The organism is Nocardia sp. NPDC004123, from assembly GCF_053603795.1.
This window is the reverse complement of record NZ_JBSGGG010000014.1, coordinates 1-55,817: the sequence shown is the minus strand read 5'-3', so window position 1 is coordinate 55,817 and position 55,817 is coordinate 1. Positions and strand designations below refer to the sequence as shown.

53 protein-coding genes and 1 tRNA gene (1 of these 54 running past the window's edge) are annotated in these 55,817 nt (G+C 67.7%); 26 read left to right on the top strand and 28 right to left on the bottom strand.

Translation table 11 applies throughout. The features are described from left to right. From ACWEQQ_RS21190 to ACWEQQ_RS21180, 3 genes are all read left to right on the top strand, one after another. Positions 1–791, top strand: the 3' portion of a protein-coding gene (locus tag ACWEQQ_RS21190; protein ID WP_452349387.1) for a hypothetical protein. The gene continues 109 nt to the left of window position 1, outside the view; the window shows 791 of its 900 coding nt (coding positions 110–900); its start codon lies off the left edge, out of view; the stop codon is at positions 789–791. Next, a complete protein-coding gene (locus ACWEQQ_RS21185) occupies positions 788–3,028 on the top strand; it encodes a heavy metal translocating P-type ATPase (protein ID WP_452349386.1) in 2,241 nt (746 codons plus the stop codon). The genes ACWEQQ_RS21190 and ACWEQQ_RS21185 overlap by 4 nt, the downstream gene beginning before the upstream one ends. Positions 3,029–3,149: 121 nt before the next feature. Next, positions 3,150–3,650 carry an LpqN/LpqT family lipoprotein gene (locus ACWEQQ_RS21180; protein WP_452349385.1) on the top strand — a complete coding sequence of 167 codons (501 nt, stop codon included), beginning with the start codon at positions 3,150–3,152 and terminating at the stop codon, positions 3,648–3,650. A gap of 8 nt (positions 3,651–3,658) precedes the next feature. Here the strand turns inward: ACWEQQ_RS21180 and ACWEQQ_RS21175 are convergent, their stop codons facing one another. Next, positions 3,659–4,258, bottom strand: a complete 600-nt coding sequence (locus ACWEQQ_RS21175; RefSeq protein WP_452349384.1) for a DUF4126 domain-containing protein — start codon at positions 4,256–4,258, stop codon at positions 3,659–3,661. Positions 4,259–4,380: 122 nt separating this feature from the next. Here ACWEQQ_RS21175 and ACWEQQ_RS21170 point away from each other — a divergent pair, with 122 nt between their 5' ends. Further along, positions 4,381–4,854: a hypothetical protein gene (locus ACWEQQ_RS21170; RefSeq protein ID WP_452341424.1), complete on the top strand. Its 474-nt coding sequence runs from the start codon at positions 4,381–4,383 to the stop codon at positions 4,852–4,854. 185 nt (positions 4,855–5,039) lie between these two features. On the opposite strand, the gene rsmA is transcribed toward ACWEQQ_RS21170, so the two are convergent. Beyond that, positions 5,040–5,921: a 16S rRNA (adenine(1518)-N(6)/adenine(1519)-N(6))-dimethyltransferase RsmA gene (gene rsmA / locus ACWEQQ_RS21165; RefSeq protein ID WP_354836082.1), complete on the bottom strand. Its 882-nt coding sequence runs from the start codon at positions 5,919–5,921 to the stop codon at positions 5,040–5,042. Positions 5,922–6,142: 221 nt separating this feature from the next. Here rsmA and ACWEQQ_RS21160 point away from each other — a divergent pair, with 221 nt between their 5' ends. Beyond that, positions 6,143–7,651 (top strand): alpha/beta fold hydrolase, encoded by a 1,509-nt coding sequence (locus ACWEQQ_RS21160; RefSeq protein WP_452349383.1) that lies wholly within the window; start codon positions 6,143–6,145, stop codon positions 7,649–7,651. Between the two features lie 58 nt (positions 7,652–7,709). Here ACWEQQ_RS21160 and ACWEQQ_RS21155 read toward each other — a convergent pair whose 3' ends face one another. After that, complete coding sequence (locus ACWEQQ_RS21155; protein ID WP_452349382.1) at positions 7,710–8,870, bottom strand: alpha/beta fold hydrolase; 1,161 nt, start codon at positions 8,868–8,870, stop codon at positions 7,710–7,712. Positions 8,871–9,029: 159 nt separating this feature from the next. Here ACWEQQ_RS21155 and ACWEQQ_RS21150 point away from each other — a divergent pair, with 159 nt between their 5' ends. From ACWEQQ_RS21150 to ACWEQQ_RS21135, 4 genes are all read left to right on the top strand, one after another. Continuing rightward, positions 9,030–9,797 carry an SDR family NAD(P)-dependent oxidoreductase gene (locus ACWEQQ_RS21150; protein WP_379397513.1) on the top strand — a complete coding sequence of 256 codons (768 nt, stop codon included), beginning with the start codon at positions 9,030–9,032 and terminating at the stop codon, positions 9,795–9,797. A 125-nt stretch (positions 9,798–9,922) separates the two neighbouring features. Next, the gene (locus ACWEQQ_RS21145; RefSeq protein WP_452349381.1) at positions 9,923–11,197 is read left to right on the top strand and encodes a serine hydrolase domain-containing protein; all 1,275 of its coding nucleotides are present in this window, start codon (positions 9,923–9,925) and stop codon (positions 11,195–11,197) included. Next, entirely contained in the window at positions 11,179–12,798 is a 1,620-nt protein-coding gene (locus ACWEQQ_RS21140; RefSeq protein ID WP_452349380.1) for an FAD-dependent monooxygenase, read from the top strand. The genes ACWEQQ_RS21145 and ACWEQQ_RS21140 overlap by 19 nt, the downstream gene beginning before the upstream one ends. Positions 12,799–12,918: 120 nt before the next feature. After that, positions 12,919–13,059 (top strand): hypothetical protein, encoded by a 141-nt coding sequence (locus ACWEQQ_RS21135; protein WP_354836094.1) that lies wholly within the window; start codon positions 12,919–12,921, stop codon positions 13,057–13,059. Here the strand turns inward: ACWEQQ_RS21135 and ACWEQQ_RS21130 are convergent. Together ACWEQQ_RS21130 and ACWEQQ_RS21125 are read right to left on the bottom strand one after the other, a co-directional pair. Next, a complete protein-coding gene (locus ACWEQQ_RS21130; RefSeq protein ID WP_452349379.1) occupies positions 13,056–14,183 on the bottom strand; it encodes a transglycosylase family protein in 1,128 nt (375 codons plus the stop codon). The genes ACWEQQ_RS21135 and ACWEQQ_RS21130 overlap by 4 nt on opposite strands. A 325-nt stretch (positions 14,184–14,508) precedes the next feature. Then, the gene (locus ACWEQQ_RS21125) at positions 14,509–15,336 is read right to left on the bottom strand and encodes a TatD family hydrolase (protein ID WP_452341417.1); all 828 of its coding nucleotides are present in this window, start codon (positions 15,334–15,336) and stop codon (positions 14,509–14,511) included. 88 nt (positions 15,337–15,424) lie between these two features. On the opposite strand from ACWEQQ_RS21125, the gene metG reads away from it, so the two are divergent. After that, positions 15,425–16,981, top strand: coding sequence for a methionine--tRNA ligase (gene metG, locus ACWEQQ_RS21120; protein ID WP_452349378.1), 1,557 nt, complete (start codon positions 15,425–15,427; stop codon positions 16,979–16,981). A gap of 339 nt (positions 16,982–17,320) precedes the next feature. Here metG and ACWEQQ_RS21115 read toward each other — a convergent pair whose 3' ends face one another. After that, positions 17,321–18,127: an MmyB family transcriptional regulator gene (locus tag ACWEQQ_RS21115; RefSeq protein WP_452341415.1), complete on the bottom strand. Its 807-nt coding sequence runs from the start codon at positions 18,125–18,127 to the stop codon at positions 17,321–17,323. 566 nt (positions 18,128–18,693) lie between these two features. Here ACWEQQ_RS21115 and ACWEQQ_RS21110 point away from each other — a divergent pair. The 8 genes from ACWEQQ_RS21110 to ACWEQQ_RS21075 all read left to right on the top strand — a co-directional run bounded on the left by ACWEQQ_RS21110 (position 18,694) and on the right by ACWEQQ_RS21075 (position 28,375). Next, positions 18,694–19,383 carry a TetR/AcrR family transcriptional regulator gene (locus ACWEQQ_RS21110; RefSeq protein WP_379397497.1) on the top strand — a complete coding sequence of 230 codons (690 nt, stop codon included), beginning with the start codon at positions 18,694–18,696 and terminating at the stop codon, positions 19,381–19,383. A 417-nt stretch (positions 19,384–19,800) separates the two neighbouring features. Continuing rightward, positions 19,801–20,853: a 3-oxoacyl-ACP synthase III family protein gene (locus ACWEQQ_RS21105; protein ID WP_452349377.1), complete on the top strand. Its 1,053-nt coding sequence runs from the start codon at positions 19,801–19,803 to the stop codon at positions 20,851–20,853. A gap of 9 nt (positions 20,854–20,862) precedes the next feature. Further along, positions 20,863–21,774 carry a hypothetical protein gene (locus ACWEQQ_RS21100; RefSeq protein WP_452349376.1) on the top strand — a complete coding sequence of 304 codons (912 nt, stop codon included), beginning with the start codon at positions 20,863–20,865 and terminating at the stop codon, positions 21,772–21,774. Continuing rightward, complete coding sequence (locus ACWEQQ_RS21095; protein ID WP_452349375.1) at positions 21,771–23,591, top strand: fatty acid CoA ligase family protein; 1,821 nt, start codon at positions 21,771–21,773, stop codon at positions 23,589–23,591. Before ACWEQQ_RS21100 ends, ACWEQQ_RS21095 begins: the two co-directional genes overlap by 4 nt. After that, on the top strand, positions 23,588–23,857 hold the full coding sequence (locus ACWEQQ_RS21090; RefSeq protein WP_364622935.1) for a hypothetical protein: 270 nt from the start codon (positions 23,588–23,590) through the stop codon (positions 23,855–23,857). The genes ACWEQQ_RS21095 and ACWEQQ_RS21090 overlap by 4 nt, the downstream gene beginning before the upstream one ends. Next, positions 23,854–24,894 (top strand): NAD-dependent epimerase/dehydratase family protein, encoded by a 1,041-nt coding sequence (locus ACWEQQ_RS21085; protein WP_452341411.1) that lies wholly within the window; start codon positions 23,854–23,856, stop codon positions 24,892–24,894. Before ACWEQQ_RS21090 ends, ACWEQQ_RS21085 begins: the two co-directional genes overlap by 4 nt. Positions 24,895–24,908: 14 nt before the next feature. After that, entirely contained in the window at positions 24,909–26,114 is a 1,206-nt protein-coding gene (locus ACWEQQ_RS21080) for a peptide synthetase (protein ID WP_452349374.1), read from the top strand. 65 nt (positions 26,115–26,179) lie between these two features. Next, positions 26,180–28,375, top strand: coding sequence for an MMPL family transporter (locus ACWEQQ_RS21075; RefSeq protein ID WP_452349373.1), 2,196 nt, complete (start codon positions 26,180–26,182; stop codon positions 28,373–28,375). On the opposite strand, the gene ACWEQQ_RS21070 is transcribed toward ACWEQQ_RS21075, so the two are convergent. From ACWEQQ_RS21070 to ACWEQQ_RS21060, 3 genes are read right to left on the bottom strand one after another with little or no spacing between them, the layout of a single operon-like run. After that, on the bottom strand, positions 28,321–29,130 hold the full coding sequence (locus tag ACWEQQ_RS21070; RefSeq protein ID WP_452349372.1) for an alpha/beta fold hydrolase: 810 nt from the start codon (positions 29,128–29,130) through the stop codon (positions 28,321–28,323). The two genes, ACWEQQ_RS21075 and ACWEQQ_RS21070, sit on opposite strands and share 55 nt — an antisense overlap. Next, a complete protein-coding gene (locus ACWEQQ_RS21065; RefSeq protein ID WP_452341408.1) occupies positions 29,130–29,675 on the bottom strand; it encodes a dihydrofolate reductase family protein in 546 nt (181 codons plus the stop codon). Before ACWEQQ_RS21065 ends, ACWEQQ_RS21070 begins: the two co-directional genes overlap by 1 nt. Further along, positions 29,672–30,256, bottom strand: coding sequence for a dihydrofolate reductase family protein (locus ACWEQQ_RS21060; protein WP_452349371.1), 585 nt, complete (start codon positions 30,254–30,256; stop codon positions 29,672–29,674). The genes ACWEQQ_RS21065 and ACWEQQ_RS21060 overlap by 4 nt, the downstream gene beginning before the upstream one ends. A gap of 99 nt (positions 30,257–30,355) precedes the next feature. Between ACWEQQ_RS21060 and ACWEQQ_RS21055 the strand changes: the two genes are divergently transcribed. Next, complete coding sequence (locus tag ACWEQQ_RS21055; RefSeq protein ID WP_452349370.1) at positions 30,356–31,513, top strand: alpha/beta hydrolase fold domain-containing protein; 1,158 nt, start codon at positions 30,356–30,358, stop codon at positions 31,511–31,513. Between the two features lie 233 nt (positions 31,514–31,746). Here ACWEQQ_RS21055 and ACWEQQ_RS21050 read toward each other — a convergent pair whose 3' ends face one another. The 3 genes from ACWEQQ_RS21050 to rsmI all read right to left on the bottom strand — a co-directional run bounded on the left by ACWEQQ_RS21050 (position 31,747) and on the right by rsmI (position 34,839). After that, positions 31,747–32,991, bottom strand: a complete 1,245-nt coding sequence (locus ACWEQQ_RS21050) for a cytochrome P450 family protein (RefSeq protein WP_452349369.1) — start codon at positions 32,989–32,991, stop codon at positions 31,747–31,749. A gap of 100 nt (positions 32,992–33,091) precedes the next feature. Beyond that, positions 33,092–33,865, bottom strand: a complete 774-nt coding sequence (locus tag ACWEQQ_RS21045; RefSeq protein ID WP_452349368.1) for a CPBP family intramembrane glutamic endopeptidase — start codon at positions 33,863–33,865, stop codon at positions 33,092–33,094. Positions 33,866–33,984: 119 nt separating this feature from the next. Further along, positions 33,985–34,839 (bottom strand): 16S rRNA (cytidine(1402)-2'-O)-methyltransferase, encoded by an 855-nt coding sequence (gene rsmI / locus ACWEQQ_RS21040; RefSeq protein WP_354836128.1) that lies wholly within the window; start codon positions 34,837–34,839, stop codon positions 33,985–33,987. A 127-nt stretch (positions 34,840–34,966) separates the two neighbouring features. On the opposite strand from rsmI, the gene ACWEQQ_RS21035 reads away from it, so the two are divergent. Next, a complete protein-coding gene (locus ACWEQQ_RS21035; RefSeq protein ID WP_379387410.1) occupies positions 34,967–36,574 on the top strand; it encodes a dolichyl-phosphate-mannose--protein mannosyltransferase in 1,608 nt (535 codons plus the stop codon). 12 nt (positions 36,575–36,586) lie between these two features. Here the strand turns inward: ACWEQQ_RS21035 and ACWEQQ_RS21030 are convergent, their stop codons facing one another. Next, positions 36,587–36,961, bottom strand: coding sequence for a GntR family transcriptional regulator (locus ACWEQQ_RS21030; protein ID WP_452349367.1), 375 nt, complete (start codon positions 36,959–36,961; stop codon positions 36,587–36,589). Between the two features lie 7 nt (positions 36,962–36,968). Further along, on the bottom strand, positions 36,969–38,198 hold the full coding sequence (gene arcA, locus ACWEQQ_RS21025) for an arginine deiminase (protein ID WP_452349366.1): 1,230 nt from the start codon (positions 38,196–38,198) through the stop codon (positions 36,969–36,971). Positions 38,199–38,309: 111 nt separating this feature from the next. Here arcA and soxR point away from each other — a divergent pair, with 111 nt between their 5' ends. Continuing rightward, positions 38,310–38,816: a redox-sensitive transcriptional activator SoxR gene (gene soxR / locus ACWEQQ_RS21020; protein ID WP_452341401.1), complete on the top strand. Its 507-nt coding sequence runs from the start codon at positions 38,310–38,312 to the stop codon at positions 38,814–38,816. Here the strand turns inward: soxR and ACWEQQ_RS21015 are convergent, their stop codons facing one another. The 7 genes from ACWEQQ_RS21015 to ACWEQQ_RS20985 form a co-directional block, all read right to left on the bottom strand. After that, on the bottom strand, positions 38,817–39,665 hold the full coding sequence (locus tag ACWEQQ_RS21015) for an SDR family oxidoreductase (protein ID WP_452349365.1): 849 nt from the start codon (positions 39,663–39,665) through the stop codon (positions 38,817–38,819). It abuts the gene before it with no gap. Positions 39,666–39,873: 208 nt separating this feature from the next. After that, positions 39,874–41,697, bottom strand: a complete 1,824-nt coding sequence (locus tag ACWEQQ_RS21010; RefSeq protein WP_452349518.1) for a putative bifunctional diguanylate cyclase/phosphodiesterase — start codon at positions 41,695–41,697, stop codon at positions 39,874–39,876. 64 nt (positions 41,698–41,761) lie between these two features. Next, complete coding sequence (locus ACWEQQ_RS21005) at positions 41,762–43,906, bottom strand: Rv1355c family protein (protein ID WP_452349364.1); 2,145 nt, start codon at positions 43,904–43,906, stop codon at positions 41,762–41,764. 2 nt (positions 43,907–43,908) lie between these two features. Next, a complete protein-coding gene (locus ACWEQQ_RS21000) occupies positions 43,909–44,658 on the bottom strand; it encodes a hypothetical protein (protein WP_452349363.1) in 750 nt (249 codons plus the stop codon). 248 nt (positions 44,659–44,906) lie between these two features. After that, positions 44,907–45,341, bottom strand: a complete 435-nt coding sequence (locus ACWEQQ_RS20995) for a GyrI-like domain-containing protein (RefSeq protein ID WP_452341396.1) — start codon at positions 45,339–45,341, stop codon at positions 44,907–44,909. Next, on the bottom strand, positions 45,338–45,781 hold the full coding sequence (locus tag ACWEQQ_RS20990; protein ID WP_040861458.1) for a GyrI-like domain-containing protein: 444 nt from the start codon (positions 45,779–45,781) through the stop codon (positions 45,338–45,340). Before ACWEQQ_RS20990 ends, ACWEQQ_RS20995 begins: the two co-directional genes overlap by 4 nt. A gap of 129 nt (positions 45,782–45,910) precedes the next feature. Further along, positions 45,911–46,570, bottom strand: a complete 660-nt coding sequence (locus tag ACWEQQ_RS20985; RefSeq protein WP_452349362.1) for a trimeric intracellular cation channel family protein — start codon at positions 46,568–46,570, stop codon at positions 45,911–45,913. A gap of 117 nt (positions 46,571–46,687) precedes the next feature. On the opposite strand from ACWEQQ_RS20985, the gene ACWEQQ_RS20980 reads away from it, so the two are divergent. The 3 genes from ACWEQQ_RS20980 (at position 46,688) to ACWEQQ_RS20970 (ending at position 48,573) form a co-directional block, all read left to right on the top strand. Further along, on the top strand, positions 46,688–47,410 hold the full coding sequence (locus tag ACWEQQ_RS20980) for a uracil-DNA glycosylase (RefSeq protein ID WP_452341395.1): 723 nt from the start codon (positions 46,688–46,690) through the stop codon (positions 47,408–47,410). Between the two features lie 335 nt (positions 47,411–47,745). Further along, complete coding sequence (locus ACWEQQ_RS20975) at positions 47,746–48,339, top strand: TetR/AcrR family transcriptional regulator (RefSeq protein ID WP_452349517.1); 594 nt, start codon at positions 47,746–47,748, stop codon at positions 48,337–48,339. Between the two features lie 161 nt (positions 48,340–48,500). Beyond that, positions 48,501–48,573, top strand: a tRNA-Ala gene (locus tag ACWEQQ_RS20970). Positions 48,574–48,632: 59 nt separating this feature from the next. Here the strand turns inward: ACWEQQ_RS20970 and ACWEQQ_RS20965 are convergent. The 7 genes from ACWEQQ_RS20965 to ACWEQQ_RS20935 all read right to left on the bottom strand — a co-directional run bounded on the left by ACWEQQ_RS20965 (position 48,633) and on the right by ACWEQQ_RS20935 (position 53,601). Continuing rightward, complete coding sequence (locus ACWEQQ_RS20965; protein WP_452349361.1) at positions 48,633–49,970, bottom strand: tyrosine-type recombinase/integrase; 1,338 nt, start codon at positions 49,968–49,970, stop codon at positions 48,633–48,635. 1 nt (position 49,971) lies between these two features. Next, complete coding sequence (locus ACWEQQ_RS20960) at positions 49,972–50,172, bottom strand: helix-turn-helix transcriptional regulator (RefSeq protein ID WP_452349360.1); 201 nt, start codon at positions 50,170–50,172, stop codon at positions 49,972–49,974. A gap of 146 nt (positions 50,173–50,318) precedes the next feature. After that, entirely contained in the window at positions 50,319–51,053 is a 735-nt protein-coding gene (locus tag ACWEQQ_RS20955) for a hypothetical protein (RefSeq protein WP_452349359.1), read from the bottom strand. Continuing rightward, positions 51,050–51,301: a hypothetical protein gene (locus ACWEQQ_RS20950; RefSeq protein WP_452349358.1), complete on the bottom strand. Its 252-nt coding sequence runs from the start codon at positions 51,299–51,301 to the stop codon at positions 51,050–51,052. Before ACWEQQ_RS20950 ends, ACWEQQ_RS20955 begins: the two co-directional genes overlap by 4 nt. A gap of 147 nt (positions 51,302–51,448) precedes the next feature. Next, on the bottom strand, positions 51,449–52,090 hold the full coding sequence (locus tag ACWEQQ_RS20945; RefSeq protein ID WP_452349357.1) for a hypothetical protein: 642 nt from the start codon (positions 52,088–52,090) through the stop codon (positions 51,449–51,451). A 228-nt stretch (positions 52,091–52,318) separates the two neighbouring features. Continuing rightward, the gene (locus ACWEQQ_RS20940; RefSeq protein ID WP_452349356.1) at positions 52,319–52,969 is read right to left on the bottom strand and encodes a hypothetical protein; all 651 of its coding nucleotides are present in this window, start codon (positions 52,967–52,969) and stop codon (positions 52,319–52,321) included. Further along, positions 52,966–53,601, bottom strand: a complete 636-nt coding sequence (locus ACWEQQ_RS20935; RefSeq protein ID WP_452349355.1) for a hypothetical protein — start codon at positions 53,599–53,601, stop codon at positions 52,966–52,968. Before ACWEQQ_RS20935 ends, ACWEQQ_RS20940 begins: the two co-directional genes overlap by 4 nt. A gap of 336 nt (positions 53,602–53,937) precedes the next feature. Between ACWEQQ_RS20935 and ACWEQQ_RS20930 the strand changes: the two genes are divergently transcribed. Beyond that, on the top strand, positions 53,938–54,774 hold the full coding sequence (locus ACWEQQ_RS20930) for a sigma-70 family RNA polymerase sigma factor (protein WP_452349516.1): 837 nt from the start codon (positions 53,938–53,940) through the stop codon (positions 54,772–54,774). Between the two features lie 2 nt (positions 54,775–54,776). Beyond that, positions 54,777–55,601 carry a protein phosphatase 2C domain-containing protein gene (locus tag ACWEQQ_RS20925; RefSeq protein WP_452349354.1) on the top strand — a complete coding sequence of 275 codons (825 nt, stop codon included), beginning with the start codon at positions 54,777–54,779 and terminating at the stop codon, positions 55,599–55,601. Positions 55,602–55,817: the final 216 nt, after the last annotated feature.

Genomic DNA, 55,817 nt, shown 5'->3' with positions numbered 1-55,817 from the left:
CCGAGGCCGCCCCCGACCACAGTCGGCACGAAGCCGCCGCGGCGACGGGCCTGCAGGACAGCCTCTCCGGCTACACCCTCGGCGATATCAGCGCCCCCGCCGCCCCCGATCAGCAAGGCGCACTGCAATTCCGGATCACCGGACCGCAGGGCGCCGTCACCCGCTACGACGACCTGCACGAGAAGGACCTGCACCTGATCGTGGTCCGCTCGGACGCGAGCCAGTTCCGGCACGTGCATCCGACCCGGGCGGCCGACGGCACCTGGTCCATCGACTGGAAGTGGGCCGAACCCGGCAGCTACCGCGTGTTCGCCGACTTCTCCCCCGCCGGCGGGCCCGGCGAACTGGTGCTCAGCCGCACCATCGCGGTCGCGGGGAACGTGACCGGCAAGCCACTGCCGGCGGTCGCGAAGACCGCCGAGGTGGACGGCTACCGTGTCACCCTCGACGGTGACCTGACCACCGCGGGCAGCGAACTCACCTTCACCGTCACCCGCGACGGCAAGCCGGTGACCGATCTGCAGCCCTACCTGGGCGCGTACGCTCACCTGGTAGCGCTGCGGGCCACGGACCTGGCCTACCTGCACGTCCACCCCGAGGGCGAGGTCGGCAAGACCGCACCCGGCCCCGATGTCGTCTTCCACGCCGAAGCACCGAGTGACGGCAACTACCGCCTGTACCTGGACTTCCAGCACGGCGGCGCGGTGCACACCGCGGAATTCACCGACGAAGCATCCACTGCCGCATCCGATTCGGATGCGCCCGCCCACCACGGAGGAGGTCACTCATGAGCGCCCCGGCGCCCGAGCGTTCGATCGAACTCGATATCGGTGGGATGACCTGTGCCTCCTGCGCGGCCCGGATCGAGAAGAAGCTCAACCGCATGGACGGCGTCACCGCGTCCGTGAACTACGCGACCGAGAAGGCGAAGGTCAGCTTCCCGGAGTCGGTGACGACCGATGACCTGATCGCCAAGGTCGTCGACACCGGCTACACCGCCGCCGTGCACCACACCGAACCGGTGAAAACCGAGGCGGCCGAATCCGATTCGGCCCCGTCGGCGGCGGATCAGTTGCGGCACAGGCTGTTGGTGACGCTGGCGCTGGCCGTGCCCGTGGTCGCCATGGGCATGTTCCCGCTGCTGCAGTTCACCAACTGGCAGTGGCTGTCGCTGACCCTGACCGCGCCCATCGTGGTGTGGGGCGGGTCGCAGTTCCACCGGGCCGCGTGGGTGAACGCCAAGCACGGCGCGGCCACCATGGACACGCTGATCTCGCTGGGCACGCTGGCCGCCTTCGGCTGGTCGGTGTACGCGCTGTTCTGGGGCACGGCCGGCATGCCCGGCATGAAGCACCCGTTCATCCTGGCCATCGAGCGCGGCGACTCGTCGTCGGCGCTGTACTTCGAGGTGGCGGCGACGCTGATCACCGCGATTCTGGCGGGCCGCTACTTCGAGACCCGGTCCAAGGAGAAGGCGGGATCCGCGCTGCGGGCGCTGCTGGAGCTGGGCGCGAAGGACGTGTCGGTGCTGCGGGCCGGTGTCGAAACCCGCATCCCCGTCGGCGATCTGCGGGTCGGCGAGGAGTTCCTGGTTCGTCCCGGCGAGAAGGTCGCCACCGACGGTGTGGTGGTGAGCGGCAGTTCGGCGCTCGACATGAGCATGCTGACCGGCGAATCGGTGCCGGTCGAGGTGGGTCCCGGTGATCAGGTGGTGGGCGCGACCGTGAACGCGGGCGGCCTGCTGACCGTGCGCGCCACGCGGGTCGGCGCGGACACCCAGCTGGCGCAGATGGCGGCGCTGGTGGAGGAGGCACAGAACGGCAAGGCTCCCGTGCAGCGGCTGGCCGATCAGGTGGCGGGCGTGTTCGTGCCGATCGTCATCGCGATCGCGGTGGCGGCGCTGGGCTTCTGGCTCGGCACCGGCGCGGCCGTGGCGACCGCGTTCGGCGCGGCGGTGGCGGTGCTGATCATCGCCTGCCCGTGCGCCCTCGGCTTGGCCACGCCCACGGCTCTGCTCGTGGGCACCGGACGCGGCGCGCAGCTGGGCATCCTGATCAAGGGCCCGCAGGTGCTGGAGTCGACGCGGCGCATCGACACCGTGGTGCTGGACAAGACCGGCACCGTCACCACCGGCAAGATGACGCTCGCCGAGGCGATTCCGGGCGCCGGCGTGGATGCCGACGAGCTGCTGTCGGTGGCCGCGGCCGTCGAGCACGGCTCCGAGCACCCGGTCGCCAGGGCCGTGGTCGCCGGTGCGGCCGAGCGCGGACTCGACACCGAGCAGGTGGAGCAGTTCGTCAGCCACGGCGGCAAGGGTGTGCAGGGTCTGGTCGGCGAGCGGGCGGTGGTCATCGGACGCGTCGAGTTGCTCGAGGACTGGTCCATCGCGCTGCCGGAGTCCTTGGCGGACGCCAAGATCCGGGCCGAGCGGGCGGGCAGGACAGCCATTCTGGTGGCCTGGGACGGGCAGGCGCGCGGCGTGCTGGTCATCGCCGACGCGGTGAAACCCACCAGCGCCCAGGCGATCTCGGAGATGAAGGCGCTCGGCCTCACCCCGGTGCTGCTGACCGGCGACAATGCGGCCACCGCCCGCACGGTCGCGGATCAGGTGGGCATCGAGCAGGTCATCGCAGAGGTGCTGCCCAGCGACAAGCTGGACGTGGTCAAGCAGCTGCAGTACGAGGGCAAGGTGGTCGCCATGGTCGGCGACGGCGTCAATGACGCGGCCGCCCTGGCCCAGGCCGATCTGGGCCTGGCCATGGGCACCGGGACCGACGTCGCCATCCAGGCCGCCGATCTCACCCTGGTGCGTGACGACCTGCGCGCGGTGCCGACCTCGATCAAGCTGTCGCGGGCCACGCTGCGGACGATCAAGGGAAATCTGTTCTGGGCCTTCGGTTACAACGTGGCCGCCATCCCGCTGGCCGCCGCCGGCCTGCTGAACCCGATGCTCGCCGGCGCCGCCATGGCGCTGTCCAGCGTGTTCGTGGTCAGCAACAGCCTGCGACTGCGCCGCTTTCGCGGATGAGGGACACCGATCGCTCGTCCCGCGATACCGGCAGGGCCGCCCCGATCACCGGATCCGGGCGGCCCTGTCGCATCGTGTTGAATGGCGGGTGACCACCGCCGTCCCCTCGCGAGGAGCCCCGTTGACCACCATCGCCGAATACCTGGCCGCCGCCCAGATCGAGGCCGCCCCGGTCGACCCCGCAGCTCCCGGCGCCCCCAAGGTCGCCGTCGGCATTCCCGAAGGCTGGCAGCAGGTTCCGCCGAGCATGTTCCCCGGCTCCTACGGTGTCTGGACCCAGACCCCGGTGAACGGCTGGGCCGACAACGCGGTCGTCCTGGTCGCCACGTTCACCCCGCCCGTCGATGCCCGCGAACTGCTCACCCACGCCTTCGACGACGCCCGCCGGCTCCCCGGCTGGGAGGACCTCGAAACCGACACCACCGACTTCGAGGGCTGGCCGTCCGCCGGCATCACCGGCACCTACAACGTCGAGCAGCTCACCCTCTGGGCCTACAACCGCTACATCATCCTCGAGTCCGAGAACGGCCAGTACCTGGTCCAGCTCACCATCACCACCCGCAGCGACAGCGACGGCGCCGGCCCCACCACCTTGCTCCAGGGCCTGTCCATCTCGGCCTGACCCGCCGCCTAGCGCGGCTCGAGCTTGCTCGAGCCGCGCCTGCCGCGCAGCCGTCGAACCGCCCGGAATGCCAACCGGCCCAGCCCGATCAGCACGATCAGCAGCACGATGAAGGCGACCACCGGTACCGCCAGCGCCAAAATGGTGAGAGCCAGTGAGACTCCGTCCTCGGCGGTGGAAACCACTGGATTCCCCACGCCCACAGTCGTTCCCGTGACCAGCGGTCGCGCCACCGTCCGACCGGCATGGACGCTGCCCGCGGTGACGGCGCCCAGGACGGCGGCGACCGCGAGCGGCAGATGCGAGGACAGACTGGTCTCGGCCGTGAACAGGATCGCCCCCGACACCGGAGCCACGAGCGTCCCGACGCCGTGCAACACCGAATCCAAGGCCGGGATCTTGTCCCCCACGAGATCGAGCACCAACAGCACCGCGATACCGATCAACGCCGGGGTCGACGACAACCACCCGTACGAGCTCCCCAGATCGATCCACCCGGCCCGATCCGCGACCCCCACCACCAGCAGCGGCAGCCAAGCATTCAATCCCGCCGCCCCCGAGAGCCCGAAGGCCCCGAGAACCGCCCCTACAGCCGACGTGATCTCCATGCCCCCAGTGTGAGCGCCGAAGCCCCGGAGAGCCGGATACCACGATTGGCGAGTAGCGTGGAGTGGCGGTTTGCCGACCAGTTGCCTTATCCCCGCGGTATACGTGAGGAAGGACGAGAGTCATGAAGCGAGGCGCACTGAAGATCGCGGCAGCACCGATCCTGCCGTTGTTGGCATTCTTGGTACCGGCCGGTCCAGCGACTGCGGACCCGGTGAATTTCGATTCGGCTCAGGTCACCGGTTCCACGCCGGGGTGCTCGGGCACGGCCGACGCCCAGCTGTCGGCCAATCAGGGTCAAACCGGCGATAGCTTCGTCGACAGCTCGGCCACGGTGACGGTGAACTTCACCCCCGACACCAATACCCTCGACTCGTTGCTGGCATCGCCCGGAAGCTGCGAAGTCTCCACCACCGTCACCATGCAGAACCTGGACAACGGCACGAGCACGACCGAGACGAAAACCACCGAGTACGACAGCCATTACGGCTGGCACGCCGCCTTCTTCACCCTCGAAGGCTCGGGCCGGGTTTCCGCCCAGGTGAGCACGAACCCCAGCCCATCCGAGCTGACCATCGACGTCCCCGCACCGATCTGATCACGACCCAGCACACCCGGACAGACCGGGTGCCATAACCGCACGCTGCCGGCAAACCGCGAAGAATCCCGCACGTCGATCTTCCGCGTGACCGCGTCGACCGCTTCGGCCGGCGCGGTCACCCGTGGACGTGTGACGGAAATTCGCTCGACCGCGCCGACGGACTGATCACCCGAGTCTTCGGCTCATTCCTGCTGGGCGAGGCGGACGTAGGCGGCCGTGTCGAGGGTTTCACCGCGGGCGGTGGGCGCGATTCCGGCTGCGGTGAGGCGCTTTTCGGCTTCGGCGGCGGAACCGGCCCAGCCCGCGAGGGCGGCGCGGAGGGTCTTGCGGCGCTGGGCGAAGGCGGCGTCGATGACGGCGTAGACGCGCCGGCGGAAGGATTCGTCCTGGGGCCAGGGGGATTCGGGGAAGCGGTCGATGCGGACCAGTCCCGATTCGACCTGGGGTACGGGCCAGAAGATCTGGCGGCCAACGGTTCCGGCGCGGCGGACCGTCCCGAAGAAGCCCGCCTTGACGCTCGGCACGCCGTAGATGCGGCCGCCGGGAGTGGCGGCGAGGCGGTCGGCCACTTCCAGCTGCACCATGACGAGAGTGGTTCGGATGCTGGGGAATTCGGCCAGCAGATGCAGCAACACCGGTACGGCCACGTTATAGGGCAGGTTGGCCACCAGCGCGGTCGGCGCGGCGGGCAGGTCGGCGTGGGTGACCTTCATGGCGTCCATGGGGACGACGGTCAGCCGATCGGCGAGCTCGGGGGCGCGGGCGGCCGCGGTCTGCGGCAGGTGGGCCGCGAGGGTCGGGTCGATCTCGACGGCGATGACCCGGTCGACCACGTCGAGCAGCGCCAGGGTCAGCGAGCCCAGGCCGGGACCGACCTCGAGCACGGTGTCGTCGCGGTGGACGCCCGCGGTGGCGACGATGCGGCGCATGGTGTTGGCGTCGTGGACGAAATTCTGCCCGAGCTGCTTGGTCGGGCGGACGCCGAAACGCTCGGCCAGCTCACGCACTTCGGCGGGCCCCAGCAGGGCGGCTTTTCCACGACCGGCGACTTCGGGTTCGGACATTCTGGAAAACCTATCAAGCTGCGTGAATCACCCGGCACCCGGTCACACCGCGAGGGCGATGGCGCGCGGAGTCTAACACTGGAGTTAGCTATGCATTTGCCATCTCGCTCGTGCGGGCGTGGCGGCCGCGCGCGCCGGACCAAATCCGCCATGTCGCACGGTCTTTCACCAGGTATCCGAGTAGCGTCGCCCCCTGGGAACACAACCGTGAAGGAGAGTGCATGCCCGCTCGGCGGATTCGACGGCTCGTCCTGGGCGCGACGCTGCTGACCGCGGCGGTCACGCTGCCCGCGGGACCGGCGAATGCGGACACGGCCCCGGGACTGGACCGCTTCTACCACCAGACACTGGAGTGGAAGCCGTGCGACAACGCGGCCCTCGACACCGCCGGCGCGCGGTGCGCGGGCGTCCTGGTCCCGCTCGACTACAACAATCCCGACGGTCGCACGCTCACCGTCGCGATCTCCCGCATCGCCGCCACCGACCCGGCGCGCCGGCGTGGCATCCTGGTCACCAATCCGGGCGGTCCGGGCGGCGCCGGCCTGGCGATGACGGTCAACACCCAGAAGGCCATGACCGCGGATGTCCGCGCGCAGTACGACCTGATCGGCATGGACCCGCGCGGCATCGGCCGCTCCGACGCCGTCAATTGCACGATTCCGGTGCCCACCATGCTCTTCTCCGCCGGATTCGACGTGTTCGGCTATGCCCGCGACACCGCCGTGGCCGCGGCGCTGGCCACCGCGTGCGTGGCCACCGACCCGGAGAAGGCCCGCAAGATCACGACTCGCAATACCGCGCGTGACATGGACCTCATCCGAAGCCTGCTCGGTGAAAAGAAGCTCAACTACTTCGGCGCGTCCTACGGCACCTACCTGGGCGCGGTCTACACCCAGATGTTCGGCGACCACACCGACCGCATGGTCTTCGACAGTGCCGTCGACCCGGACCGCTACTACGTCGGGCTCTACCAGGACATGGGCGCGATCAACGAGTACGCCCTCGACGACTGGGCGAAATGGGCGGCCCGCCACGACGATCAGTACCACTTCGGCAGCACCCCGGAGGCGGTGCGCGCCTGGGTCGAGGACCTCATCCGGCGGTCCGCGGGTCACGAGATCTACGGCAGCGGGTACCTGGTCGACGAGCACACCATTCCCATGATGCTGCTGGCGCTGCTGCCGAACCCGCAGCTGAACCCCAATCTCGCCGAGGTGCTCACCATGGTGGCATCGGGCGTGGCGGGCGGCCCCATCGACATGGACGCGCTGAAGGCCAAGATCGTCGCCGTGGTGCCGCTGGAGGCTGCCGGCATGGCCGCCATCTTGTGCGGCGACAAGGCCGCGCCGCGCGATCCCGCCTGGTACTACGGCAATGTCGAGGCCGCGCGGCCGACGCAGCCGGTGTTCGGGGCATTCGCCAACAACATCACCGCCTGCGCCTTCTGGCCGGACCCGGTGGAACCGCCCACCGAGATCCACAATGCGACCTCGGTGCTGATCTTGGCCAATGTTCACGACACCCGCACCGCATACTCGGAAGCGCTTGCGCTGCACGCGGATCTGACCGGGTCCCGTCTGGTGACACTGGCGGACACCAGGATTCACGGCGCGTTCCGGCCGGACCTGAGCCCGTGCCTGAACAACATCGTGAACACCTACTTCGCCACCGGTGTCCGCCCGGACCAGGACGTCACCTGCGAACCCGATTTCGGCTGGTTCCCGAAGTAAGTCGTTGGGGGCCCGGGGTTTTCACCCCGAGCCCCCCGACGAGATCACGCGACCATCGTCACGGCACGGTGGGCGTGGCCAGGATCCGATCGCTGAACGCGCCGATGGCATCCCACATCTGCGGGTTCAACTGGACGTGGGTGCCGGTGCCGACCACCGTCTGGAAGTCCACGCCATTGGCGCTGAACTGCGCGGCCAGCGCCGCGTGCAGCGGGGACGGCACGGTGGTGTCATTGGTGTTGAGCAGCAGCAGGATCGGCGCGTTGTAGCCGTTGACCGGCACGACCATGTACTCGTTCATGGCGGCCTGGAATTCCGGGGTATCGAGCCGCCGCGACAGCATGTCACCGACGCCCATGCCGTCGACCACCTTCATGATGTCCGGCAGGCACAGGGTCTGCGACGCATCCACGGCCTGCTTCCCGCGCGGGGTGAGATAGCTGTCGACATCGACCTCGGGATGGGTGGCGCGCAGCCCGGCCAGCATGCTGACCACGAACGCGTTGACCGCGGTCCCGCCCTGACCGGGGATCTCCGGCACCCAGGGGCCGACGAACGGGGCGATCTTCTCCAGGTCCGATTCCGGGTCGACCGCGATGGCGCCGCGGAAGTCGAGGTCGGGGGTCTGTGACACCTGCAGGTGTGCGGTGCCCAGCGCCGCCTGACCGCCCTGTGACAAGCCGGTCACCGCCCAGGTGCGTGAAAGCGCCGGATTCGTGGCGCGGGCCGCCTTGACCAGGTCGATGGTGGCACCGGCCTCGGTGCTGATCTCCAGGTACGGGTGCGGGCCGGTGTCGAAGCGGCCCAGGCCGAGATAGTCCGGCGCGACCACGGCGAAGCCCTCGTTCACGAAGTACTGCAGCACCTGGTCTTCCCGCGGCCGGCTCACCTTCGAGTCGTCGGTCTGCCCGCCGCAGCCCGGCCCCATACCGGAGGTGCCGTGGTCGTAGGCCATGATCGGCCAGCCGCCCGCGGGCGCGGGACCGGACGGAACGAACAGCGCGCCACTGGCTTTCACCGGTTCGCCGTTGGAGCGGGTGGTCCAGTAGTCGATGATGGTGCCGTTCGGCAGGCCGCGGAAGCCGTCCGGTAGCGCGGTGGTGGCGAAGGTGGTGCCGGCCGTCTCGGCGTGGGCCGCGGTTCCCGGCAGGGCCGCCAGCGTGCCCGCCGACGCAATGGCCGCGGTGAAAATCCGTGTACGCCAACCAACCGATCGCATGAATCCTCCATCAGTTCCGACCCTATGACCATTCCGTTCGGGGCCCGAGTTTAACTATTTGAACGTATGACCAGTATGAGAAAGTTCTGGCAATCAGCTGATCGAGACGATGTCGGGCCCCCCATTGACGCGCCTTGAAACTTGTTCTAATTTCTCGCCATGTCGCGCAGATACGAAGGCCGCCGAGTACTTGTCACCGGAGCGGGATCGGGCATCGGACAGGGCGTAGCCCTGCGACTGCTCGAAGAAGGAGCCCACCTGGTCGCCGCCGATGTGAACGAGGCCGGACTGGCCGCCACCGTCGACGCCGTCCCCGCCGATCAGCGCGAACGCCTGCGCACCCTCACCCTCGACATCTCCGACCCGGTGGCGGTCCGCGCCGTCACCGCCGAGGCCCTCGAATTCCTCGGCGGCCTGGACGTTCTGGTGAACGCCGCGGGCATCCTGCGCGCCGCGCACACCCACGACATGCCCCTCGAGGACTGGAACAGGGTCATCTCGGTCAACCTGACCGGTACCTTCCTCATGATCCAGGCCGCGCTGCCCGCACTCATCGAATCCGGGCACGGCGTGATCGTGAACTTCTCCTCCACCTCGGCCTTCGGGTCCAATCCCTATATGGCCGCGTACTCCGCGTCGAAGGCCGGCGTCAACGCGCTCACCCACTCCATCGCGCTGGAATACGTGAAAAAGGGCCTGCGCGCGGTCAATATCGTGCCCGGCGGCATCAGCACCGGCATCACCTCCGGCCTGGAACTGCCCGCCGACGCCGACTGGACGCTCATGGCGCGGCTGCCCGGGTGGATCGAGGGCGGCGCGCTCGGCAAGCCCGAGGACATCGCGGGTGTCGTCGCCATGGCCGCCTCCGATGACGGCCGCTACATGACCGGCACCGAACTCCGCGTCGATGGTGGCGCACTGATGTAGGGACACCGCCCATTTCCATTCGCGACCGGTTGGTACGGAGTTAGGCTGACAAGCGCTTCAGCAGCTTCATAACCACGTTCCAGCGGACCGGACGGAGAGTTATGGGATACCGGCGGAGTTTCGGCGTGCTCATCGCAGCCGTGGCGTTGACGATCGCGGCAGGGTGTGGGTCGTCGAACGATACGGGGTCCAAGGAACCCGGATACGCCGCGACGTTGCGGCCCATCATCACCGAACTGATGAAGGACAACGCCATTCCGGGAGCGGTGGTGGTGGTCAAGTCGCCCAAGGACGGCGACTGGACCGCCACCTTCGGGACCGGGACCATCGGCAAGGACGATCCGATGACGGTGGACGACCACTTCCGGATCGGCAGCAATACCAAGACCATGACGGTGACGGTCCTCATGCAGCTCGCCCAGGAGGGCAAGCTCTCGCTCGACGATCCGATCGGCAAGTACTGGCCGGGCGTGCCGAACGGGGACCGCATCACCCTCACCCAGCTCGCCGAAATGCGCAGCGGCCTCTACAACTACACCTTCGACTACGACTTCAGCGCCGCGATCGACAAGGATCCGCAGAAGGTGTGGACCCCGGAGGAATTGCTGGCCATCGCGTTCGCGCACCCGGTCGATTTCCAGCCGGGCGAGAGATTCGAGTACTGCAACACCAACACCATCCTGCTGGGGCTGGTCATCCAGAAGGTCACGAATATGCCTGTGGCCGACAACTTCCGGCAGCGCATCTTCGAACCGCTCGGATTGAAGCACACGTCGTTCCCCGCGCCGGCGGACTCCTCGATGCCGGATCCGCATCCGCAGGGCTACGCCTTCGGCACCATGGTCTCCACCATCGACACCTTCGCGCTGCCGCCGGATCAGCAGGCCGCGGCGCTGGCGGGCACGCTGAAACCGGGCAACCAGACGACCTCGAGCCCGTCGTGGACCTGGACCGCGGGTGCGGCGATCTCGACGGTCGACGATATGACCACGTATACGAAGGCGCTCGTCGACGGCAAACTGCTCGACGCCAAGCTCCAGAAGATGCGGATGGACAGTATCCAGCCGATCGATCCGGCGAATCCGGCCATGGCCGGCTACGGCCTGGGCATCGTGCGATTCGGTGAGCATCAGTTCGGGCACGACGGCCAGATCCCGGGCTACATGACCTACATGGCGTCGGACCCGGACTCCGGCCTCACCATCGTGGTCGCCACCAACCTGGCGGCCGTCCCCTCCGGCGAAGGGTCGGCGCTGGTACTGGTGAAGGGCATGCTGCCCACCTTCTACGGCTCCGGCGCGGTGCCCGGACACGATCCGGCGCAACGTAATTCGGCCACGAACAACCCCGCGGCGTCCGTATCACCGACAGGTTCGACGCCATGGACGACACCGCGGTAATCATCGCGGGCGCCGGACCGGTCGGCCTGACCGCGGCGATCGAACTGCGCCGCCGCGGCGTGCCGTGCCGGATCGTCGACCCGTTGCCGGCACCTCCGCAGTACGCGAAAGCCGTTGGCATCCAACCGCGTGCGCTGGAAGTGTTCGAGCAGATGGGGGTGCTGCGCCGGATCCTGGACGCGGCCATCCAACTGCACGGGCAACTGGCCTTCGTCAATGGCGAGCCGGGCCCGCGCATCGAGCTGACGCTGCCGCCGGATGTGCCGTTCGGATTCGTCGGCCTGCCGCAGTACGAGACCGAGCGAATTCTGCGGGACCGGCTCGCCGCGCTGGGCGGCGCCGTCGAACGCGGTACGCGGGTCGCGGCTTTCGAGCAGGACGCCGACGGGGTCACCGTGACACTCGCGAGCGAAACGGGTGAGAAGACCACGCGGGCAAGCTATCTCGTCGGCTGCGACGGCGCACACAGCACGATCCGCAAGGCGCTGGGTCTCTCCTTCGAGGGCGCGGCCTTCACCGAGCACTACATGCTCGGGGACGTGGAACTGAGCTGGTCGATGCCGCGCGGCTACAACATCCGCGCGAGCCACCAGACCGACGGCGTCACCGACGATCTGCTGGTCTGCATCCCGCTCCCCGGCCGGCACCGGTACCGCATCTCCATGCTCCTCCCCGACGGCCGGACACCCGACCGGGCGACCGGCGACGACGACGTCGAGCACGGCTTCACCACCGGGTGGACACCCGATCTACCCGATCTGCAAGCGGTCGTCGACCGCCTCGCCCCCGAGCCGACGCAGGTGTCGAACCTGCGCTGGTCCTCGGTCTTCCGGATCAGCCACCGCATCGTCGATTCCTACAGTCGCGGAAGGGTTTTCGTGGCGGGCGACGCCGCCCATATCCACCCGCCCACCGGCGCCCAGGGCATGAACACCGGCATCCAGGACGCCCACAATCTGGCCTGGAAACTGGCCCTGGCGCTCACCGGCGACGCCTCCGCCACCCTGCTCGACTCCTACGATGCCGAACGCCGCCCGGTGGGCGAGGAGGTCGTCGGCCGCACGGTCCGCAGCGCCCGCGAGGGCATCGGGGCGGACTCCACCGACCCCGGCTACGTCCTGCGCCGGGAGGCCCAGCTGCTCATCGACTACGCCGGCAGCCCGATCGTCGCGCTGTCCCCGCCCGGCGAGCCCGCCCCGCTCGCGGGCGCCCGCGCCCCCGACGCCCGCGGCCTGACCCGCGACGCCGTCGCCTTCGACTTCCGGCTGCTGCCCCTCATCGACGGCACCGCCCACACCCTGCTGCTCTACGCGGACGACACCACCACCGATCACGACCTGCGCGACCTGGAACAGCTGGCCGTCACCGCGACCGCCACGGCCCACGGCCACCTGGACGCCTACCTGATCGCCGCACCCCGGGCCGGCGCGGCCGCGACCAGCCTCCCCCTGATCCGCGACACCGCAGGCGAATTCGCCCGGGCCTACCGCGCGGGCCACGGATCGGCCTTCGTCATCCGTCCCGACGGCTACCTGGGCTTCGCCCGCCGCCCGGCCTCCACCCCCGACCTCGTCGACCACCTCGAATCCACCTTCCGGTGACCCTGCGCCTTGGCGTCGAGCGCCGATCACCCGGACGGCCGATACTTCCGTTCGGTAACAACAGGACTCGCGTTGCCGACATGCCCGGTGGCAGTAACCACTACGCAAGGGAGATGCGACATGGGTTCCGCAGACCTGATGAGCTGGCTGGCCGAGGGCTACCTCAACGGTGATCCGATCCGCTACCCGCTCTATGTCGGGTTGATGTTCCTCAGCATGCCGTTCCAGTTGCTGTCCACGCTGTCGGGACAGCCCTTCTAACCGATGCCGAGCCGCGATGTGCAGGCCGGCCACGCGCCCCAACCCTGGCGGGCGCGCGTCACTTCGGCGATGGCGATCTGTTCCTCGCGGGTCGCGAGGTCGGCGCGCGGGGCGTAGCGGGTGCCGCCCTGACGCTCCCAGGTGTTCTGGTCGAACTGGATGCCCCCGAAGAAGCCGTTGCCCGTATTGATGGCCCAGTTGCCGCCGGATTCGCATTTGGCCAGGGCATCCCAGGTGGTGCCGTTCTGCACGTCCGGAACCTCGGTGCCGGGCTTGGCGCCCTTGCGCACGGTCTTGGGCTGCGCGGGCACGATCACGGTGGACTTGATCGGATCCTTGCCCGCCTCATGGCCGTTCACGATGGAGACCGCGAAAGTCACGTCCTGCGTGCCGGGTACGCCCGGATTCTCGACGATCGTACGGCTCATATTGAGCGTCTGATCCTCGATGATGTTCTCCGGCGGATCCAGCGGCACCCGCTCGGTGCGGTTCTCCACGATCTTGCGGGTGACGGTGATCTTCATCCCGTCGGTGAGCGGGGTGCTCGCGACCGGTTCCACGGAGTCCTGATTGACCAGTGGGCGGCCCTGCGTCTGGAGCAGCTCTCCGATGGTCGGGGCGGCGAGGCGGACCAGCGAGGCGGGCGCGCCGTTGTCGCTGAGTTCGACGGTGCGCGGATTGGTGATGAGCAGTTGCGCGCCCGCGAGTGGCAGCGGGGTCGGGCGCGCGGGCGAGGTGAAGACGTCGCCGGGCAGGTTGAGCTTGGTGACCGCCTCGGCCACGGTGAGCGCGGTGGTCCACGCCTTGGAGGGCGTGCCGTCGACGATGAGCGAGACCTCACGGGCCCGGTTCAGCGTGATGGTGGATCCGTCGCTGATATGCGCTCCGGCGGAAGGGGATACGTCATCGCGGTTGGTGATCGCGTACCCGGCGTCCTTGAGCGCGCCGCGGACGTCCCCGCGCATGGTGGATTCGGCGAACTGCTTGCCATCGACGACGAAGGTGATCTGCTTCTTGCTCATGATGGCAACGCCGGCGCCGAAGATGAGCGTGACGAGCATCGCCGCGATAGCCCCGTACAGCATCGGGGAACGCGACGAGTTGATCTTCGTCAATGCGTGCATCGGAAATCCCGGCATGGTCACAGTACGATAACGAGGGGGTCCGGGATTGACAACCACTCCCGGTGGAACTGCGGGGACGAAAATTACGACCCGATATCGAACCGCAGGTAAATCACGATCGCGCTAGATCATAGTGAGCTGCGGCACATCCGGCGACCCAAAGCCCGGTGTCCGATCCCCGACAGCGACAACTGATTTCGCAGCGCTGAGGGTAACTCGCCGGGTACGACCGAAATAGGTTCACCACCCGACCGCCGACACGGGTGCGGTACCCGCGACGGCACCGGAGCCGGGCGCTGAAATCCCGGAGAGGCGGAACAGTAGCTCAGATTCCGTAGACCCGGCGGGCATTGGCGGTGGTGATCTTGGCCAGCTGCACCGGATCCTGTTCGCGCAGTTCGGCCAGCGCGCGCAGCGTGTACGGCAGCATGTACGACTCGTTCTGCGCGCCCCGGAACGGATGCGGAGTCAGGAACGGCGCATCCGTTTCGACCAGAATCAGTTCGTCCGGAACGAGTTTCGCGGCCTCGCGCAATTCGTGCGCGTTCTTGAAACTGACCGTGCCCGAGAAACTGAGCACATAGCCCTCCTCCACACAGGCCATCGCCATGTTCGCGTCGGAGGAGAAGCAGTGGAAGATCACGGTTTCCGGCGCGCCCTCGTCCAGCAGCACCGCCAGCAGGTCGTGATCGGCCTCCCGGTTGTGGATCATGAGCGGCTTGCCCAGCCGCTTGGCCAGGTCGATGTGCCAGCGGAAGCCCTCGACCTGATCCTCGATCTCGGCGCAGCCGTCCAGCTTGCCGGGCCAGTAGTAGTCCAGCCCGGTCTCCCCCACCGCGACCACCCGCGGATCGGCGGCCAGCTGCTCGAGCTCGGCCTTGGCGGCGTCGTCGAGGTGGTTGGCGCGGGTCGGGTGCAGCGCGACCGCGGCGTAGACCCGGTCGTCCCAGTGCGCGGCGCGGACCGCGAAGCGCGCGGCCTCGAGGTCGTCGGCAACCGTCACCAGCTCCCGCACACCCGCCGCGCGGGCCCGCTCCACCAGGGCCGCAACCGATTCCGGATCGGTGGCCCCGCAGGCATCGATGTGGGTGTGCGCGTCGATGAGCGGCGACAGCGGCTCGGGCGGCTCAGGTGCAGGTCGGCGACTGGTCATGCCCATCCCCCGAAAGAAAGACGGGCGGCACCTGCCATGGGGATATTCACGCGAGCGACGTAGGACACGCAGATAGAGTAGACACACCATGAGCGCATCCGATCGCCCCGCCTTTTACGTCACCACGGCCATCGCGTACCCGAACGGCGCACCGCACATCGGGCACGCCTACGAGTACATCTCGTCCGATGCCCTGGCCCGCTTCAAACGGCTGGACGGCTTCGATGTGTTCTACATGACCGGCACCGACGAGCACGGCCAGAAGGTGCAGCAGGCCGCCAAGGCCGCCGGTCTCGCGGAGCAGGAGTACGCCTCGCGCAACTCCGACGTCTTCGAGAACATGGACAAGGCGCTCGACATCTCCTTCGACCGCTTCATCCGCACCACCGACGAGGACCACCTGGCCGCGTCGGTCGCGATCTGGGAGCGCATGGTCGAAGCCGGGGACATCTACCTCGACACCTACGCCGGCTGGTACTCGGTGCGCGACGAGGCGTTCTACACCGAGGAGGAGACCACCCTCCTCGAGGACGGCACCCGCATCTCCACCGACACCAAGACCCCGGTGGAGTGGACCGAGGAGTCGAACTACTTCTTCCGCCTGTCCAACTATCAGGACAAGCTGCTCGAACTGTACGAGACCCAGCCGGAGTTCATCGCGCCCGCGACCCGGCGCAACGAGATCGTCTCGTATGTGAAGGCGGGCCTGAAGGATCTGTCCATCTCCCGCACCACCTTCGACTGGGGTGTGCCGGTGCCGGGTCACCCCGAGCACGTCATGTACGTCTGGGTGGACGCGCTCACCAACTACCTGACCGGCGCGGGCTTCCCCGACACCGATTCGGCGTCGTTCCAGCGGTATTGGCCCGCGGACCTGCACATCATCGGCAAGGACATCTCGCGGTTCCACACCGTGTACTGGCCCGCCTTCCTGATGAGCGCCGGAATCGAGCTCCCGAAGCGGGTTTTCGTGCACGGCTTCGTCAACTACAAGGGCGAGAAGATGTCCAAGTCGGTCGGCAATGTGGTCGATCCCATGGACCTGGTCGACACCTTCGGCCTGGACGCCGTGCGCTTCTTCCTGCTGCGTGAGATCTCCTACGGCCAGGACGGCTCCTACAGCCACGAGGCCATCGTCGGCCGCATCAATGCCGATCTGGCCAACGAGTACGGCAACCTGGCCCAGCGCTGCCTGAAGATGGTGGCCCGCGACTTCGGCGGCATCGTCCCGACCCCGGGCGAGTTCACCGAGGACGACAAGGCCCTGCTGGAGCGCGCGGGCGACCTGCTCGAGAAGGTCCGGGCAGAGTTCGACCAGCAGCAGATCCATCTGGGTCTGGAGCAGCTGTGGCTCACCCTCGGTGAGACCAACCGCTACTTCTCCGCCCAGGCGCCCTGGACCCTGGCCAAGGCCGGCACCCCGGAGGACACCGCCCGCGAGGGCACCATCCTCTACGTGACCATGGAGGTGCTGCGCATCGTCTCGATCCTGGTCCAGCCGGTGATCCCCGGCTCGGCCGGGAAGATCCTGGACCTGCTCGGCGTCACCGACCGCAACTTCGCGGACCTCGCCACCCCGCTCCGCCCGGGCACCGCCCTGCCGGAACCGGCCGTGGTCTTCCCGAAGTACGTCGAACCGAAGTAAGAACCGGTGCCGCCCGCCACCCTCCGGCGGGCGGGCACCGAGTCACACCCGCCGACCGCGGGTGGAGATTCCCCTCCGAACTCCACCATCGCCGGAACGGGAATGCGGCGCCGAACACGCCGCTGCCCGATCCACGGAACCGGATCGGGCAGCGACTGATCTCGCCGTCCCAGCATCCGGTCCGCTTACCGCGCCGGTCAACCTGGGGCAGTAGCACGATTTGGGGCACCCGCACTGACCAGCGGGCCGGATCAGCTGTTCACGAGGGGGCCGACGGTGTCGGCCGACATCGACTGTTCCCCGTTCTCTCTCCCGCTCCGAACAGCAGCCGGAGCCCGGTCAGGGGACCGCGCACGGGTCGATGGTGGCAGTCCCGGGCGACCGCGGCGTGAGCATGAACAGCTGGTAGGAGCAGTTCTGCGGGTGAAAGGCGTTGTAGGAACGCATGGTCAGGCTCATGATCTCGCCGGTGGCCGGGTTGCGGACCTGCACGAGCGAGTCATTGAACAGGTCTTCTTCCATCGGGGTGTTCCACATGCGCGCGAATTCCGGGTTGACGCTGCAGGTTTCGATGATCTGGGCCAGGCGCTCGGGGGCGACCACGCCGGGCGAGAGGACGCGCAGGCCGAAAACCAGGCGGTGCACGATGGTGTCCCAGTTGACCAGCAACTCGCGAGCTTCCGGGATGGTCAGGAACTGCTCGATGACATTGACCGGGCGCTCGGCGCCGGGCGCCGCGGGGGCCAACCACGGAAACGCCCCGCTGGCAGCCCGATTGGCCGCGAGCACCTCGTATTCGGGGAAGCGGTGGAAGTACGCCGGATAGGGCAGGGCCTCGAGATGGTCGAGGTCCTCCTGGCGCAGCTGGGGCGGCCAGGTGCCGCGCGCGAAGGTGGACACCCTGGGCAGGGCCAGCGAGACCACCTTCTCGAGCATCCACATCGGTACGTCCATGGCGGCACACCAGTCCTCGAGCCGGTCCGGCGAGACCGTGCGCTCCCCGCTCTCCAGCTTCCGGTAGAGCGAGACGCTGACGAACATCCGCCGAGCGGTCTCCTCCTGGGTGAGGCCCTGATTCTCCCGGCGGTGCCGCAGGTACATTCCGAGCAGCGGCTGCTCCGGAATCGGTGTGAGCGCGTCGAGCATCTGTCCGCCTATCCATCCAGCAATCCTTCAGCTAAATATCTACCGAAGTAGCCAGTGAGGATCCAGTTTTCCGGTCCAGCCAGCGTACGGACCGCGGCACCCGACAGCGACCCCGGACCTGGGCAGAGATCCACACGGACGGCGACGGCCGATCCGCCGATGCAACGATGTGCATATGCGGCCCAACGACACGAGGAATGGTCTTCCGTCGCGCCGGAACGGGCACTCCGATCGACATCGGGCGAATCGGGAAGCGCTGCCGATCTCGCAGCGCGGCCGGCCACTGGAGGGGATCGGCGAGTGCGTGGAGATCAAGGGGTATAACGGGACGACGCTGCCGAGCGCACCCGGCGGCTGATCGAGCGTGGAGGGATTACCAACTGCTGCAACGGATTCCGGATCTGCGCGCCTTCACCTTCCCGGCGTTGCGGCTGCCGCGGCCGTAGCGCCCGAGGTACCCGGAGGCGACTGAGGTCACCCGACCGCAATCCCGGGACACCCCCGATCCGGGCGCCCACCGATAATGACCATCTGAAGCGAACGCGGTTCAGTGAGAGAGGGAATGGATGCGCGACAGGCAGGTCCACATGACGGCTCGCGCACCACAGGGGACGTTGCAGCGCACCAACTTCGACGAACGGCACCGTGCCGCCCGGGACGCCGTCCTCACCTCGCAGCGCGGCCGGCTACTCGAGGCCATGGTGGAATGCGTCGAGGCCAGGGGCTACCACGCCACCACACTCACCGATATCGTGGCGCGCGCCCGGGTCTCGCGCAGCACCTTCTACGAGCACTTCAGCAATAAGGAGCACTGCTTCATCGAGGCGGTGCGCACCGCCTCCGACATCATCGCGACCCGCATCGCCGACGAGCTGGCCCAGCTGCCCACCGACGCCGGCGCGTACGAGCGCATCGAGTCGATCGTGGTCACCTTCTGCGAAACCGTGGCCTCCGAACCGGATTTCGCGCGGCTGATGCTCGTCGAGGCGTTCAAGGTGGATCAGGAGTCGGTGGCGCTGCGGGACCTGTCGGTGGATCGGTTCGCGGATCTGTACCGGGTCTTCTACGCCCAGGCGCGCGCGACCGATCCGAGCCTGCCGGTCATCGCCGACGAGCTGTTCGCGCTGATTCCGGATGCCATCGGCGAACGCACCCGCCGGGTCATCGTGGCCGAGGGAGCACATCGGGTGCCCGAATTGGCGCCGCTGTTCGTGGAGTTCGTGGTCGCGGTGCTGGGTCTGCCCGCACAGACCTGAATCGCTACGCCTCGCCGCGAAATCCCCTGTCGCTCAGACAGTTTTCGGGTCGGGGCCACCGGAGCGCGCGGGTGTGACGTGGCCGGGTGAACTCACTCACAGCGAGAAGCTCGGTTCGTCATCCCCGGGCCATACCGATGACACATAACGGACGATCGCCAGGCGGTGACCACAGCGCCCGGCTTTCGGCGAACCCCCACTTCAGCCAGGTCGCGGGCGGCCAGGCTGGGTGCGGAAATTTTGCGACACCGCGCGTAACACTAAGCGTGCGTTCACGTTTCGTCCCAGACAGCCACACGGAACGCCCCAGTTCCCCAAGCTAGTTACCCTCGGGTAGCCTCAGTTCATCCGAGCTTGACGAACACACATTTCACTCTCTTCCACGAGGTTTCAGCCTCCCAGTTCCAGGAGTCCCCTGTGCCGCAATCTCGATTCGAGTCCATCGGCGCCTATCTGCCCGAGAAGCGTGTTACCACAACCGAACTGCTCTCCCAATTGAAGGAGGTCCCGGAGTTCGATCTCGAACGAATCACGGGCGTCAAGGAACGCCGTTTCCGCGACACCCGCCCGGAGACGCTCGAGGACTCCTTCGCCCTGGCCATGAAGGCCGTCGAGGACTGTCTGTCCAGGTCATCCTATGCCGCAGGCGATCTCGACATCATCATCTCGACCTCCATCACGCGCAGTAGGGAGGGCACCAAGATGTACATGGAGCCGTCCTTCGCCGGTGCCATCGGCCGCGCCATCGGCGCTCGCGAGGATGTCATCGCCTTCGATCTCTCGAATGCCTGCGCGGGCATGATGAGTGGCGTCTACATTCTCGACCGAATGATTCGCAGCGGCGCGGTGAAACGCGGCATCGTGGTCAGCGGCGAGGCCATTACGCCTATTGCCGAAACGGCCGTGAACGAGATTTCCAGTAAATACGATCTGCAATTCGCGTCGCTGACCGTCGGCGATTCCGGTGCGGCCGTGGTGCTCGACGAGGCCGTGGACGACAACGACAAGATCCACTACATCGAGCTCACCACCGCCTCGGAGTTCTCGCACCTGTGCCTGGGCATGCCCAGCGACAAGTCCAATGGCGTGGCGCTCTACACCGACAACCGGAAGATGCACAACGAGGCGCGGTTCCTGCTGTGGACCGACACCCAGCGCAACTTCATGGAGGCGAACGGGATCACCTTCGCCGACGAGGGTTTCGACTACATCATCCACCACCAGTTCGGCGCGGCCGCGATTCCGTTCATGAACGCGATCGCCGAGCGCGAGTTCGGCCACCCCATGCCGCCGGACCTGAATGTCATCGAGAAGTACGGAAACACCTCCAGCACTTCGCATTTCATCGTGCTGCACGATCAGCTCAGCCGGCAGAACCTGGCGGCCGGGTCGAAGATCCTGATGATTCCGGCGGCCTCCGGCGTCGTCGGCGGCTTCCTGTCCACCACCATCTCGTCGCTGAAGGTCTGAGGTACTGCCATGGGTGTGCGCATCAAGTCCACCGGAATCAGCCGGGACACCGACACTTTCAGCATCGTCGAGCTCAGCGGCCGGGCCGCGCGGCGGGCCATGGAGAGCGCGGGCATCGAGCCCGGGCAGGTCGGGGTCATGGTCAACGCGGGCATCTTCCGCGACAGCAATACCGTCGAGCCGGCCGTGTCGGCCCTGATTCAGAAGGCCGCGGGCATCGGACTCGACTACGTGAAGGAGGACCCGCGGTCATTCTCCTTCGACCTCATGAACGCCGGCACCGGCGTGCTCAATGCCGTGCAGGTGGCGCAGGCGGTGCTGGCCACCGGCAGCGCCGAGCACGTGCTGGTGGTGTCGGGCGACACCCACCCGTCGCTGACGCGCTCCGCCGCCGACGACGAATTCCCCTACGCCACCGCCGGTGCGGCGCTGCTGCTGGAGCAGACCGGCGAACCCGAGGGCTTCGGCCGGGTGCACACCCGCGCCGCCGCGGGCGCTCCGGGCCTGGAGTCCTACGTGGACACCGAGACCATGGGCGATCGCGGCCGCGGCATCATGACGGTCGAGCGCGAACCCGACTACCTGGACCGGCTGCTGGCCACCGCCGCCGAGGCCGCGCGCGCCGCGCTGTCGGACAGTGCGGTCGACAAGACCACCACGGCCCTCATCGCCGCCACCCCGAGCGCCGACTTCCCGGCCCGGCTGGCCGCCGAACTCGGCATCGCCGCGGACGCGGTGTTCACCCCGGACCTGACCGACGGTGACCCGCACACGGCTGCGCTCACCCTGGCGTATCACGCGGCCGCCCAGGCGGATTCGCTGGCCGGCTACCGCGATGTGCTGTTCGTGGCGGCCGGTGCGGGCCCCTCGGCCGCCGCGGTCGTCTACCGGCTCCCGGCCCTCGCCGGAGCCGCGGCGTGACCACCGCGACCTATTGGCAGGCCATCGACCGCTTCCGAGCGGTGGTGGCCGCCGATCCGGACCGTGAGGCGGTGATCTACCCCGCGGGGAAGACCGCCTCCGGCCTCCCGGACTACCGCCATCTCACCTACCGTGAGCTCGACGAGTGGTCCGACACCATCGGCCTGCACCTCGCCGCGGCGGGCGTGGGCCGCGGCACCCGCACCATCGTGCTGGTGCTGCCCAGCCCGGAGCTGTACGCGATCATGCTGGGGCTGTTGAAGATCGGCGCCATCCCGGTGGTCATCGATCCGGGCATGGGCCTGCGCAAGATGCTCAACTGCCTGCGCGCCGCGAATGCCGAGGCATTCATCGGCATTCCGCAGGCGCACGCGGCACGAGTGCTGTTCGGCAAGTACTTCCGGAACGTGCGGGTGACTCTCACCGTCGGCCCGCGCTGGTTCTGGAGCGGACCGACCCTGCGCAGCTGGGGCGCGCCGGCGACCGCGGGCGGGCTCGGCAACCGGTTCCGCGCCGACGGCGCGGCCGGTCCGGTCGGCGCGAAAGTCGCGGCGCGACTGGAGGAGCTGCTGGCCGCCCGCGCCGAGCGGCGGACCGCCGGCGAGCACCGGGCCCCCTTCGACGCCTTCACCCTGCGCGAGCGGGTGCCGGCACCGGCGGACGAGGTGCTGCTCATCGCCTACACCACCGGCAGCACCGGACCCGCCAAGGCCGTGGAGATGACGCACGGCAATCTCAGCGCCATGGTCGAGCAGGTACACGCCGCGCGCGGCCGGGTGGAACCGGGCACCTCGCTGATCACGCTGCCGCTGGTGGGCATTCTCGACATGCTGCTCGGATCACGGTGCGTACTACCGCCGCTGGTGCCGAGCAAGGTCGGCTCCACCGATCCGGCGCACGTGGTCGACGCCCTCAACCGGTTCGGCGTGAAGACCATGTTCGCCTCCCCGGCCGTGCTGATTCCGCTCCTGCGGCACCTGGAGACGCACAAGACGCCGGTGCCGACCCTGCACAGCATCTATTCCGGCGGCGCCCCCGTCCCGGACTGGTGCATCGCCGGGCTGCGGCAGGTGCTGGCCGAGGACGCCGAGGTGTACGCCGGGTACGGCTCCACCGAGGCGCTGCCCATGTCCACCATCGAATCCCGGGAACTGCTGGGCGGTCTGGCGGAGCGCGCGCACCTGGGCGACGGCACCTGTGTCGGGCGGCCGGCCGAGGGCGTGCGGGCCCGGTTGGTCGCCATCACCGACGATTCCATCCCGACCTGGGCGCAGGCCGAGGCCCGCGAATCCGAGCTGGTCGCCACCCGCGGCATCGGCGAGCTGGTGGTGTCGGGACCGAACGTGAGCACCCGCTACTACTGGCCCGAGTCGGCGAACCTGGCGGGCAAGATCCACGAGGACGACACGGTGTGGCATCGCACCGGCGACCTGGCCTGGATCGACGGCGAGGGCCGGATCTGGTTCTGCGGCCGCAAGAGTCAGCGCGTGCACACCGCCGCCGGACCCATGTTCTCCGTGCAGGTGGAGCAGGTCTTCAACATACTGCCCGGGGTGGTCCGCACCGCGCTGGTCGGCGTGGGCACCCGCGGCGCGCAGCTGCCCGTGCTCTGCGTGGAGGCCGCGCCCGGCACGGACACCGCGGCGCTGACGGCGCAGTTGCGGCAGCGGGCCGACGAATTCGATGTCACCGCACCGGTTTCCACGTTCCTGTTCCATCCGAAGTTCCCGGTCGATATCCGACACAATGCCAAGATCGGCCGCGAACAACTCGCGGTCTGGGCGGCGGAGCAGCTCGGAAAGGACGACGGACGATGAAGGTGACTGTGCTGCGGGCGATTCCGGTACTGGGATGGCTCTACCTGGCCCTGGGGCTGCTGCTGGCGGCGGGCGATCGCGCCCCCGCCAACCGGCTGCTGCGGGCGGTGTTCTGGATCGACGCCTTCCTCAGCATCGTGGTGCACGCGGCCCAGATCCCGGCCGCGTTGAAGGCGACCGCGGGCACCGAGCACTCGCCGGTCAAGACGGCGGCCATGACCCAGATCTTCGGAATCACGTGGTGGAAGACCCAGGAGGCGGCATGAAGGCACTGGTAACCGGGGCATCCGGGTTCCTGGGCGGGGCGATCGTGCGCCGCCTGCTCCGGGACGGTGGCTTCGAGGTGGCCATCCTGGCCCGGCCCACCAGCAATCTGCGTGACCTGTACGAGGTCATCGACGAGATCGAGATCGTCACCGGCGATCTCACCGATCAGGTGTCGCTCGAACGCGCCACCAAGGGCGTGGATGTGGTGTTCCACAGCGCGGCGCGGGTCGACGACCGGGGCACCCGGGCGCAGTTCGTGGCCGAGAACGTCACGGCCACCGAGAATCTGCTGCGCGCCGCCAAGCGCAACGGGGCCTCGCGGTTCGTGTTCATCTCCAGCCCCAGCGCACTCATGGACCGCGACGGCGGCGATCAGGTGGACATCGACGAATCGGTGCCGTACCCGAGCCGCTACCTGAACGTGTACTCGGAGACCAAGGCCGCGGCCGAACGCGCCGTACTGGCTTCCAACACCGCCGAATTCACGGCCTGCGCGCTGCGGCCCCGCGCCATCTGGGGCGCCGGCGACCGGTCCGGGCCGATCGTGCGGCTGCTCGGGCGGGCGGCCGCGGGCACGCTGCCGGACCTGTCCTACGGCAAGCAGGTGATGGCCTCGCTGTGCCATGTGGAGAACATCGCGGAGGCGGCCGTCCTGGCGGCCCGCTCCGAGCAGGTCGGCGGCAAGGCGTATTTCATCGCCGACGCCGAGCAGACCGACGTGTGGGGCTTCCTCGGCGAGGTGGCCACCGGCCTCGGCTATCCGAAGCCGACCCGGCAGCCGAATCCGCGGGTGCTCACCGCCGCGGTGGCCGCCATCGAAACCGTCTGGCGCCTGCCGTTCGTCGCCACCCGGTGGTCGCCGCCGCTGACGCGGTACGTGGTGGCGCTGATGACCCGCACCGCCACCTACGACACCTCGGCCGCCACCCGGGATTTCGGCTACCAGCCGATCGTGGACCGCGAGACCGGGCTGACCGGGTTCCTGGCCTGGCTCGAAACCCAGGGCGGCATCGTGGCATTGACCGAGAAGATCTAGGCAGGGGTACACACATGTTCCGCCGTCCCATCTCCCCCACCGAGCTCATCTACTTCCCCATGCGGGATCTGGCGCCGCCGTTCCTGATGCAGCTGGTGGTGGAGGGCCAGGGCAGCATCGATCCGGAGGCGCTGCGGCGTGCGGTCGCCACCGCCGCCGACGCCAATCCGGGTGCGCGGCTGGTGCGCGACGGCAAGCAGTGGGTGGACAGCGGGGTCGCGCCGAGCGTGCGGGTGGTGGACCACGCGCTGCAATATCCGGCGCTGGAGGCGGATCCGGTGCTCACCAGCCCGATCGGGCCGACCCCGGACGCCACCGTGGAGGTGCTGCTGCTCACTGCCGACCTACCCGAGGGCGAGCAGGGGCCGACCACCCTGGTGTTCCGGGTCTTCCACGGCGTCATGGACGGCATGGGCATGGTCATGTGGGCCACCGATGTGCTGCGGGTGCTGCGCGGTGAGGAACCCGTCGGTGCGCCCGATCCGATCGCCGACGCCGAACTGGTGCGCAAGGTCGGCGCGCCCGGGCGGCCCACGCTCATGCTGCCGCGCTTCCGCTCGGCGGTCGGGCACGGGCGGCAGGACCCGGGCGAACACCGGCACCTGTTGCGCACCCGCACCATTCACGCGACCGGACCGGGCGCGCTCATGCGGGTGGCGGCGCTGCTCGCCGAGGAGGGCGGGCCGATCTCGCGCATCATGATCCCGGTCGACATCCGCCGCCACGACCCGGGACTGCGGTCCACCGCGAATCTCGCGCTGCCGCTGTTCCTGGACGTACGGCCGGGCATGGACTGGAAGCAGCTCAACGAGTTCAAGCGCGCGGGCCTGAAGGAGAACCGCGAGCTCAACCAGATGGACAACGGCGGGCTGAAATACCTGCCGCAGGCGGCGGGGCGCGGGCTGCTGCGCGCGCTGAACCTGCTCGGCTCGCGTACTGGCCGGAACCTCGCCTCCGCCACCGTCTCCCACATGGGCCGCTACGACCTCGACGCACTCGCGGTCCCCGGATTCGCCCCCACCGCCATCAAGGTCATGCCGCAGCACAGCGTCGCCATGCCGCTGCTCATGGGCATGACCGAATGCGGCGGACGCACCGAGCTGACCGTCTCCGTCCGCAACGGACGCGGCATTCCGGAACGCCTGGACGCCCTGCTGGACCGCATCGTCCGCACGCTGGAAAGCGAACTGACGCCCACGAATTCGGACGCGACCGCCTGACCCTCTCCTCGACCCGAGCCCGGCCGCGGCAATAGGCCACTCGCACACAAGGATCGGAGTGCCCCATGACCGTCGTCGACAGTTCCGCCGAGGTCGCCGAGACCGCGGAGTCAGATGGCCTCATGGCCGCCTGGGCGCGGGTCGTGGTGGCGCGGCCCAAGACCGTGCTGGTGATCGCGGTGCTGTTCGCACTGGCCTGCGGGCTGTTCGCGGCCGGGCTGCAGCAGCGGGTGAGTTCGGCGGGATTCGTGGTGCCCGATGGTGAATCCGCCTCGGTGGATGCCTGGGTGACCGAACGCCTGGGGCCGCAGAACCCGGATGTCATCGCCATCTACACCGCGCCCGAGGGGCAGTCGCTGGCCGATATCGGGCCGAGAGTGACCGAGGCGATCGGCAAGATCGATCCGGCGCTATTGGATCGGCCGGTCGAAAGTTATTGGAACAGTCCGCGATCGCAGTACCTCCGGTCGTCCGATGGACGGCAGGCGGTGGCGGTCGTGTTCTCGGCGGGGAACGACAATCAGCGGGTCGCGGAGTATCCGAAAATCGCGGCCGCACTGCGTATTCCGGGAGTCGATACCAAGCTGACCGGATACAGCGCGCTCGCCGACACCATCAGCGATCAGTCGCGGCACGATCTGGTGCTGGCCGAATCGATTTCGATCCCGCTGACCGCGATCGTGCTGGTGCTGGTATTCGGCGGGGTGGTGGCCGCCGCGCTGCCGGTGCTCATCGGCACGCTGGCGGTGGTGGGGGCGCTGGGCGCGGTCGGGATCATCGCGCGAATGACCGAGGTCAGCGTGTTCGCCATGAATGTGGTGTCGCTGCTGGGGCTCGGATTGGCCATCGACTACGGGCTTTTCATCGTCGGACGGTTCCGCGAGGAGCTGAGGCGGGGACGCACGACCGAGGAGGCGGTGACCCGCACCCTGCGGACCGCCGGGCGCACCGTGCTGTTCTCGGCGCTGCTGCTCATGTGCGCGTTCGCGGGCACCTTCGTGTTCCCGCTGGCCGTGCTGCGCTCACTCGGCGTCGGGGCCATCGCCGCGGTCGGGCTGGCCGCGCTGCTGTCGGTGACCGCGCTGCCCGCGATCCTCACCCTGCTGGGCTCGCGCATCGGTAAGTGGAGCTGGCGCGCGGACGCCTTCGAGCGCTCGGAGGAACGGGCGCAACGATTCTGGGGACGGGTCGTCACCGCCGTCATGCGCCGGCCGGGCACGGTCGCCATCGCGGTCGGTGCGATCCTGCTGGTCCTCGCCGCACCGCTGTCCGGCGTCCGGCTCGGCGATGTCGACCACACCGCACTGCCCGCCGGTAATGAAACCCGCACCGCCGTGGAGGAATTGAGCGCGCACTTCCCGGCCGCCAACAGTGGCGCGACCATCTTGCTGCGCGAAACCGACGGCAGCGCACCGACTCCGACCGCCATCAGCACCGCCCTGCGAGAGATCGGCGGCGTCCGGGGCGTGCGCCAGGCGACGGCGCTGGACACCCGCGACAACACCACCGTCATCCACGCGGCGCTGGCCGCTCCGGACCGCTCGCCGCGGGCCCAGGACGTCGTGCACGACCTGCGTGACCTGCGCCTGGACGGACTCGACCTGCGGGTCGGCGGCGAGAGCGCCAGCACCGTCGACAGCATCGCCGCCGTCCTGGACCGGTTGCCGCTCATGATCGTGGTCATGGTGGCGGTGACCCTGCTCATGCTGGCACTGGCCTTCCGCTCGATCGTATTGCCGCTCAAGGCCGTGCTCATGGCGTTCCTGAGCCTGACGGCCACCTTCGGGGTGCTGACCTGGATCTTCGATCAGGGCCACCTGGCCGGTGCACTGCACATCAGCGTCGGGCCACTGTCGGCGGGCATGATGGTGCTCATCATCGCCGTGGTCTTCGGGCTGTCCACCGACTACGAGGTGTTCCTGCTCTCGCGAATGGTGGAGGCCCACAACGCCGGTGCCGACACCGAGGAATCGGTCCGCATCGGCACCGTGCAGACCGCCCGCGTGATCACCGCCGCCGCAACGCTGCTCGTACTCATCACCGGGGCGTTCACGCTCTCCCCGCTCACGCCCATGCGTTTCCTCGGTCTGGGCATGGTGATCGCGCTGGTCATCGACGCCACCCTGGTGCGCATGCTGCTGGTTCCGGCCCTGGTCAAGCTGATGGGGCCCGCCAACTGGTGGGCCCCGGGCAATCGGAGAAAGGTTCAGCCGAAGAAATCGATCAGCGCGGGTGCCAGCACGGGCGCCTTGACCAGGTGAGTCTGGCCGGGCAGAACCCGGTGCGAGGCACCCGGAATCGCCTGGGCCAGCGCGGCATTGGCATTACGCATCCAGGCGGGGCTCTTGCTGCCCGCGATCACGGTGACCGGCAGGTCGAGCCGGGCCCAGCGATCGGCCGGAAGCTTGCGGCCCCGTTGGAACGCTTGGACGTACTGGATGTCGTAGGCCATGGTCGGAGCCACCATCTTGAGGTGACTCCAGCCCGGGAAGAGCGGGAACGCGGCCACCATGAGGGCGGGCAGACACACTCCCGCTCGCATGAAGTACTTGACCGCAGCACCGTTCTTGCCCTGGGCCAGCAGGGAAGTCAGGTGCTCGACGTAGTCGGCCGGGGCCGGCGGGCGGGTGTTGTCGTCGACCACGAACGGCACCTCGTACAGCGCGACCTTGCGCACCGTGCGGCCGCTGCGCAGGTAGTCCAGGACCAGGCCGCCGCCCGACGAGATGGCATACAGCATCACCGGGCCCCCGGCCAGGTCGATGACCGCGTCGAGATCCTCGAATTCGCGCTCGATGTCGACCGGCCGGTTGTCGCCGCTCTCGCCCCGGCCGCGCCGGTCGTAGGTGTAGACCGTGTAGCGGCTCGAAAGCGCGTCGGCGAGTGACTTGTTGGGGCCGAACTCCTGGGCGGCGAGCGCACCGTCGATGAGCACGACCGCCGGGCCCGAACCGTATCGGGTGTAGGCGATGCGGGTGCCGTCCTTGGAGTCCACGAAGCCTGTGGTGGGTTCCATCAGCAGTCCTTGGTGTAGGTGAGGGCCTGGATGCCGCTGCCGAAAGTGGTCGCGGCGGTGAGTCGTAACGGGAGCCGGGGGCCGTTGCCGGGGAACATCCGTGCGCCCGAGCCCACGACGATGGGGTGCAGCATGACGACGAGGTCGTCCAGCAGCCCGTGCTCGAGCAGCGTCCGCACCAGGGTGATGCTGCCGTGCACGGCGATTGCGAGGCCCGGCTGTTCCTTGAGTTCGGTGAGCTCCTCGACGAGCCGGTCGGGGGCGAGCACGGTGGTGTACTTCCACTCCGGATCCCGAAGCGTCGATGACACCACGAGTCTCGGCGTCAGGTTGAACCAGTCGGCCATCTCGCCTTCCCGGTCCGGCCAGGCGGCAGCGAAGATGTCGTAGGTCTTGCGGCCCAGCAGCAGGGTGTCGGCGGCGCGCAGGCCCGCCATCACCGCTTCCTGGGTCGCGTCGTCGTGGTACGGAAAATGCCAATTCTCCGGAGCTTCCACCACGCCGTCGAGGGACAGGTAGACGTTGGCCGTGACGCGGCGGCTCATGCCGCGGCCTCCTGCCGGGTGTAGACCAGGTTCACCACACCGCAGTCCAGGGGACGGCAGTCGGTGAGCGTGAAGGTGGCCGGCATCTGGTCCGGGGTGAAGAATCGCGCGCCCGGACCGCCCAGGATCAGCGGAAACACCAGCAGGTGCAGCTCATCGAGGAGGTTCTCGGCGATCAGGTAGCGCACCAGGGTGCCGCTGCCGCCGATGCCGATCTGCTGATGCCGGTCCTTGAGCGCGCCGATCTCCTTGGCCAGGTTGTCGCGCAGGATGGTGGTGTTGGCCCAGTCGGTGGACTCCAGCGTCGTGGACACCACGTACTTGGACATGGCGTTGACGGCGTCGAAGTACGGGCCGGACTGACTGGTGAAGAAGGGTTTCAGGCCCTCGTAGGTGGTGCGGCCCAGGAGCATGGCGTCATTGCCCGCCATGATGGCGCCCACGGCCTGCTGCACCTCGGCGTCGTTGAAATACGGCCCGGTGTGCGGATCGGTCGGTGAGATCGACGGGGCGAGACCGGTCCAGCCGCTCTCGGTCACGCCGTCCAGTGAAAGGTACTGCCCTGCAACAATTTTTCCCATGCGTCCACGGTCGCAGTTTCGGAAAGCCCAAGGAATTGCCGGGTTCGCAAGACAGCGATGCCGCAGCGGAATGAATGCGGGGCGGGCATACTCGAGCGCATGGTCGAGCCGCTGCCTCGGACCCCCGAGGGCGTGGAACTCCGGCACCTGCGCGCCTTCGTCGCGGTCGCCGAGGAATTGAACTTCGGCCGCGCGGCGCAGCGGCTCTACGTCACCCAGCCCGCGCTCAGCCGGACCATCCGGTCACTGGAAAAGCTGGTGGGCTGTGACCTCTTCCATCGCAATACCCGCAGCGTGGGCCTCACTCCCGCGGGCACGGCGCTGCTGGATCGAACCCGTGACGTGCTCGCCGGCCTGGACAGCGCCCTGACGGCGGCCCGTGCGGCGGGCGGCGAGCTCTCGGCCCGCATGGACCGGCTGTGGAGTCCGGTGGAGGAGACCTTCAACGGCGATCTGGCGCCCATGCGGTCGGCCTTCGAAGTCATGCACGCCCAGTTCCCCATCCCGGAGGGCGTGCTGCTGGAGCCGGTGAACGCCGGCGGGGTGCCCGGCATCCAGCTCGCGCGCCCCGAGGACTCCGAGACCGTCGCCGTCTACGCACACGGCGGCGGCTTCATGATGGGCTCGGCCTACGGGTATCGCGGCATGGCGGGCGCGGTCGCCGACGCCGGGCGCACCCGGGTACTCGTACCCGAATACCGGCTCGCGCCCGAGCACCCCTTCCCAGCCGCCCGCGACGATGTGTGCACCGTCTACCGCTGGCTGCTGGAGTGCGGTAAGCCACCGGAAAGCATTGCGCTGGTGGGTGATTCGACCGGGGCCATGCTGATCCTGTCGGCGCTGCTGCACGCCCGCGAGTGCGGACTGCCCATGCCGCGCGCGACCGTGCTGCTGTGCCCCGCCGTCGACTTCTACGCGCCCGCCGACGACCCGCCCGCCGATGTCGAACAGCACTTGCGCTTCCAGACCGCCTACCTGGCGGGCCGCCCGGTGAGCGATCCGGAGGCCAACCCCATGTGCGCCGATCTCACCGGCCTACCGCCGGCCCTGGTGCAATCCGGTGAGTTCGACGGCCTCGGGCGCAATACCACTGCGCTCGTCGAGCGGCTGAGAGCGGCCGATGTCGCGGTCCGGCACGACAGCTACCCGGTCGACGGGCACGCCTTCCAGATCTATTGGTCGTTCCATCCGGAAGCGGCCGAGGCCATCGGGCAGGTCGGCGACTTCCTCCAGAAGCCGGCCCCGGTCACGCCCTGAATGTTCCTGTCGCGCACCGGTACTCCGGTGACGCAACTGCATGCCACGGATACCGCACGTGACACACAGCTGCGCTGACCGGGCCGCCACGCTCCTCGTTGAACGCGGCGCACCCGTGAACCGGGCCGGACCCGCAACCGGCGGAAACCGATTCGGCCGGCGCGCGTCGGCCCGCGGAGATGGGCGCACAACCCCCTTCGTCGTGCGCACATCTCGACGGGACGACGCCCGGTTCAGGGGCGAAGCCGCACCGGCAGGGCGGTGAGACCTCGCACGATCAGGGATTTGCGCCATACCAGTTCCGCGCCGGCGGCCAATTCCAGATCCGGGTAGGCCGCGAGCAGCCGGCTCAGCGCGATCCCGCCCTCCATGCGCGCCAGGGGCGCGCCGACACAGCGGTGGACGCCGTGGCCGAAGGCGAGATGGTTCTTGTCGGTGCGGTCCAGGTCCACGCGGTGCGGATCGGCGAAGCGGGCCGGATCGCGGTCGGCGGCGGCCATGGACACCAGAAGGCGCTGGCCGGCGGGGATTTCGATGCCGCCCAGGGTGACCGGGACGGTGGTGTAGCGGAAGGTGGCCTCGCTCGCCGGTGACTCGTAGCGCAGCACCTCCTCCACGAAATCCGGTACCCGATCCGGGGTGTCGGCCAGTGCGGTCCGGACGTCCTTGTCCGTCAGCAGGATCGCGACCGCGTTCGAGATGAGGTTCACGGTGGTCTCGAAACCCGCGACCAGCAGCAGGAACACCATGCTGATCAGCTCGCGGTGCGAGAGCCGGTCGCCGTCCTCGCTGGCCGAGATGAGTTCGGAGAGCAGGTCATCGGAGGGCTCGTCGCGCTTGGCGTTGATGAGCTGGTCGATGTAGGCGAGGAACCGCTGCACCGCGGCCCCACGGGCCTCGACGGTCTCGTCATTGGAGACCAGGGTGGTGGACCAGGCGCGGAAGTCGTCGCGATCCGCCTGGGGCACACCGAGCAGTTCGCAGATGACCAGCATGGGCAGCGGGAATGCGTAGCGGTCCAGCAGATCCTGATCGACAGCGGCGTCGACGGCCAGGTCGGCGAGCAGGGCATCGGCCAATTCGGTGATGCGTGAGGCCAATTCGCGCACGGCACGGCCGCTGAAGGCCCGGTTCACCAGGGCGCGCAGGCGGGTGTGCTGCGGCGGGTCGTAGAAGAGCATCATGTCGCCGAACATGGCGCCGGCCGCCTGGGCGCCCGCGCCATCACCCGCCAGGGCTGTGCGCGCACCCTCGGATTTGAGAGCCTTGCTGATGGCAGGGTCCAGGAAGGCCGTCTTGGCCGCCTCGTAGCCGGTGATCAGCCAGCCGGTGCCGCCGTCCGGGAAACGCACGAAATGCGCGGGCCCGCGCGTACGCAGCAGGTCGTATGCGGCGTGCGGGTGCTGATAGAAGTCATCGGTCAGCACGAACGGCTCGATCGCCAATTCGCCTGCCGGGACATCTGTTTCGCGCACCATGATCGGGCACTCTAACAGCGGCCGGGTCGACGGGTCCCGCCATCGGCCACCCCAGCCGCTGCATACACTCGGAGTGCACAATCTCGGCCGCGCCTGCCGATCATCCGGCCGCGCGGACGCCCGATCCCCGGCGCGAAATCCACACCGCCGCACCGACGATCAGCGCCGCCGCGGCGTAGTAGTACAGCTGCGGCAGGCCCAGCGTGTCGTCACCCATCACCAAGTACAGCGCCACATTGATCAGCCAGTGCCCGACGGCGCCGATCAGCACCCGCTGCGGGTAACTTCCGACCGCGAGAAACCCCAGCACACAGGCGAATCCGAGCACCGCCGCCAGAAACGCCGCCGCCACCGCCGGTCCCGCCGCGAATGCCTGCACATGCCACACCGCCCAGACCACCCCGGTGATCCCGATCGCCACCGGCCGGGCATACCGCGACTCCAGCACCGGCTGCAGGAATCCGCGCCAGCCCGCCTCCTCCCCCGCCGCCCCCACCAGCTGGAGCAGCACGAACACCGCGAAGGGCACCCCACCCACCGCCACCGGACCGTGCAGCTTCATCGAGTCGGAGGCCATCGCGGCGGTCAACAGGCCGACGGCCGCACACGAAACCACCACCGCCACACCATGTCCGCGCACCACGTCCCACGACACCCGCACGGGCAGCAGGGCGGCCAGGCGCTGCCGCCACACCAGGGCCACGATCCCCACCGCCACCGCGGGCCCGAATTGCGCCAACGTCAGCGCCGCCCGGTCGATCCCCGAATTCGCCTGCACCACAAGCAGAACTCCGGACGCCAGAAACGCCAGCACCACGTAGGCGCCGACCATCACGCCGGTACTTCCCGACCGCCGCACCTCATTCGAGATCACCCCGCGATGGTCGCACCGCGATTCTCGACGGTCCTCACACCCGAGAGTGATTCCCGCACCGCGATATCAGACTCGAGAGCCAGTCCCGAGCCCTGCCCGGCTACCCGAGCCCTGCCCGGTTACTCGGCGGCGCGGGCGGCGAGCACCGCGTCGTAGAGTTCGCGGCGCGAGGCCCCCGTGGCCGCCGAGACCTCGGCGCACGCGTCCTTGAGCCGCAGCCCGGAACCGATCAGCGCCTCCACCTGGCCCACCAGGTCGGCGGGCTCGGCGGAAACCGGTTGCGCGCCTTCGAGAACCACGGTGATCTCCCCCCGCGCGCCCTCGACCGCCCACGCGGCCAGCTCGGCCAGCGTGCCGCGCACGACCTCCTCGTAGGTCTTGGTGAGCTCGCGGCACACCGCGGCGCGGCGCTCCGGGCCGAGCACCTCGACGGCATCGGCCAGGCAGTCCGCAAGACGGTGCGGGGCCTCGAAGAACACAACGGCCCGCGGCTCCGCGGTGAGGGTCCGCAGCCACTCCTTGCGCTGACCGGACTTGCGGGGCGGGAAGCCGTCGAAACAGAACCGCTCGACCGGGAGGCCGGACAGCGCGAGCGCGGTGGTCACCGCGGACGGGCCCGGCAGACAGGTGATCGGGAGGCCGCGCTCCACGCAGGCCGCCACCATCCGATAGCCCGGATCGCTCACCGACGGCATCCCGGCATCGGTGACGAGCAGTACGGTACGGCCGGACTCGATCTCCTCGAGCAGCATCGGGATCCGCGCGGTCTCCACGTGGTCGTAGAAGCTCACCACCCGGCCGGTGATCTCGATGTCCAGGGCCTTGGCCAGTGACCGGGTCCGGCGCGTGTCCTCGGCGGCCACCACCTCGGCGGTCGCCAGCGCGTCCCGCAGCCGCTGCGAGGCATCCCCGATATCGCCCATGGGAGTGGCCGCCAAGACCAGCCGTCCGCCGGCACTCGGCTCCGCGCTCATGGTGCTCCTACTCCTGGAAAGGTCCGCCAACTCGCCCCCGACTCTATCGATGCGATCGACCGGCACCGCAAACCTCCATCCTCACCGCGGCGGGACTCGGGGGCGGGTACCGCTTACGATCGACGGCGTGACCCAGGTGACCGACGTGCGACCGGCAGCGGTGGGGGCGGAGACGGCGGCGCTGTCGAGTCCGGCTCCGCTGGTGCCCTCACCCGATTTCGGGCCCACGGACTGGGCTCGGGGGTGGGTGGTCACGCTGTTCCTCACAGCCATCGCCGCCATCACCCGGTTCCTGTTCCTGAACTATCCGACCGATCTGCACACGCCCGTCTTCGACGAGAAGCACTACGCGCCGCAGGGCTGGCAGGTGCTCACCGGCGGCGGCGTGGAGGACAACCCGGGCTACGGGCTGGTGGTGCACCCGCCGGTGGGCAAGCAGATGATCGCGCTGGGCGAGGCCATCTTCGGCTACTCCCCGTGGGGGTGGCGGTTCACCGCGGCCGTCTCCGGAACACTGATCGTGCTGCTGGTGATCCGCATCGTCCGGCGGATGACCCGGTCCACGCTGATCGGCGCGTTCGCGGGCATTCTGATCATCTGCGACGGGCTCACCTTCGTGTCCTCCCGCATCGGGATGCTCGATATCTTCCAGGCCCTGTTCGTGACCGCGGCTTTCGGCTGCCTGGTGGTGGACCGCGACGACATCCGGGCGCGCATCGCGCTGGTGGCCGCGCAGGGCCGCATCGACGACAGCCCATACGGGCCGCGCTTCGGGGTGCGCTGGTGGCGCTTCGGCGCGGGCGTCCTGCTCGGGCTGGCCTGCGGCACCAAATGGTCCGGCGCGTACTGGATCATCGGTTTCGCCGCGCTGTCACTGGCCTTCGATCTCTCGGCCCGGCGCGGCTACCGGGTGCAGCGGCCGTGGTGGGGCGTGGCCAGACGGGATCTCGGGCCCACCGTCTACGCGCTCGCCGTCATCCCGGTGTTCGTGTACCTGGCCTCCTTCTGGGGCTGGTTCGCCAACGAGACCAGCTACGACCGGTACGCGGTCGGGGTGAAGGTCGGACGCGGCGGCGACTTCTCCTGGGTGCCGAGCGCACTGCGCGGGCTCTGGTACTACGGCGGCGAGGTGCTCACCTTCCATTCGCAGCTCACCAATTCCGCCGGCAATCACCATCCCTGGGAATCCAAGCCGTGGACCTGGCCCATGGGCCTGCGGCCGATGCTCTACTACTACGCCGACACCAATGTGACCGGGTGCGGCCAGCCCACCTGCGTGAAGGCCGTGATGGCGATCGGCACCCCCGCGCTGTGGTGGGTGGCCTTCCCCATGCTGGCGTGGGCGCTGTGGCGCAGCGCGGTGCGCCGCGACTGGCGCTACGCGGCGGTGCTGGTCGGCTACGGTGCCGGCATCCTGCCCTGGTTCCTGGACCTCGACCGCCAGATGTACTACTTCTACGCGGTGCCGCTGGCCCCGTTCCTGGCCATGGGTGTGGCGCTGGCGCTCGGCGACATCCTCGGCCACGCCCCACCCATCGGGCGACGGCTGTCGGGAGCCCCCGGCTGGCAACACTTCACACCACTCAGTGAGCGACAAGGCCTGGGCCTGCTACTGGTCAGCCTCTACCTGGCCCTGGTCATCGCCAATTTCATCTGGCTCTGGCCGATCCTGACCGCCCAGTCCATCACCCCGGGCAACTGGCACGACCACCTGTGGCTCCCGAGCTGGCGCTGAAAGCCCGAAGGGTCAATCGGCCGTAGGAGTTTCGCCGAGCGCCGCATGCAGATAGCGAACGGCGGCCGCGTCGTCGAGGCCGAGTCGGCGGATCACCGCGACGTATTCGGTGGCGGCGCGGCCGGCCAGATCGCGGGTGGGGTCGCCGGAGGAGGCGATGAAAGAGCCCAGGCGGCCGCGGGTTTCGAGGACGCCGTCCTGCTCGAGCTCCCGGTAGGCACGGGCCACGGTGTTCGGGGCCAGCTTCAGCGTCGCCGCCAGCGCCCGGACCGTGGGAATCTTGGTCCCGGCGGCCAGTTCGCCGGAGCGGACCCGGGTAATGATGCCCTGGCGCAGCTGCTCGTAGGGCGGGACCGTCGAGTGGTGGTCGACCGGGATGTCCAGCATGGCTTCATCACACCTCGTCACGCGACAGCGGGCAGGACAGGCAGCGCGGACCGCCACGGCCGGAACCCAACTCGGAGCCGGGGATGCGCAGCACCTCGATTCCGGCGTCTTCGAGCCGCGCATTGGTGTTCTCGTTGCGCTCGTAGGCGACCACCACGCCGGGGGCGAGGGCGAGGGTGTTGTTGCCGTCGTCCCACTGCTCCCGCTCGGCGGTGACGCCGTCCAGCCCGGTGTCGACCACCCGCAGCTTGCCGATGCCCATGGCCTCGGCCGCCACGCGCAGGAAGGGATCCGGGCCGGAGATGCTCACCCCGTGCCCCTCCTGCTTGCGAATGGTGAAGGCGCACAACTCATCCTGGATGGCCGGGTACATGACCACCGCGTCGACGTCCACCATGGTGCAGACGGTGTCGAGATGCATGGTCGCCCGGGTCTGGGCGATCGGCACCACGAGCACGGTGCGCGCCAGGTCGTCCTCGAACAGGCTGCGCGCCAAGGCTTCCGCGCCCGCCGCCGTGGTGCGCTCCCCCACCCCGACCGCCACCACGCCCGGCGCGAGCAACAGCACGTCGCCGCCCTCGATCGGCGCGGTGTGCGATTCGTAGGCCCGCCGCACGCCCAGGAAGCGGGGGTGGAACGCGTAAATCAGGTCGGTGAGCGAGGTTTCGCGAGCGCGGGCCGGCAGCGCCAGCGAGGTGATGGCCACCCGCGGCCCGATCCAGAAGGAGGAGTCCCGGGTGAACAGCAGATTGGGCAGCGGGTCGATGACGAAGTCGTGCCCGTGGTGCATGCGCCGCACCAGCGAGGTGGCATCCGCCCCGAAGGGCAGCTCGTCGAATGTCATGCCGGACATGAGGATCTGCGCCAGTTCCGGCGCGGGCACGCCGCGCAGGTAGGCCGCCAGCTCGTCGGCGAGTAGGTGCCCGAGCCGCCGCGCGTCCACCGCACCCGAGATGCCCTGTATCCGCGCGGCGCCGCTGACCTGGATGGTCTCGGTCAGCACATCGGCCAGCAGCAGCACCTCCACGCCACGCCCGCGCAACACCTCGGCGAAGGTGTCGTGTTCCTGCTGGGCACGCTCGACCCAGGGAATGGCGTCGAAGAGCAACTGGTCGTTGTTGCGCGGAGTGAGCCGGCGCAGCTCGTCGCCCGGCCGGTGTAACAGCACCGTACGCAGCGCGCCGACCTCCGAGGTCACGGAAAACGGTCGCGCCGTGGGTGCGGCCTTTGTTCCCATGACATGACGGTAGTTCCCCGCGGCACGGATGGCATGGAATTCGCGCCTCGAGTCGCACCCTGGGAGAACCCTGGAGTCGCACCGGCGAAAAACCTGGAGTAATGTTCAGGTATGCAGACCGCGTCGTGGCAGGCGAAGGAGCTGACCCCAGGTCAGCTCGCCCAGCGAGCCGGAGTTTCGGTGTCCGCCTTGCATTTCTACGAACGAGAGGGCCTGATCACGGCCCGCCGCACCAGCGGGAATCAGCGCCGCTACCCCCGGGAAACCCTGCGCCGGGTGGCCTTCATCCGCATCTCACAGCGGGTCGGCATTCCGCTGGCCGAGATCCGCCGCGCCCTCGACAACCTCCCCGACGGCCGCAACCCCACCCGCCGCGACTGGGAGACCCTCTCCACCACCTGGCGCGCCGACCTCGACGACCGCATCGAACAGCTGATCCGGCTGCGCGACAACCTCACCGGCTGCATCGGCTGCGGCTGCCTCTCGCTGGGCGTCTGCAAGATCTTCAACGCCCACGACCACCTCGGTGACGAGGGCCCCGGCGCGCGCGTGCTGGACACCCACGCCGCCGAGAACTGCACCAACGCCGTCTGCGCCCCCACGCCCGACCAGGCGTGACTACTTGCGCGGCAGGAACGAGGTGAACACGTCGTTGGCGCGGCGCATGGCGAACTCGTAGGGCCAGGCGAACTTGCGGGACCACCAGTAGCCGAACCGGATGTCGAACTGGGTGTGGATCAGGTAGGTGCCCTTCTCGACACCGCGCAGGATCGCCTCGGCCACCTGGTCGGGGGACTTGGCGTGGTGCTGGAAGCGCTTGATCCAGGCCTGGATTCGCGGGTCGTCGCGATCCACGCCGACGATGTCCACGGTCTGTACCAGCGGCGTGTCGACCGCGCCGGGCACCACCAGGTGAACATCGATGTCGTGGCGCGCCAGATCGAAGCGCAGCACCTCCGACACGCCGCGCAGGCCGAATTTGCTGGCGCTGTAGGCGGCATGCCAGGGGAAGGCCATCAGACCGGCGGCCGAGGACACATTGACCAGCGCACCACCGCGTTTCGCCTCGATCATGGGCGGCACGAAGTTCTCGATGACATGGATGGGGCCCATGAGGTTCACATCGACCAGGCGTTTCCAGTGGCGGTGCTCGAGGTTCTCCACCGTCCCCCAGGTGGAGATACCGGCGATGTTCATCAGCACGTCCAGCGAGCCGAGCTCCTCGTGCACCTTCTCCGCGAAGGCGGTGACGGCGTCGTAGTCGCTGATGTCGAGGGCGGTGGCGACCTCGACGATGCCGCCGGTGGAACGGATGGTTTCGACGGTCGCGTCCAGCCCCTCGGCATTGACGTCGGTGAGCACCAGCCGCGCGCCCTTGCGGGCCGCCGCGAGTGCCGTCGCCCGGCCGATGCCGCTCGCCGCGCCGGTAATCAAAGTCTTCTTGCCCCTCAGGCTACGATCACGCACGTCGATCCATCCCTCACTTCGACAGCCCTGTCAGACCGCACGCTACTACGCGAACAATCCTGTTCGCGAGCCGGGCGATTACCCGTTACGCCCCTATTTTCCTGGGCGCACGCACCCTGGTCCGGGATTCCACGCGCGGCGCGGGGACGTTAGGGAGTCGTGCCCGTCCGGACCGCCGGACCGTGACCCCGGACCGCCGGACCGCGACTCAGGACGGCCCCGGCAGCACCGACCGGCTGGTCCCCGGCAGGTCCAGATCCAGCGCGATCCGCCCGGCCGACAGATGCTCCTCGACCTCCCCGCCCGGCATGGGCCGCGCGATCAGGAACCCCTGCGCGCGGTAGCAGCCCAGCGCCACCAGGGTGCGCGCCGCCACGGTGGTCTCGACGCCCTCGCCGACCACCCCGAGACCGAACGAACCCGCCAGCCCCACAATCGATTTCACGATCGCCAGATCATCGGCGCTGGCGCCCAGCCGCTGCACGAAACCCCGGTCGATCTTCACCGCGTCCACCGGCAGCGCCTTCAGGTGCGACAGCGAGGAATACCCCGTCCCGAAGTCGTCGATGGCGATCTGCACGCCCATCCGCTTCAACCCGCGCAGGGTCACCTGCGTGCGCGCAAGATCCTGCACCACAACATGTTCGGTGATCTCCAGGCACACCGACGACCCGTCGATGCCGTACCGCCGCAGGATCCCCTCGATGGTCTCCACGAAATCCAGCGAAACCAGCTGCACCGGAGACACATTGATCCGGATCACCACATTCGACGCCATTCCCCGCCGCCGCCACTGCGCGAACTGCTCGGCGGCCGTGCGAATCACCCAGCGACCCAGCTCCCCCGCCAGGTTAGTGGCCTCCGCGACACCCACGAACGCACCGGGCGGCAGCAGCCCGCGCGTCGGATGCTGCCAGCGCACCAGGGCCTCCAGCGCGACCACCCGGCCGGTGCGCAGATCCACCTCGGGCTGGTAGTGCAGCACCAGCGAACCGTCCGACACCGCGCCGCGCAGATTCAACTCCACATCGTCCTGCAGCTCGAACTGCGCGCGCATGGCATCGGTGAACACCGCGACCCCGTTGCCGCCGCTCGACTTGGCCGACAGCAGCGCGTGATCCGCGCGCCGCAGCACATCGGCCACCGTGGTCTCGCCCGGAATACCGAGCGCCACGCCGACGCTCGCGCCCCGGCTCACCGTCTCCTCGCCGACGGTCACCCGCCGCGCGATGAGCTGCTGAATCCGGCTCGCCTCCCGCTCGGCCGCCGCCGCATCCATCGGCTTGGCCGGCACGATCACGAACTCGTCGCCACCCAGCCGGGCGATCACGTCACCCGGATCCAGATTCTCGCGCAACCGCGTGGCGAGCGTACGAATGAAATTGTCCCCGGCCGTGTGCCCGAGAAAGTCGTTGAGCGCCTTCAGCCGATCCAGATCCAGGAAGAACGCCGCCACCGGCCCCGGCCGCCCGGGTCTGAGCCGCTCCTCCATGTGCTCGAGCAGCGCCCGCCGATTCGCCAGCCCGGTCAGATCGTCATGCATGGCGATATAGCGGAGCCGCTCCTCGGCCACCACGCGCGCCTGCAACTGCGCGAACAGCGCGGCGATCGCCTTGAGGACATTGAGTTCGCGAGTACTCCACTCGCGGTCGCCCTCTTTGATGAAGCCGAGCAGCCCCGTCGCCTGGCCGCGTGACACCAGCGGCACCGCGGCGGCGGAGACGGCTTCGATACCGGCGGCCTGGTGAATCAGACGCTGATAGTCGGCGAATTCCGGGATGGGCCTGATGATGATCGGTTCCGTGGTATCACCGAACCGGGTCAGCGCCGCGGTAGGGTCGTCGAGATTGGCCACCTGCAGTGGATCGTCGGTCTCCGGAACCGCCCGATGCGGCCACTCCGCAATGAGCACCGATGCCAGCCGAGCCTCATCGGTGAAGCGCAGAAAACTGAAATCGACATCGAAGTGCTCCACCAGCCAGGCCAGCACCCGTTCACTCGCGGCCGCCATCGTAGACGCATCGACCGCCATCAACTCCGAGGCGACCTGGGTCACCAATGAGTCGAGCGTTCGCCGAGGCACTTCTTCTCCGATCTCACTTGCCGCGCGTGGTAGCGCCCGGTATTGGACGTCGCCTGCTGCGGACCGCGGGCTCCGACGCATACCCGAGACGCAGTACCAACGCCATCGTTTCGTGCCCAGGCACTTCCAACAGCTCCAGGAAGCTGCCTTGAAGTGACGTTAGTGTATCGGCGAACTCCGGGGAAACCGTATGTAGTTCCTCGGGGCGTCGTGCATAAAGAAACACCGGTGAAACCGGTTGAACAGCGAGACCGTACTGTTCCGCAGCAATCCAGAGACGCTGGAGCGCCTCGCCGGCACGCGCGTACGCGGCGAGTTCCGACGGGTCCAGCGGCGGCTTCGGAAAGGTCAGGGCTACCACGGCCGAACTGGTCTGCATCTTCGCCAGCGCGTCTTCCACGAGCGCGGTGCCACCCGACCACGACCGCAGCTGGGCCATCACGTCCGCGCGAACGGCGATCTCGAGCTTGGCCAGCTCGTCGGGTTGGAGATCCAGCGTGCGCAGATCCATCCCGGTCCGTAGGTCATCACCGGGCCAGCGCAGCTCGGAGGTCATCTCCAGGTGCATGTCCGGCGTCAGGTAGCGGGTCCGCTCGGACTCGGCGAGGATCCGCGCGGCGGAGTCGATTCGCCGCCGATCCGTGACCATGCGGAGCGTGGCGCCGGCCCGGGTCACGGCTTCGCGAAGTCCATCCAATATCTCGTCCGGTATCGGCGCGCCGGTCCCACCACCCCGATTGGTGTGCCGGGCGAGCAGCGCCGGGTAGCTATCGGACAGCTCGGGATCAGTGCCCGACCCCAACCGCAGTATGGCGGTGAGCAATTCCGAATCGCCGGTGCGCAGTTCGCTCTCACCGAGCAGACCGTGCGCGGCGGCCGCGACACGGGCGTTGAACAGCGCCGCCCCGACCGCCAGTGCGCTGCCCCGGTACCCGATGTCCATCATCGAAGAGTGTTGGGGCGCAAGGGTGATCGTCACCTCGGACCGATCGGCGCGCAGTGTCCAGGGCTGCGCGTTACCACCCGAGGGCGCCCGCTGCGCACACTCGAGCACCGCCGCGATGCCGGATTCCGGCCCAGGGTCGTCCGGTTCGTCCGGCCACACCAGTTCCTTGCGCCCCTCGGGCTCGGTGATCTCGTCCAGGCTCTTCTCGATATCGACGCGCGTGCGTCCCGACCGCAGCGGCTGCCCGAGTCCGATCCTGCGCACCGCGGCGGCGACATTGGAACCACCGAGTTGCACGTCGGAGGCCAGTTGCGGCCAGCTGTTGAGGGTCTGGCCGATCTCCACCATGCTCGCCGCGAGCGTCGCAGAGAGATTACGACCGTCCAGAACTCGAACCATGAGGGGTGTTTTGTCGCGGGTGGACAGCCCGCGCAGCTCAGCGGCGGTGACACCGCCGAGCAGCCCGTGGAAGGGCTCACGCTCCGGTTCCAGATCGAAGCGCTCGACATCGAGCAGACCGCGGTCGCTGGAATGCATCACCAGCGGAAGCCGGAGCCGACGGGCGCCTTCGCGCACGGCGAGCTTGATATCGAACGAATCGCACTCCTCCACAACGATATCCAGGCCAGTGAGGAAGGCGTCCATGTTCTCGTCGTCGAGCCCGGCCGGGAGGATCTCCACGGGCAGATACGGGTCCAGTTCCGCGATCCGGCGAGCCGCGACGACTGCCTTGTTGGCGCCGATGTCGAACAGGGTGCCCGGGAGGCGGTTCAGGTTCGAGAGCTCGACGGCGTCGAAGTCCGCCAGCCGCAGCAGACCGCAGGTGCCCTCCATGGCCAGCACGTGAGCCACGGCGTGACCGACGCTCTGCCCGACCACCCCGATCGCCTGGGCGCCGAGGGTCTGCTGCTCCGCGCGGGTGAGGTTGTTGCGATTACGGTCGAGCCGGACAGCGCGGAGCAGTTGTGGGCCGGGCAGCGCGATTACGGCCCGCCGCCACGGGTAATGAACCCAGCGATCCGATTCCGATGTTTCGAACAATTCGGGCGGAGCCACCAGGCTCGCGAACTCGGCCCGCAGTCCGTCTCGCAAGTCCCGAGACTCGATGGCCGGATTCGCCAGCAGTTCAGCAAGTCGCGCGGCCTGCCCGGAATCGGATTCATCGAGCAGTACCGGCCGATAAGACTCGCCCGATACTCCGTTTTCGATCATGTTCAGGCCGAGCCCTGGGCTGAAGTCCAGGCAACGCGCGGCAAAAGGCCATTCTGCGTCAATTGGGACAATTCAAGATCGAGCAACCGAGCCTGCGATTCGGTGGCCACCGAATCGTAATTCTCCATATCCCACCAGATCGCGAACGTACGATAACGATCGTCCGGATAGGATGACGGCGGAATCCACCAGGCCACATTCGCCCCGCTGCCACGATAGAGATTCAGCGCATGCTCGGGCGAATGCGCACTCGTGTAGCGGACCCCCAGCAGCAACGCGGCGTGCACACACGCCCTGGCCATCCAGTCGGCCAGCGCATGGCGGTGTGGGGAGTCGCGAGCGGCCCAACCGGCCTTGCACTCGATCACACCGTCAGGGATCTGGTCGGCCACCAGGCGCCGGAAGGCCGAGCCGCCTTCCAACCCTGTCCAGCTCGCGACCGCGCGCATCTCGTCGACCTGCTTGTGCGGCCCCTCTGCCCGGACCCCGGCGACCACCCGGCCGCCGGCATCCAGCGCCACGAGGAAGAGGGAGGTGGAGAGGCCGTCGATCACCTTGTCGTACTCGAGCGCCTCCTCGGCGCCGAACCGCCGATATGCCTCGAGCGCACCATCCATGTTCTGGCGCCACAGGCCCGGATCGGCCTCCGGAGGACCCACCAGGATGGTGTATCCCGTTTTCGGCTCCCGAAATCGGAGCATGCCGTGACCAGGTCCTTGCGCCGGGACGCGCTCGATCGGTTCGACTGCCATACAGTTCCACTCCACTAAAAACGACCCGCGCGACTGCTGCGCCTTCGCCCGATACAGTCATGCATCAACCGCCGTCGGACGTGGGCGCCTAGGGGAGTATCCGTCAGCCAACTGAAATTGTCCAGGCAACTGGCAAATGCCCCGAAACCCAAAGGTGGCTCTAGCAATCCCCCCGGTCAAACCATTGCTATCAATCATGAAATTCAACGACAAGACCGGTTGGTACCCATTGGGTTAACAGTGAGCAATCACACCAGGATGGAGATGAAAAGCTCCAGTGCGGCGGTGCCGTGCCAGATCTCGATCTCCTCGCGGTAGGCGCGGGTGATCTCGGCGGAAGCGGTCGCGTCGTCGACCTGGGCCCAGACGTCCTCGGCCGGATCGTGATAATCGCCATTGGGCCGGAAGCGGGCGTAGACGCCCTTGGGGACACGGATGAGGACGTCGCCGACCGGGACGTCGTCGGGACCCTTGTACTCGTAGGAGACCAGCACGTTGTAGTTGCCGGCGGGGTCGGGAACGTAGACGGTGGCCAGCGGGCGCTCGGCGCCCTCCCGGTCACGCAGGCGGTCGCGCAGGAACTCGATGAGCTCGCTGTTGGAGACCTTGAAACTGGGGCGCACCCGCGGAACCACCAGGCCGCCGTAGACCCCACCGGGCCGGACCACGATCGAATAGGTCATGACGGCTCGACCGCCAGGTACAAATCGATCTTGTACGCGTGCGGGTAGGTCTCGAAGTCGCCGGTGTGAATGCGCTTGATCTGCTTGTGTTCCTCCGCGTAGGCGATCTGCGTCCACAGATCGGTCATCACCTGGGGGAAGTTGCCGACCGAGGAGAAGCGGGCATAGGTGCCGCGCGGCAGGCGGGCCACCACGTGGCCGCGGGTCACCTCGTCGAGTGAGCCGCACTGGTAGCCGACGATCTGGGTGTTGTAGGTGCCGAGCTCGGCCGCGTAGTCGGTGTAGGCCGAGGCCAGCGGACCACCGAGTTCCTGGTGCAGGACCGCCGCCCAGGCCACTTCCAGATCGTGGTCGCGCAGTTCACCGAGCGCACGTTTGGGACTGCGCACCGGCAACCCGGCAACCCACGTCTCGTCCCGCTCGACGATCTCGAACTGCATTGATTGGAAACTCTCTCGAGGTGTGATTCACAGCCAGTCGGCCAAGCCTTCGCCATGCTATCAATCAGCCCGGACCGTACCCGGCGACACGACTGCGGTGCCCGTCTACCCCGCGCGCGGGCGCGTCGCTCACCCGTCGCGGCGGCGGTGCGGGCGGGCCATCGGCGCGTGCCAGTGCCGGAACAACGCGATCAGGCGCAGGCCGACCGCGCCCGCCCCAGCCAATCCGCCTGTCCAATATGTGTATTGGCCGTAGTGCAGCAGCAGCGCCGTCGCCACGGAACCGAGCAGGGCCGGCACGGCGTACAACTCGCCGTCGCTGAGCACGCTGGGGGTGACACCGGCCAGGACATCGCGGATCACACCGCCGCCCACCGCGGTCACCAGGCCCAGCGCCGCCGCCGAGGTCGCCGACATGCCGTACTGGAAGGCGGTCACGGTGCCGGTCACACAGAAGATGCCGAGGCCGATGGCGTCGGCGATATTCAGCGGCGTGCGGACCAGGCGTACCGGCGGATGCCAGAAGAAGATGACGGCCGCGGCCAGCAGGGCGACTCCGGCATAGGACACCTGGACGAAGGCCAGCGGCGGGGTGCGGCCGATCACCAGATCGCGGATCACACCGCCGCCGGTGGCGGTGGCGACCGCGAGCACCGCGATGCCCACCACATCGAAGCGGCGACGCACCGCGAGCAGCGCGCCCGACACTCCGAATGCGAACACTCCCAGCAGGTTTCCCACACTCTGTGCCGCGTCGACAGGGGTGCCGAGTTCGACGAGATCACTCACGTGTGGCCCACTTTCGTTCCTATCGCTAACTTTCGGCTACCGGCGCACAGTATGCCCGTCCCGCCACACCGGTACTCCGCCGCACGGCCGGAGCGGCTTTGTGGTTGAGTCGGCCCTGTGTGCCGCACAATTGCCCAGCTAGAAGCGGAACTTACCGCGTGTCGCGCCTGCCCTCGGCTGGTGGCATGGCGCGAGCAGGTCGCACACGAGAAGCGGGCCGCCTTCAGTGACGAGAATTACTGGGGCAAGCCTGTTCCCGGCTTCGGTCCCGCGGACGCCCGCCTGCTGATCGTGGGCCTGGCGCCGGCCGCGCACGGCGGTAATCGCACCGGCCGCATGTTCACCGGCGACCGCAGCGGCGACGTCCTCATCGCCTGCATGCACGCCGCCGGTCTCGCCAACCAGCCCACCAGCGTCTCCGCCGACGACGGCCTGCGACTGCTCGGCACCCGCGTCACCGCCCCCGTGCACTGCGCCCCACCCGACAACAAACCCACCCCCACCGAGCGCGATACCTGCCGCCACTGGCTGACCACCGAATTGACCCTGCTGGCACCCACTCTCCGCGCGATCGTCGTCCTCGGCGGCTGGGGCTGGCAAGCCCTCCTGCCCGCCCTGGCCGAATCCGGCTGGGCCATACCCAAACCCAAGCCCCGCTTCACCCACGGCGCCCGAATCGAGCTGGCCCCAGCCGTCCCCGGCCGCGCCCCCCTCCACCTGTTCGGCACCTACCACCCCTCCCAGCAGAACACCTTCACCGGCCGCCTCACCCCAGCCATGCTCGAGCAGGTCCTCACCGACGCCGCCCACGCCGCCGGCCTCCCCGTCCACCGCCCCTAGAGCCGGCCGACCGCGGCGGGCAGGTCGATTCGGCTGTTCACGTCTGGCATTCAATGAGGTCACCAGTCGCGGAGCGGGCGACCTCGGCTCGGCTCGGCCGGCCAGACTGTGCGTCCGGAGAGACCACAGTCACCGAGCCGGGCGGCACGATTCGACTGTCCAGACTCGGCCCTCACGAAGGTCGCTGGCGACAGTGCGGGCGGGCGCAGCGGCCAGGGGCACGGCACTCTCGGTGGCGGGGCCGCCGGACCGGATACGATGCGGGCGTGAGCAGGGCCGATGACGAATCCGACCGGGAGGGGGCGGCTGCCGATGGGGCGGCCGGGGGTGTGAAGGTGCGCCGCAGCCGGGCCGGGACGCGGCAGCGGCTACTGGACGCGGCATTCGAGGCCTTCGCCGAGGAGGGATTCGGCCGGTGTTCGGTCGAGCAGGTGTGTGAGCGGGCCGGATTCACGCGGGGCGCGTTCTACTCGAATTTCACCTCGCTGGAGGAATTGTTCCTGGCCATGTGGGAACAGCGATCGGCGTCGATGCTGGCCGAGGCGGCAGCGGTGCTGGATGCGCCCGGGGGAGTGGGCGGCGATCCACGGCGAGCGGTCGAGCAGGTGCTGACGGCAGTTCCGGTGGATGACAAGTGGTTTCGAATCACCTCGGAATTCACGGCGCACGCCCTGCGCAATCCCGCGTTACGTCAGGTGATGGTGGCACGCGAGGAGGCGATCGCCTCCGCACTCATCCCCGTGGTGGTCGCACTCCTGCGCCGCAACGGCCGACGGGTACCGGATCCGGCGGCTCTTGGCCGGGCACTGGTCGCGGTGCACGACGGCACGCTGGGCCAGTGCCTGCTGGAACCGGACAACCCGGCAGTACGCGAGTACCGCCTAGATCTGTTCCTGCGAGTGCTCGACTCCTACAGCGAGCCCATCTGAGGGCTCAGTTCGGCGCCTCGGGGCCCGAACGGTCGGCGATGAGCCGATCGCCGGCCACCTGCCCACCCCTATATCCATAGAAACCGTCTCCAACCAGCCGATTCGTCGACTCCCCAACCCACCTGCTAAAGTTCTCCAGCGCGGGCCGGAAACGTCCCCGCGGGGCTATAGCGCAGTTGGTAGCGCGTCTCGTTCGCATCGAGAAGGTCAGGGGTTCGATTCCCCTTAGCTCCACATAACAAAAAACCGCCCGTGACCTCGGAAGAGATCGCGGGCGGTTTGCGTTTTCAGGGCTATTCGGATTGGTGATCGTCGGTTCCCGTCCGCAGTGCGTCCGCAGCTTTCGCAAGTGCGGACCGCGCGGCAGTGTCGAGAGCATCCGCAACGGATTCGAGGTCGTCCGGAAACAGGTCGGCGTAGGTGTCCAGGGTCATCGCCGCGGACTTGTGACCGAGCATGGTCTGCACCGCCTTTGGGTTCGCGCCGGCGCTGATCGCCAGAGATGCGGCCGTGTGCCTGAGGTCGTGAGGGCTGATGTATGGGAAACGCTCTGTCGCCCGGGTGTCTCCCTGCCTGTCCCCCTCATCAATCAAGGAGACAGCGAGACGATAGCTGCTATCTCCTTGGTGGCGCCGAGTCTGGCTGACACCACCCACATGCCGACCTGGGTTCCGCAGGCGAGAAACCGCAGGCGAGAACACCCGTTTGCGATAGGTAGACACTCTCAGCACCGCGCCCTCTGGGGAGGTGAACACAAGTGCGTCGCGATCCTTCCCCTTCATGAGCGAGGCAAGTTCGTCCGCCAACAACTTCGGGAACGGCACCGAACGCCGCTCATGGTTCTTCGTGGTTGACCAAACGATCCTGCCTTGAACCTCGGCAACGGCCTCCAACACGTTCACTCGGCGGCGAAGCATGTCGAAACTGGAGACCTTCAGCGCGGCCATCTCACCCCATCGCAAACCGGTGTACGCCAAAAGCCGTATGGCTGTGGGTGCCTCGGAGACCTCACGCGCAAGTTGTTCGACTTGAACGTGAGTGAGATAGCCGCGGGCGCGGTGCGTACGGCGCGGCAATTTCACTCCGGCACAGGGGTTACGGACGATATGGCGGTCCTCGACGGCAGCCCCGCAAATCATCCGAAGCACCCCCACCGCGTTCTCAATGGTCGGCACGCCCATCCGGGCCGCCACCATCTCCGAGACCCACGCACGGACTTCGCTTGCTCGGGCATTGCGAATTTCGATGCTGCCCCAACGTGGCTCGACATAGAGCCCCCGGGTATGGCTCCGATTGAATGCCGTGGTGTCCTTCAGATGGGCTTGGGTTTTGAGCCACCGGCGACCTAGATCTCCGATGGTTTCGCGACCAGCCGAAGGAGCGACATGGGTGCCGGTGACAAGCGCGCTGGTCGCATCATCGAGCCAGGCTTGGGCGTCAGCTTTGCGGGTGAAGGACTTTGCGTGTTCCTGGCTGCTGTCGTCGACGTAGCGGGCCCGCCAGCGTTTGCCGCACCCATGGTTGGCCGAGGGGACTCTCTCGCTGGTCTTCGCGCCGTCCTCCGAGGTGGTGGTGACGGTCTTGTACCAGCGGTCTTCTACCCCACTGCGGCGGTTGCGTCGCCCGCCCATTTCATGCAACCCCGCCGCGGTCAGACGCGGCTTCCTGCTCGGCGATCCAGGAGTGAATGACGCTCTCGCGCCAAACGCGCCGGCGCCCGAGCTTGAAGCTCTTCGGGCCTTTGCCTGCCCATGCCCAGTAGCGCCAAGTGGCGGCGGGAATGCCGGTCAGGGCTTCGCAGTCGGTGGCCTGGAGGTAGCGGTCGGTGGTCATGGAATCTCCTCGGGTAGAAGGGGTGTGGGGATTGGTGCGCACGCTGTCGCGCGGTGCGCTGGAGCTGTCGCAGGGTGCGCACGAGCTGTCGCGGTACGCACCACTGGGCTGTCGCGTGGTGCGGGCGGGGTCGGTGGGCTGTCGCATCAGCGCTCACCGCCTGTCGCATGGCGTCGCACCTTGTCGCGCGTTCCAGTTGGAACACCTGCGTCACGTCGGGTCCGCACGCGATCGATACCGGTGAGCTTGTCGAGGCTGGTCACCCGAAGTGCCAGGTCAGGGATGTCAGGCAGGGTCTGTCGCGCGACTGTCGCAATGTCGTCGGCGGTGAGGTAGCCGTCGCAGACGTAGAGAATCTCGTCGCATTCGTCGTGGTGCGCCTGTCGCACAACGGCATTCAGGCGGTGCGTAAGCTGCGCATCGGTGACGTGTCGACTGGTGTCCACCTTCACCGCAACGGGCCGATGATCGGGCCGCAACAGCCGCCCGTCGTAGGCGTAGAGGCCCGGACCGGGGTTGTCGTGTCGCATGACGCGGTCGGAGATCCACTGCTCTGTCGCGTGCGCACCGAGCGCGACACGGGTTTTGGCGACCGCCCGGCAATGCACCGCGAAGTTCGGCGTCGGCTGCCAATCACCGGGACGCCACCCCAATACCCACTCGGCGGCCTCACGGGTGGGCACCACCCATTTCGGGCCACGCTGCACAGAAGTGATGCGATGCACCGCGTTGGCCGCACTCAGTTGGTTGGCCAGGTCGTAGACCTGGGTGTGTCCGATGCGCATGAAGTCGGCGAGTACATCCATTTGCATGCCGCGCATCTCGGCGAGCCCGATGAGGGCGCGGATGCTACGCGAGGTGAGTTGGGAAAGTTTGATCATGACAAGTCCTTGAACGTGGTGGTGCGGGTTTGGGGCACAGCCGGTTTCGTGACCCGGTTCGAGAGGTAGCGGCCCCAGTCGTCGTCGAAGTCGCGCACGGCGAGGGCGAGTTCGATGTTCTGGATCTCCGGCGGAAGCCGCTCGGCGGCGGCGTGCACGCCGTCACTCACGCGGGCGGTGCGGCACAGATACAGCAGGCCCACCAGTTCCTCGGGCGCACTGTCGCGGGCCGCGCGGATCGCACCCATCAGGGCCCGGTCCATCGCCAGCGGGGATTTGCGGGTGAGTTCGACTTCCAGCGCCCACCAGCCGTGTAGGCCCTTGATCTGGCCGAAGAACAGCCCGTCATGGATGTGAGCGCGGCCAGCAGCGAATTCTGTTCGCTTGGAACGTGACTAGAGTGAGGCCCGCTGAGCGCGGTGCCAGAGTTCGCGTTCGGACACCCACGCTTCCAGGTCCGAGCCCACCAGCATCAGCCGCGCCTGCGCGACCGCCCGGTGGTGAGCCACACGGCCCAGGGAGGGCCGCCAGGGCTGCACCTGCCAGCCCAGGAACCGTGAGGCCGTGGCGGGAGTCGCGACGACCCACTTCTCCCCCGCCTGCACCTGCTCCAGCGGGCGCACGAGCTTGTCTTCGCGCAGCTGGCGCACGAGAACGTACACGTGCGGCCGTTCCATCCTGAGGAACCGGCCGAGCAGGTCGAGCTGCATACCGCCGTGCTGGGACAGCAGAGTCAGGGCGGTGGCCTTGCGCGCGTTCGACCGCGGTTCGCTCTTGCCGCGCAGCCGATGCACCGTCGAGCGTGGAAGTCCGACGCGGCACCCGATCTCGGCGTCGGGGTGGCCGGCGGAACGCAGTGCGGTGATCTCACCGAGCACGGTTTCGACCTGGCGGGCAGTCAAACCGAGCCGGTCGGCGATATCCCGGTAGCTCTCCCCGAGTTCCCGGAGTTTACGGATCAGGGTGTCGCGTTCGTCTGCGGACACATGCTTGTACCGGTCACCTGGGTCCGGCGGGATGTCGATTTCTCGACTCATACGAGACGTTCCTTTCGATCCAATGATTTTCTGAAAGTTGTTTGCGCCCAGTCGAACTAGAACAAATTGAGCCCGTTTGAACAATGGAAAGGAGGCGATAGTGGACCATCCGACGCCTTCAGCACGACATGGAGAGACAGAACCGGACGAATTCAGATCGATCCGGAAAGACATTCGCCCACAGGACTATTCGGCAGGGACGGCGACCAACGCATGGCCCGCCTCCGGTCATCGAGTGCGGCGTCGATCAACAGCCGGACGCACGGGCGCCGACAGCCCGGCGTACAAGTCGCGTTCCTTGATCGGGGCGGTCTCACCGATCCAGCTCATGAGCGACCGCAGCCGATCGTCGATGGCCGCAGTCACTTCCCGCTGATCACGAGGCTCTCCGGAACCGACCACCGAGTCAGGTGATCCATTTGGAACACCTGCACGAGCCGAGATGCGAAGTGCCCGAAGGGTTCGGTCCCGAACACCCGCGGCATCAGGCGATACATTCGGACCACGTGAGTCAGATGGCTCAGGTGGTTCACTGTGAACCACCTGCTGCCGATCGTCCGGCCGCGGCAGGTGCTGTCCACTTTCCTGGACACGCTGCGGCAAGGCGGCTGGCGAGAACAGCTCATCGACCGTGTAGCCGGGAAGCATCGCTTCCAACACCGCGCAGTGATCGGCATGCGGCAGCCCCTTGAGGTCGCCGGAGAGCCATTTATAGAACTGCGCCTTGCCAGGAGCCAGCCCGACCAGATCCCGATCAACCTTCTTCGCAGCCTTGTTGTACTCACGCCGGAACACCGGATGAGAGTTCCAATGCTTCTCCCGCAGAACCCGTTTCAACTCCGTCCCGCCATCGGGATTGCGGGTAGCGTCGCCGTTCACCGTGACCGCCTCCGATCCACCGCCAGATGCGCCGGCGCCTCAACCGAAGGGCCGTGCCCGTAGTCCCGGTGGATGTCGCGCTCCTTCAGCGGGGCAGTTTCGCTGATCCAGCTCATCAACGACCGCATCCGCGTATCGATCGCCGCGGTGATCTCCTGCTGCGACGGCTTCCCACCGGAACCGACCACCGAGTCAGGTGATTCATTTGAATCACCTGACAGAGGCGAGACCCGCAGCAGCCGGTCAGGATCAGCAGGCCGGATCGGACGAGGCCGAGCGACGGGCTCGAACAGCTCACCTGCCGTGTAGCCCGGCAGCATCTCCTCCAAGACGCGGCAATGATCCGGATACGGAAGCGTTTTCAGATCACCGGCCAGCCACCGATAGAACTGGGCCTTGAGCGGACCGCTCCCGACCAAATCAGGATCCAGTCGTGCGGCCGCCTTGTCGTACTCACGAAGGAACACACGGTGGGTCTGCCAATGCCGTTGCCGCAGCTGTACTTTCAGCTGAGTGTCCGGCCCGATCCTGCGGGTCCGCCCCGACGCGTCCGTGCTGGAGCGGTCCACGCACGCCTCTTCTTTGTCATAGTCAGAGGTCGGCGGGAACAGACGGTCAGCTCGATGACTCATCGGGGCACCCCCTCGTTGTGGTCCGTCGCCAGGCGACCAGCGGCGGGCGAAACGAGAGGCGGTATCACCCCTGATAGAAGCTGGTTCGACACCAGCAGGCAGCGTTCTACACTGGACATGCTTCAGTGGCCTTTCAAACCTGAAGTGAAAGCCGAAGCAGCGGACACTGCTTCGGTATCGACTCCCCGGAAGCGCCAACTGCCGGGGAGTTCCGCAAAGTTGATTTACACCCCCTAAACTGCTTTGGCCAACTTGAGAAAGCTGATTTAGTGGGCGTAAACACAGGGTAGGCCGAGGGATCCAGGGGAGTCAATACCCCCTAAACTGAAGCTCGTGATGGCCGACAACGACGAGTTTGACGCGGTACGCCGCGATCCCGACCCCCTGAGGAGGGGGCGGCGCGCTGGCGAACTCATGACGGTCTACCAGCAGCGTGCCACCGAGCTCGCGCGCCTACGACGAGCAGCCATCGACGAGGCGTATCGCGAGCTCGGTCTGAGTTACACGGAGATCGCTGCCGAGCTCGGGCTTACCAAGGGCCGAATCACCCAGATCAGGAGCACTGCACCGCCAGCCGAGCGCGCCTTCTTTGGCGTTGGCCCGGTAGCAGTCGGCATCCCGCGTCGGTACGGGGTCGAGGAAGGTCGTGAGCGCCCGTTCTTCGATGCTGTTGACATGACAACGCAGGCGGCCACGGAGGCCGTGCTGTCCCGGTTGTCCCTAGTATCAACAACATTCGCGATTGAGCCCGATCAGACCGAGATACCGTCAGGCGATGCCGTGATCGTCTGCGGACCCAAGTCAGCGCCGATCGCCCGGCACCTACTCAATGAGGACCCCTTCCTGGACTTCATTCGAGCCGATGAGCGTTGGTGGATCGCCGAAAGAAATCTGCCGCAGAAGCGATTCGACTCTCCGTTTCGGCGCGCAGAGCCGAAGCGCATCGACGTCGGCTACTTCGGCCGGCACCTGCTGCATGGCCGAACAGTCGTACACGTTGCTGGGATCACGAGCATTGGTTCACTCGGCGTCACCCGATGGCTGGAGGGCAACTTCTCGGACGTGTTCCGCAGCAGAGAGGATCTGTCAGTCAGCGGCGTGGTCGAGTGCGACTTCGATGAAAACTTCGAAGTCACTGACGCCAGACTGATTGCTGGACCCTACACATGGTGATCATGGATCGACCGATCAACATACAAGCCGCGCAGTTACCTGCTAGCTCGGACGAAGACCGAATGGTGGTAACTACCGATAGCTTCGCCGTAATCGATGGCGCGACTACGCATTACGAAGTACACGGGCCGACGGGCGGAGACTACGCCGACCAACTGGCAACCGCGCTCGATGACGAACTTCGCTCCAACACAGCAAGGCCGCTGAAAGAGGTACTCAGGCGGGCAATGAAGAGAACCATCGTTGCCCTCGACCTTGTACCGAGCTCATCTATCGCACCGTCCTGCACGGTGGCGATCGTTCGCGCAAGTAAATCCGGGGTTGTTGATGTATTGGTGCTGGGCGACTCGGCGGTTGCTTTTGGCCTGAAGGATGGGTCAGTGAACGTGCTTTCCGACACCAGGCTGGACGAGCTCAACCTGCCGGCGAGCCGTGAGTATCGCACACGTCTGCGTGAAGGCTCAGGCTACGACCCAACCCATCGAGCTCTACTTTCAGACCTCCAGCGCGATCAGGCACGGCGCCGAAATCGCGAGGGTGGCTATTGGATCGCCTCTACCGATCTCTCGGCTACTGAGCACGCGATCACCGTTTCTCTGCCTATCGAAGAGTTGAGGTGGGTCGCCGCCGCCACAGACGGCGCGGCCGATTCTATTGAATCTGCCGGGATCACATGGGAGGAGATCGGCACAGCCGACAGCTCCCGCATAGCGCATCTGCTCGAACAGTGCCACAACTGGGAGCAGTACGAAGACCCAGACGGGGCCATTCGGCCAAGATCCAAACGGCATGATGACAAGACCATCGCCGCGTTCAGGACTGCCTGACTGCTCCGATTCTGCTCGAAGAGTGCTCGTACCTTGCTCGTACAGTGCTTGTACTAACTTTTCCGGGGCGTTTCCGTTCCTGCTGCCCTCCACCACACCCCCTGAGCTGCGCCTTTCGGCGCAGGACTCTGGTCTGGTCTGGCCGAGACTATATCCGCCTTCGGAGGACATAGTCTCGGCCAGACCAAAACAAATTGAAAAGAAATGTTCGGGGGT

Coding starts and splice junctions, on each gene's coding strand:
- ACWEQQ_RS21185 (WP_452349386.1), top strand. CDS start 788: ATGAGCGCCCCGGCGCCCGAGCGTTCGATCGAACTCGATATCGGTGGG.
- ACWEQQ_RS21175 (WP_452349384.1), bottom strand. CDS start 4,258: ATGGAGATCACGTCGGCTGTAGGGGCGGTTCTCGGGGCCTTCGGGCTC.
- ACWEQQ_RS21170 (WP_452341424.1), top strand. CDS start 4,381: ATGAAGCGAGGCGCACTGAAGATCGCGGCAGCACCGATCCTGCCGTTG.
- rsmA (WP_354836082.1), bottom strand. CDS start 5,921: ATGTCCGAACCCGAAGTCGCCGGTCGTGGAAAAGCCGCCCTGCTGGGG.
- ACWEQQ_RS21160 (WP_452349383.1), top strand. CDS start 6,143: ATGCCCGCTCGGCGGATTCGACGGCTCGTCCTGGGCGCGACGCTGCTG.
- ACWEQQ_RS21155 (WP_452349382.1), bottom strand. CDS start 8,870: ATGCGATCGGTTGGTTGGCGTACACGGATTTTCACCGCGGCCATTGCG.
- ACWEQQ_RS21150 (WP_379397513.1), top strand. CDS start 9,030: ATGTCGCGCAGATACGAAGGCCGCCGAGTACTTGTCACCGGAGCGGGA.
- ACWEQQ_RS21140 (WP_452349380.1), top strand. CDS start 11,179: ATGGACGACACCGCGGTAATCATCGCGGGCGCCGGACCGGTCGGCCTG.
- ACWEQQ_RS21135 (WP_354836094.1), top strand. CDS start 12,919: ATGGGTTCCGCAGACCTGATGAGCTGGCTGGCCGAGGGCTACCTCAAC.
- ACWEQQ_RS21130 (WP_452349379.1), bottom strand. CDS start 14,183: ATGCACGCATTGACGAAGATCAACTCGTCGCGTTCCCCGATGCTGTAC.
- ACWEQQ_RS21125 (WP_452341417.1), bottom strand. CDS start 15,336: ATGACCAGTCGCCGACCTGCACCTGAGCCGCCCGAGCCGCTGTCGCCG.
- metG (WP_452349378.1), top strand. CDS start 15,425: ATGAGCGCATCCGATCGCCCCGCCTTTTACGTCACCACGGCCATCGCG.
- ACWEQQ_RS21115 (WP_452341415.1), bottom strand. CDS start 18,127: ATGCTCGACGCGCTCACACCGATTCCGGAGCAGCCGCTGCTCGGAATG.
- ACWEQQ_RS21110 (WP_379397497.1), top strand. CDS start 18,694: ATGCGCGACAGGCAGGTCCACATGACGGCTCGCGCACCACAGGGGACG.
- ACWEQQ_RS21100 (WP_452349376.1), top strand. CDS start 20,863: ATGGGTGTGCGCATCAAGTCCACCGGAATCAGCCGGGACACCGACACT.
- ACWEQQ_RS21090 (WP_364622935.1), top strand. CDS start 23,588: ATGAAGGTGACTGTGCTGCGGGCGATTCCGGTACTGGGATGGCTCTAC.
- ACWEQQ_RS21085 (WP_452341411.1), top strand. CDS start 23,854: ATGAAGGCACTGGTAACCGGGGCATCCGGGTTCCTGGGCGGGGCGATC.
- ACWEQQ_RS21080 (WP_452349374.1), top strand. CDS start 24,909: ATGTTCCGCCGTCCCATCTCCCCCACCGAGCTCATCTACTTCCCCATG.
- ACWEQQ_RS21075 (WP_452349373.1), top strand. CDS start 26,180: ATGACCGTCGTCGACAGTTCCGCCGAGGTCGCCGAGACCGCGGAGTCA.
- ACWEQQ_RS21070 (WP_452349372.1), bottom strand. CDS start 29,130: ATGGAACCCACCACAGGCTTCGTGGACTCCAAGGACGGCACCCGCATC.
- ACWEQQ_RS21065 (WP_452341408.1), bottom strand. CDS start 29,675: ATGAGCCGCCGCGTCACGGCCAACGTCTACCTGTCCCTCGACGGCGTG.
- ACWEQQ_RS21060 (WP_452349371.1), bottom strand. CDS start 30,256: ATGGGAAAAATTGTTGCAGGGCAGTACCTTTCACTGGACGGCGTGACC.
- ACWEQQ_RS21055 (WP_452349370.1), top strand. CDS start 30,356: ATGGTCGAGCCGCTGCCTCGGACCCCCGAGGGCGTGGAACTCCGGCAC.
- ACWEQQ_RS21050 (WP_452349369.1), bottom strand. CDS start 32,991: ATGGTGCGCGAAACAGATGTCCCGGCAGGCGAATTGGCGATCGAGCCG.
- rsmI (WP_354836128.1), bottom strand. CDS start 34,839: ATGAGCGCGGAGCCGAGTGCCGGCGGACGGCTGGTCTTGGCGGCCACT.
- ACWEQQ_RS21030 (WP_452349367.1), bottom strand. CDS start 36,961: ATGCTGGACATCCCGGTCGACCACCACTCGACGGTCCCGCCCTACGAG.
- arcA (WP_452349366.1), bottom strand. CDS start 38,198: ATGGGAACAAAGGCCGCACCCACGGCGCGACCGTTTTCCGTGACCTCG.
- soxR (WP_452341401.1), top strand. CDS start 38,310: ATGCAGACCGCGTCGTGGCAGGCGAAGGAGCTGACCCCAGGTCAGCTC.
- ACWEQQ_RS21010 (WP_452349518.1), bottom strand. CDS start 41,697: ATGGCGGTCGATGCGTCTACGATGGCGGCCGCGAGTGAACGGGTGCTG.
- ACWEQQ_RS21005 (WP_452349364.1), bottom strand. CDS start 43,906: ATGATCGAAAACGGAGTATCGGGCGAGTCTTATCGGCCGGTACTGCTC.
- ACWEQQ_RS21000 (WP_452349363.1), bottom strand. CDS start 44,658: ATGGCAGTCGAACCGATCGAGCGCGTCCCGGCGCAAGGACCTGGTCAC.
- ACWEQQ_RS20995 (WP_452341396.1), bottom strand. CDS start 45,341: ATGACCTATTCGATCGTGGTCCGGCCCGGTGGGGTCTACGGCGGCCTG.
- ACWEQQ_RS20990 (WP_040861458.1), bottom strand. CDS start 45,781: ATGCAGTTCGAGATCGTCGAGCGGGACGAGACGTGGGTTGCCGGGTTG.
- ACWEQQ_RS20965 (WP_452349361.1), bottom strand. CDS start 49,970: ATGGGCGGGCGACGCAACCGCCGCAGTGGGGTAGAAGACCGCTGGTAC.
- ACWEQQ_RS20960 (WP_452349360.1), bottom strand. CDS start 50,172: ATGACCACCGACCGCTACCTCCAGGCCACCGACTGCGAAGCCCTGACC.
- ACWEQQ_RS20955 (WP_452349359.1), bottom strand. CDS start 51,053: ATGATCAAACTTTCCCAACTCACCTCGCGTAGCATCCGCGCCCTCATC.
- ACWEQQ_RS20950 (WP_452349358.1), bottom strand. CDS start 51,301: ATGGGTGCGATCCGCGCGGCCCGCGACAGTGCGCCCGAGGAACTGGTG.
- ACWEQQ_RS20945 (WP_452349357.1), bottom strand. CDS start 52,090: ATGAGTCGAGAAATCGACATCCCGCCGGACCCAGGTGACCGGTACAAG.
- ACWEQQ_RS20935 (WP_452349355.1), bottom strand. CDS start 53,601: ATGAGTCATCGAGCTGACCGTCTGTTCCCGCCGACCTCTGACTATGAC.
- ACWEQQ_RS20930 (WP_452349516.1), top strand. CDS start 53,938: ATGGCCGACAACGACGAGTTTGACGCGGTACGCCGCGATCCCGACCCC.
- ACWEQQ_RS20925 (WP_452349354.1), top strand. CDS start 54,777: ATGGATCGACCGATCAACATACAAGCCGCGCAGTTACCTGCTAGCTCG.